General features: G+C 35.7%; 45 protein-coding genes (2 of these 45 only partly in view). 3 read left to right on the top strand and 42 right to left on the bottom strand.

Annotated features, from left to right (window positions below; translation table 11 throughout):
• The 25 genes from PBT89_RS05225 to PBT89_RS05105 all read right to left on the bottom strand — a co-directional run.
• Positions 1–1970 carry the 5' portion of a SusC/RagA family TonB-linked outer membrane protein gene (locus tag PBT89_RS05225; RefSeq protein ID WP_270063700.1) on the bottom strand. It extends 1111 nt beyond the left edge of the window, so only the first 1970 of its 3081 coding nucleotides appear in the window; its start codon is at positions 1968–1970; the stop codon falls past the left edge of the window.
• A 285-nt stretch (positions 1971–2255) separates the two neighbouring features.
• A complete protein-coding gene (locus PBT89_RS05220; protein ID WP_270063699.1) occupies positions 2256–3746 on the bottom strand; it encodes a glycoside hydrolase family 28 protein in 1491 nt (496 codons plus the stop codon).
• 123 nt (positions 3747–3869) lie between these two features.
• Complete coding sequence (locus PBT89_RS05215) at positions 3870–5579, bottom strand: hypothetical protein (protein WP_270063698.1); 1710 nt, start codon at positions 5577–5579, stop codon at positions 3870–3872.
• Between the two features lie 10 nt (positions 5580–5589).
• Positions 5590–7086, bottom strand: coding sequence for a sodium:solute symporter (locus PBT89_RS05210; protein WP_270063697.1), 1497 nt, complete (start codon positions 7084–7086; stop codon positions 5590–5592).
• The gene (locus tag PBT89_RS05205; RefSeq protein WP_270058778.1) at positions 7086–8009 is read right to left on the bottom strand and encodes a dihydrodipicolinate synthase family protein; all 924 of its coding nucleotides are present in this window, start codon (positions 8007–8009) and stop codon (positions 7086–7088) included. The genes PBT89_RS05210 and PBT89_RS05205 overlap by 1 nt, the downstream gene beginning before the upstream one ends.
• A gap of 89 nt (positions 8010–8098) precedes the next feature.
• A complete protein-coding gene (locus PBT89_RS05200; RefSeq protein WP_270063696.1) occupies positions 8099–8953 on the bottom strand; it encodes a fumarylacetoacetate hydrolase family protein in 855 nt (284 codons plus the stop codon).
• 12 nt (positions 8954–8965) lie between these two features.
• The gene (locus tag PBT89_RS05195) at positions 8966–9748 is read right to left on the bottom strand and encodes an SDR family NAD(P)-dependent oxidoreductase (protein ID WP_270063695.1); all 783 of its coding nucleotides are present in this window, start codon (positions 9746–9748) and stop codon (positions 8966–8968) included.
• A 6-nt stretch (positions 9749–9754) separates the two neighbouring features.
• Positions 9755–10396: a DUF3826 domain-containing protein gene (locus PBT89_RS05190; protein ID WP_270063694.1), complete on the bottom strand. Its 642-nt coding sequence runs from the start codon at positions 10394–10396 to the stop codon at positions 9755–9757.
• A gap of 90 nt (positions 10397–10486) precedes the next feature.
• Positions 10487–11392, bottom strand: coding sequence for an alpha/beta hydrolase (locus PBT89_RS05185; RefSeq protein WP_270063693.1), 906 nt, complete (start codon positions 11390–11392; stop codon positions 10487–10489).
• A 9-nt stretch (positions 11393–11401) separates the two neighbouring features.
• Positions 11402–12646 (bottom strand): tagaturonate epimerase family protein, encoded by a 1245-nt coding sequence (locus PBT89_RS05180; protein ID WP_270063692.1) that lies wholly within the window; start codon positions 12644–12646, stop codon positions 11402–11404.
• Positions 12647–12703: 57 nt separating this feature from the next.
• The gene (locus tag PBT89_RS05175) at positions 12704–13612 is read right to left on the bottom strand and encodes an alpha/beta hydrolase (protein WP_270063691.1); all 909 of its coding nucleotides are present in this window, start codon (positions 13610–13612) and stop codon (positions 12704–12706) included.
• Positions 13609–14979: a glycoside hydrolase family 28 protein gene (locus PBT89_RS05170; RefSeq protein WP_270063690.1), complete on the bottom strand. Its 1371-nt coding sequence runs from the start codon at positions 14977–14979 to the stop codon at positions 13609–13611. The genes PBT89_RS05175 and PBT89_RS05170 overlap by 4 nt, the downstream gene beginning before the upstream one ends.
• Positions 14969–15316: a cupin domain-containing protein gene (locus PBT89_RS05165; protein ID WP_270063689.1), complete on the bottom strand. Its 348-nt coding sequence runs from the start codon at positions 15314–15316 to the stop codon at positions 14969–14971. Before PBT89_RS05165 ends, PBT89_RS05170 begins: the two co-directional genes overlap by 11 nt.
• Positions 15316–16080: a rhamnogalacturonan acetylesterase gene (locus PBT89_RS05160; protein WP_270063688.1), complete on the bottom strand. Its 765-nt coding sequence runs from the start codon at positions 16078–16080 to the stop codon at positions 15316–15318. The genes PBT89_RS05165 and PBT89_RS05160 overlap by 1 nt, the downstream gene beginning before the upstream one ends.
• Before the next feature lie 10 nt (positions 16081–16090).
• Positions 16091–17326 carry a right-handed parallel beta-helix repeat-containing protein gene (locus PBT89_RS05155; RefSeq protein ID WP_270063687.1) on the bottom strand — a complete coding sequence of 412 codons (1236 nt, stop codon included), beginning with the start codon at positions 17324–17326 and terminating at the stop codon, positions 16091–16093.
• A 17-nt stretch (positions 17327–17343) separates the two neighbouring features.
• Complete coding sequence (locus tag PBT89_RS05150) at positions 17344–18330, bottom strand: pectinesterase family protein (RefSeq protein WP_270063686.1); 987 nt, start codon at positions 18328–18330, stop codon at positions 17344–17346.
• Positions 18330–19289 carry an alpha/beta hydrolase gene (locus tag PBT89_RS05145; protein ID WP_270063685.1) on the bottom strand — a complete coding sequence of 320 codons (960 nt, stop codon included), beginning with the start codon at positions 19287–19289 and terminating at the stop codon, positions 18330–18332. The genes PBT89_RS05150 and PBT89_RS05145 overlap by 1 nt, the downstream gene beginning before the upstream one ends.
• The gene (locus tag PBT89_RS05140; protein ID WP_270063684.1) at positions 19289–21742 is read right to left on the bottom strand and encodes a glycoside hydrolase family 95 protein; all 2454 of its coding nucleotides are present in this window, start codon (positions 21740–21742) and stop codon (positions 19289–19291) included. The genes PBT89_RS05145 and PBT89_RS05140 overlap by 1 nt, the downstream gene beginning before the upstream one ends.
• Complete coding sequence (locus PBT89_RS05135) at positions 21742–22590, bottom strand: rhamnogalacturonan acetylesterase (RefSeq protein WP_270063683.1); 849 nt, start codon at positions 22588–22590, stop codon at positions 21742–21744. Before PBT89_RS05135 ends, PBT89_RS05140 begins: the two co-directional genes overlap by 1 nt.
• Positions 22591–22593: 3 nt before the next feature.
• A complete protein-coding gene (locus PBT89_RS05130; RefSeq protein ID WP_270063682.1) occupies positions 22594–24222 on the bottom strand; it encodes a glycoside hydrolase family 43 protein in 1629 nt (542 codons plus the stop codon).
• A 6-nt stretch (positions 24223–24228) separates the two neighbouring features.
• Positions 24229–25488: a glycoside hydrolase family 88/105 protein gene (locus PBT89_RS05125; RefSeq protein ID WP_270063681.1), complete on the bottom strand. Its 1260-nt coding sequence runs from the start codon at positions 25486–25488 to the stop codon at positions 24229–24231.
• A gap of 1 nt (position 25489) precedes the next feature.
• Entirely contained in the window at positions 25490–26521 is a 1032-nt protein-coding gene (locus tag PBT89_RS05120) for a DUF4861 family protein (protein WP_270063680.1), read from the bottom strand.
• Between the two features lie 109 nt (positions 26522–26630).
• Entirely contained in the window at positions 26631–28244 is a 1614-nt protein-coding gene (locus PBT89_RS05115) for a RagB/SusD family nutrient uptake outer membrane protein (RefSeq protein ID WP_270063679.1), read from the bottom strand.
• A 3-nt stretch (positions 28245–28247) separates the two neighbouring features.
• Entirely contained in the window at positions 28248–31328 is a 3081-nt protein-coding gene (locus PBT89_RS05110) for a SusC/RagA family TonB-linked outer membrane protein (protein WP_270063678.1), read from the bottom strand.
• 58 nt (positions 31329–31386) lie between these two features.
• The gene (locus PBT89_RS05105) at positions 31387–32823 is read right to left on the bottom strand and encodes a glycoside hydrolase family 28 protein (protein WP_270063677.1); all 1437 of its coding nucleotides are present in this window, start codon (positions 32821–32823) and stop codon (positions 31387–31389) included.
• A 515-nt stretch (positions 32824–33338) separates the two neighbouring features.
• Here PBT89_RS05105 and PBT89_RS05100 point away from each other — a divergent pair.
• Positions 33339–34361, top strand: coding sequence for a LacI family DNA-binding transcriptional regulator (locus PBT89_RS05100; protein WP_270063676.1), 1023 nt, complete (start codon positions 33339–33341; stop codon positions 34359–34361).
• Here the strand turns inward: PBT89_RS05100 and PBT89_RS05095 are convergent.
• From PBT89_RS05095 to PBT89_RS05035, 13 genes are all read right to left on the bottom strand, one after another.
• Positions 34356–35972: a UxaA family hydrolase gene (locus tag PBT89_RS05095; protein ID WP_270063675.1), complete on the bottom strand. Its 1617-nt coding sequence runs from the start codon at positions 35970–35972 to the stop codon at positions 34356–34358. The genes PBT89_RS05100 and PBT89_RS05095 overlap by 6 nt on opposite strands.
• Before the next feature lie 28 nt (positions 35973–36000).
• Positions 36001–37452, bottom strand: coding sequence for a tagaturonate reductase (locus PBT89_RS05090; protein ID WP_270063674.1), 1452 nt, complete (start codon positions 37450–37452; stop codon positions 36001–36003).
• A 14-nt stretch (positions 37453–37466) separates the two neighbouring features.
• On the bottom strand, positions 37467–38756 hold the full coding sequence (locus PBT89_RS05085; RefSeq protein ID WP_270063673.1) for a TRAP transporter large permease: 1290 nt from the start codon (positions 38754–38756) through the stop codon (positions 37467–37469).
• Positions 38753–39220 carry a TRAP transporter small permease gene (locus PBT89_RS05080; protein WP_270058805.1) on the bottom strand — a complete coding sequence of 156 codons (468 nt, stop codon included), beginning with the start codon at positions 39218–39220 and terminating at the stop codon, positions 38753–38755. The genes PBT89_RS05085 and PBT89_RS05080 overlap by 4 nt, the downstream gene beginning before the upstream one ends.
• 4 nt (positions 39221–39224) lie before the next feature.
• Complete coding sequence (locus PBT89_RS05075; RefSeq protein ID WP_270063672.1) at positions 39225–40211, bottom strand: TRAP transporter substrate-binding protein; 987 nt, start codon at positions 40209–40211, stop codon at positions 39225–39227.
• Positions 40211–40879 (bottom strand): bifunctional 4-hydroxy-2-oxoglutarate aldolase/2-dehydro-3-deoxy-phosphogluconate aldolase, encoded by a 669-nt coding sequence (locus PBT89_RS05070; protein ID WP_270063671.1) that lies wholly within the window; start codon positions 40877–40879, stop codon positions 40211–40213. Before PBT89_RS05070 ends, PBT89_RS05075 begins: the two co-directional genes overlap by 1 nt.
• A 188-nt stretch (positions 40880–41067) precedes the next feature.
• Entirely contained in the window at positions 41068–42090 is a 1023-nt protein-coding gene (locus PBT89_RS05065; protein ID WP_270063670.1) for a sugar kinase, read from the bottom strand.
• The gene (gene uxaC / locus PBT89_RS05060) at positions 42091–43494 is read right to left on the bottom strand and encodes a glucuronate isomerase (RefSeq protein WP_270063669.1); all 1404 of its coding nucleotides are present in this window, start codon (positions 43492–43494) and stop codon (positions 42091–42093) included.
• Between the two features lie 29 nt (positions 43495–43523).
• On the bottom strand, positions 43524–44285 hold the full coding sequence (locus PBT89_RS05055) for an SDR family NAD(P)-dependent oxidoreductase (RefSeq protein WP_270063668.1): 762 nt from the start codon (positions 44283–44285) through the stop codon (positions 43524–43526).
• A 10-nt stretch (positions 44286–44295) separates the two neighbouring features.
• Positions 44296–45129: a 5-dehydro-4-deoxy-D-glucuronate isomerase gene (kduI, locus tag PBT89_RS05050; protein WP_270063667.1), complete on the bottom strand. Its 834-nt coding sequence runs from the start codon at positions 45127–45129 to the stop codon at positions 44296–44298.
• 183 nt (positions 45130–45312) lie between these two features.
• Positions 45313–46119 carry an SDR family oxidoreductase gene (locus tag PBT89_RS05045; RefSeq protein ID WP_270063666.1) on the bottom strand — a complete coding sequence of 269 codons (807 nt, stop codon included), beginning with the start codon at positions 46117–46119 and terminating at the stop codon, positions 45313–45315.
• A gap of 4 nt (positions 46120–46123) precedes the next feature.
• On the bottom strand, positions 46124–47308 hold the full coding sequence (gene uxuA, locus PBT89_RS05040; protein ID WP_270063665.1) for a mannonate dehydratase: 1185 nt from the start codon (positions 47306–47308) through the stop codon (positions 46124–46126).
• A 9-nt stretch (positions 47309–47317) separates the two neighbouring features.
• Complete coding sequence (locus PBT89_RS05035; protein WP_270063664.1) at positions 47318–50089, bottom strand: glycosyl hydrolase 115 family protein; 2772 nt, start codon at positions 50087–50089, stop codon at positions 47318–47320.
• A gap of 228 nt (positions 50090–50317) precedes the next feature.
• On the opposite strand from PBT89_RS05035, the gene PBT89_RS05030 reads away from it, so the two are divergent.
• Positions 50318–52120: an alpha-amylase family glycosyl hydrolase gene (locus PBT89_RS05030; protein WP_270063663.1), complete on the top strand. Its 1803-nt coding sequence runs from the start codon at positions 50318–50320 to the stop codon at positions 52118–52120.
• 324 nt (positions 52121–52444) lie between these two features.
• A complete protein-coding gene (moeB, locus tag PBT89_RS05025) occupies positions 52445–53536 on the top strand; it encodes a HesA/MoeB/ThiF family protein (protein WP_270063662.1) in 1092 nt (363 codons plus the stop codon).
• A 31-nt stretch (positions 53537–53567) separates the two neighbouring features.
• On the opposite strand, the gene PBT89_RS05020 is transcribed toward moeB, so the two are convergent.
• The 4 genes from PBT89_RS05020 to PBT89_RS05005 form a co-directional block, all read right to left on the bottom strand.
• Positions 53568–53876 carry a hypothetical protein gene (locus PBT89_RS05020; RefSeq protein WP_270063661.1) on the bottom strand — a complete coding sequence of 103 codons (309 nt, stop codon included), beginning with the start codon at positions 53874–53876 and terminating at the stop codon, positions 53568–53570.
• A 250-nt stretch (positions 53877–54126) separates the two neighbouring features.
• Entirely contained in the window at positions 54127–55437 is a 1311-nt protein-coding gene (xylA, locus tag PBT89_RS05015; protein ID WP_270063660.1) for a xylose isomerase, read from the bottom strand.
• A 4-nt stretch (positions 55438–55441) separates the two neighbouring features.
• Positions 55442–56929 carry a xylulokinase gene (locus PBT89_RS05010; protein ID WP_270063659.1) on the bottom strand — a complete coding sequence of 496 codons (1488 nt, stop codon included), beginning with the start codon at positions 56927–56929 and terminating at the stop codon, positions 55442–55444.
• Between the two features lie 414 nt (positions 56930–57343).
• Positions 57344–57671 carry the final stretch of an MBL fold metallo-hydrolase gene (locus PBT89_RS05005; RefSeq protein WP_270063658.1) on the bottom strand. It continues 1085 nt past the right edge of the window, so only the last 328 of its 1413 coding nucleotides appear in the window; its start codon lies beyond the right edge, outside the window — the gene reads right to left on this strand; the stop codon is at positions 57344–57346.

Below are 57671 nucleotides of genomic sequence, written 5' to 3'. Positions count from 1 at the left end.
CCTAATGTACCATAAGAACTTCGAATCTTTAAAGTCTTGATCCAATCTGTATCTTTTAGAAATTTCTCTTTCGAAATCAACCATCCTGCCGAAAATGATGGAAAAAATCCCCATCTATTATCAGGCGAAACTTTTGAAGTACCATCGTATCTAAAATTTGCTTCAAATAAATATTTACTATCAAAATCATAATTCAGCCTACCAAAAAACGATCGCATTGCCCATTCTGATGGATTTATCAATCCCGGTAAGCGCGGATGACTGAAAAACAGAGACTCTCTTTCTGAAGAATAACCAGACAATTCTTCCAAAGATGGAAGTACAGAATTGATTCTTCTTCCTCTTAAACTTCTTATTTGATAAGAAATCTGCTCAAATCCAGCTAACAACTTAAAATTATGCAATTCATTAATTGATTTATCGTAAGTAAGAGTGCTGAATACTGTAGGACTAATCTCCTTAGCATACTGATCTGTAACACCTAAGATATCTGGCCCATAAGTAGATTGTTTATAATCACCTGTTTCATCAAGTTCCTGAAAAAGATAGGCGTTGTAATTTTGCTGATGCATCTTAAAAAATTCATCTACGTAATTCACGGCAAATGTGGTTGACCATACCAAATCCTCAAATGGTTTTACATTTACAAACGCTTGAGCATTTAAATTATATTCTTTAGTATATTTATCCCCCATCAAATAATATTCATGAGGATTTCTATTTCTGCCTTCACTTTGATAAGCTCTGGAAACTACTCTACCGCTTCCATCTGGTAGAAATGGACTGTAATTAGGCCCAGCAGCATAAATTGATAGCGCCATATTTGCTCCAGTGAAAGGTGGTTCTTTACGATCTTTATAAGTCATTTTAATACTGGTTCCAATATCAATTTTATCTGAAATCTTATTATTATAATTAAGTAGAGCATTGTAACGATCGAAATCATAACCAGGAATCATTCCTTCCTGATCTAGGTAATTCAAGGAGATATTATAACTACTTTTTTCTGCACCCCCAGATATTGATAGGCTGTGATTGATTAAAGCTGCGGAATTGAAATAATAATCTAAATAATCAAAATTTGGATATTGAGGATCATTATCGGCATTTCGATAGGCTATAATATCACTTTCTGGATACCTAAAAGCAACTCCAGATCTCTCGGCAGCTTGATTATACATTTCCATATAATCCGCAGAGTTGGTAATTAAATCAGGAAGAGCTGTCGGAGTTTGAAATGCATAATTCATTCTGTATGAAAATTCAGTTTTACCCTTTTTCCCAGATTTTGTAGTAACAAGAATTACCCCATTCGCTGCTCGAGCACCATAAATTGAAGCAGAAGCCGCATCTTTCAATACAGTAATATTTTCAATATCATTTGGTGACAAATTGTTCAATGATCCTGTTACACCATCAATTAAAACTAATGGAGCTGTACTTCCTCCAAAAGAGCCTCTACCGCGAATTAGAAATTCTGGATTATCTCTGCCAGGTTCCGCACTAGATTGGGTAACTTGCAGTCCGGTCACCCTTCCCTGGATTAAATTTCCTGCATTTGGAGCAGGTCTTTCATTTAATGTCTCTCCAGAAACCGATCCAACAGCTCCAGTAAGATTCTCCTTTTTCTGAGAGCCATATCCAACAATTACAACTTCCTCCAGACTGGCCTGATCTGATGCCATAACAATATCATAGTTTTGATTTTCTTTTACCAGTCTCTCAATCGTTTTCGTTCCTACAAAAGAAAAGATCAAAACTTGTCCTTCGCTAGCATCGATACTAAAATTACCATCAAAATCAGATTGGGTTCCGTCGTTTGTTCCCTTTAGCATAATATTTACTCCAGGTAGGGGCACATTATTTTCATCTGTAATTGTACCAGTAATTTTTGAAGTTTGTCCATAAGTTACCAGAGAAATAATAAAAAAGATAAACAGAGAATATATTTTTATTCTAAAGTTTGGCATGATCTTTTTAGATTAGTTAAAAAAAATAAAAACTTCTAAAGGTTTCTTAAATTTATTAACTAATGAATAGGAAAGTATCCTGTCGCATCCTGTTTTTAAAAAGATATCTAAAATTTCACATCAGAAATTATCATATTCTAAGTTCTTTGAAGTTTTTTCAAAATTATGATGCCACTGATTTAAAAGGAAAAATTATTAAGGATAGAAATTTAATAAATATCTAAAAATAAGAACACTTGCTTTAAATAAAAACCTTCTTGATATAAAGAAGCGTCAACCATACATCTAATTATGAACAAATGGAATATTTGTATTTTTAAAATAAATGTTTTCGGTAAGATTACCCTCTCTTTTAATCTTTAAAGTATCCCCAGAAACGTTAAATATCGCATCTTTAAAACTGATGTTTCTAGCATCCAGAAACACCATTAAAGAATCCTTACTGGTAATATTTATATTATTGAAAACCAGTTGATCTGCATCATTTACGATAAAAAGCTCATCGCTTTTCTTTACTTCTATATTTTTCATTTGCAGATTAGTCATTGGTGATTCTGGTATGCCGTATAATTTTAAAAATGTTTTTGCTTTTTCAACTAAAATATCTTCTATAAAAATATCTCTGAATGTTGGAGTTAATATATTAACTTCTAGCACTGGTTTTCTCTTAGCCATATCTCCAACGTACATTGGCTGGCCGAGCATATCCCATTTAAACGCAGTACCGTGTAGGTTCATTCTTAACCTTTTATAATATAAATTTTCTCCTCCTCCACCTCGTGGCCTACGAGTTTTAAATCGAATTCCTACTCCTGTGTTATCAAAAACACAATCGTGAATATAAAGATTTCTAATCGTCCCTGCGGTTTCACTTCCTATTGTTATTGCACCATGTCCTTTTTTGGCCAAACAATATCTTACAACCACATTTTCCGTGGGTTTATCTACTCTTATACCATCTTCTCCTCTACCTGCTTTCATTGTAAAGCAATCATCGCCACTATTTAGTGTAGAATATTCAATAAGAACATTTCTTGAAGATTCAATATCAATTCCATCTCCTCTTGGAATCCCAACCGAATTAACGGTTACGCCCCTTATAATAACCCCGTCGCAATATACCGGCACGATATTCCAAAATGCTGTCCTTTCTAAGGTAATTCCTTCGATATAAACATTTTTGCAATTTGTTGGAGAAATTAACATTGGTAAAAAAATAGGTTCGTTATTATAACCTTCATAAATTCTATCTTCAACAGGTTTCTCTATGGGTACAAATTTTTCCGTAACATTCTCGGTCATCATTTGACTTCTTACAGGTCCTTCTTCGGGACCATAAATAGTCCCCCTACCGGTTACCGCTATATTCTCCTGATTGAATGCATAGATACAAGCCCCTAGAGACATTACTTCTACCCCTTCATGACGAGTGAAAACCGCGGGTCTGTAATCTTCCAATTGTCCCGAAAAATATAGTTCTGCTCCATCTTCTAAATGCAGATTTATATTACTTTTTAACGAGATTCTGCCAGTTTTCCATTTACCTTTCGGAATAATTACTTTACCACCTCCAATTGCGCTTAAGTCATCTATGGATTTCTGAATTATTTCTGTGATTTTTTCTTTTTGTTTTGCTCCCTTTTCCTGAATATTGATCGTATGATCAGCAAAAACCGGTTTCTGAAATTTTGGCATTTCAAAAGGAGCTTCAATTGCAGCTATAGTGTCTGGAAGGTTTGCTGCTCCAACTTCATCTATAGTCGGCAGGCTATCCAAATTATAAAATTTTTCTTTCTCTAATGCTAATTTCTTTGATTCATTTTTGCAAGAAACTATTATTAAAAAAGAGATTATGTAAAAAAGGTATTTCATTAAATATCTCATCAATAATACTTTATATTATTTCCCTGCAAGCTTTGTTTTGGCTAGATCTTCTCCTCCATTCAAAAGATAAACTAAAGGTAATGGCCTATCTTTTCCTTCTATAAATTGCGGTCGCGCCGCCCATGGCGTTAGTGAGATAACATTCACAAAATCCATCCAGTACTGCAATCTGGCAGGTTTCAAATCCCATGTCATATGAAAATGATTTGCAGGAGCATACTGTTTATATTCTATCATTGAAGCATATTTGGGAATTACAAAAGTGTGTGGCCAGGTTGGATTAGCTCCATCACAAACTTTTTGAGCGACTTCTGCTGGAAGCTCTACTGTTTCAGCTTCATCCCAAAGCATTGAGAACATTCCGCTCAAAGAGGAATAAGATAGTCTCGCAGCTACACCTTTAATCTCTCCTGGAGATTTAAAATGAACCGAATTGCCTAAATAGAAGAAGTAATCTACCGCTTTTGGGAACTGGATTTTATTCATAATTTCCTTTTCTGAAGCACCAGGCGAAGCAGCCCAATTAAACGATGCAGAACCAGAATTAACACCGTCTACGAATCCTTTTTCTATCCATTTTTTATTTTTAAGATCTTTGATTCCATGATCTTTAGCTAGCGCTGCTGCGTCTTCTTTTTCATATACTTTTCTAAAATCCATAAATAATGGAGGGTTACCACCGGAAAGCCAGGTCATAAAAAGCTGCGTTAAAAGCCCTTGAACATCGGCTTCAGTTGCAAAAGGGATTACTTCTTTCTCCCCATTATGATCGAAGGTAGAATTAAATAACGATTCCATAATATCGGCTACAGGCAATTGAATCCCACGATCATCAGACCCCCATTCTAACTGGCTCATAAAACCTCCACCAACGGCATCGAGATCCTTTATAATATCTCTAACGATTAAGTATAATGCAAGACTTTTTTCCAATAATTCTTCATCCTTTTCTGTAGGGAGTTCAATCCGTTCCTTTCCGTGTGAATAAAGCCAGTTTTTTAGTTTTTCAACTTCTTTTTTATCGTAGGATTGTTTTTGAAGCATATCCGACAAAAGCTTCATATCCAGTCTGGTGATCTCAATTCCAAATCGATTCCTGGTTTCCATTACATGAGGTAGCGCTGTTTCCATCCCCATAGAATCATGACCAAAAATTACGATTCTTCTTCCCTTTAAGCCTTGAAAAGTTGTTGCTGCGTAACACCAATCTATCAGCGCAACTAAAGTTTCAGTACTCATTTTAGGGTTTTGCCCTTTATCAGGCCATGCACCTATATTAATATGAGACAGTTTACCGTATTGTGCAATTGCTCCATTAGTGGCATGAGTATATACTACTCCCGGACGAGCAGCTGAATTTCCAGTAGTAAAATTAATTGGAATGTCCTTAGGAAAATGAGATAATAATGAAATTGTAGTTAGTTGAGGAAATGACCACGTATCTGGTATGCACACTAAAATATTAACACCGGCCTGTAAAAACTGCTTAGCTACCATATCGGCCTGGGGCTCAAGATCAACTAATATATCTGAGTAAACGACCTCTACTACATTACCGCATGGAAGTTTTATAGCACCCGAAAGTTGTTCTGCCGTGTTTCTCACCAAATTTTTACATCTGTCGCGACTATTTTCATCTATTCTTGGATCGCAAGGCGCAAAAATTCCTATTACAGCCTTAGACGTATTTTGATTTATTTCCTTAGATAGCAATCTGGCACTCATAGTTAAAATTTTAGATTAGACGCTTATTTTTTCGTAAAAGAATATTCAATAAAAAACCGCTTAAAAATATTACCATTGTTCCAATGACTATGGTTAGGTTGGTATGTAAAGGATTTTTAAAAGCCAGCCATTTTCCAGAAGTGATTAATAAGGGTGTAAGACTCATCCATCCTACAACCAAAATACCTAGAATAACGGCAATTGCAGCCTCTGTTTGTTTTATTTTATTAGATACAAAACCTAATAAAAAAAGGCCAAGCACTCCTCCACTAAATACTGAAGATAATGCCCACCAGGTGTCTAGGGCACTTTTCACTGAAGTCATAGCAAGTGAAACTATTATACTTACAGATCCCATGACAATCCCCGAAATAGCCAAAATTCTGAATTCAGCTTTACTAGAAAAAGACTTGTTTTTTCGTTTGAAAAAATCGGTTAAAATAACTGTTGAACTACTATTAATACTGGTGGAAATTGTGCTCATGCCAGCTGCAAAAATAGAAGCTATTAGTAATCCCGTTACCCCTTTTGGGAGTTCCGATACTATAAAATAAGGGAAAATTTTATCGGCTTCAGCAATATCCATAAGTGTTTCAGGAAGCAGCTCTGGATTAATTTTATAATAAGCATAAAGTGCTGTGCCGATCATGAAGAATAAAAGCGAGACTGGTATATAAAGTAAACTTCCAAACCAAGTAGATTTTTTGGCTTCTTTTTCTGTTTTCGCACTCATATAACGCTGAACGTAATTTTGATCTATCCCGAAATTTTGAAGATTTATAAAAATTCCATAAATAAGAATTACCCAAAACGTAGATTCTTTAAAATTTAGGTCTAAGCTTCCCAGGCTAAATTTGTTGTTTTCCTGACTTATTTGAATAATTTGCTCAGCTCCATTAGGCACAGAAATGATAATTAGTATTAAGCAGGCTAAAGCTCCTGAAATAAGAACAATTCCCTGAATTGCATCTGTCCAAATTACAGCTTCTATTCCTCCCATAGCTGCATAGATTATCACAAATACTCCTGTACCAATAATAATAGTGTTAATGTCCCAACCTAATAAGGCGTTGGCCGGTAAAGCTAATAAATATAAAATGGTGCCCATTCGGGCAAGTTGAGTTAATAAATAACATATAGAAGCGTAATTTCTTGCCCACGAGCCAAATCTTTCTTCCAGGTAATAATAAGCAGACTGACTATTGATTTTCCTATAAAGGGGAACAAAAAACTTAACCGCAAAAAAAGCAGCTATGGGAATAGAAAGACTGAATACAAAACTATTCCAATTACTTAAATAAGCTTTGCCCGGTAATGCTAAGAAACTAATACTACTTACAAAAGTAGCGAAAATAGACATTCCTATTGCCCAAGACGGTATTCGCTGACCTCCAGTCATATAATCTTTCGTCGTTCTATTCTTTTTAAAATAAAATGATATTCCAAAAAATAGAATTGCGAGCAGATAAAGTGTAAATACCAGGAGGTCAACGATAGGTAATCCCATTATCGAAGTTTCTTTTGAATTTTATGCAAAATACCTTGAAGTTGATCTTTTTCCTGTTGGTTAAACCTATGCAATGGTGAAGACATGAAGTCACTACATATTCCCATAAGATTTAAAGCGCATTTCAACCCTTTTAAATAGCTAGACCCATATTTTCCTAGAGAGTAGACTTCTGCAGAAATTTCCATTACTAGTTCGTGTAAATTCCTAACAGTTTCGATGTCTCCAGCTACCGCTGCACTATATAATTCAACATAAAGTCTAGGGAACATATTAGCACCACCATTTACACCACCAGCTCCTCCCAACATAACGGTTTCAGCTGTAACTTCTTCCGGCCCTACAAATAATGCAAAGTTTTTTTGATCTTTCATTTTATGTAAAAGCTTATTGAAATAGGCAGTATTGCCTGAACTGTCCTTTAAGCCTATAATTTTTTCATGTCTGGAAAGATAACTTACCGTATCTGGTTCTATATTTATCTTTGTATGTGAAGGCATGTTGTACAAAAATAGAGGTAATGGCAATCTATCAGCTAGATATTCGTAATACTCAATTAATTCCGGCTGGCCGAGGCTAAAATAGTAAGGAGGAGCGGCTACTAAGGCAGAAGCACAGCACTGTTTAGCGGTTTCGGCCAATTTAAGACTTTCAGAAACCGCTGTATCTGTAATACCAACTAAAACAGGAACACGACTTTTCACGATATCGCAGGTCTCTTCTATTAATCGATGTCTTAATGCATATGGCAAACTTGCGCTTTCCCCCGTAGTACCCAATATAAATAATCCATGGACCCCACCTTTAAGAATATGTTCTATTAAATTTTTAAGACCTTTTAGATCGAGCTCGCTCTCATTATTTAAAGGTGTGATCATGGGAGGTATAATACCTCTAAATTGATTTTCTGTATTGTTAGTCATGTGCTCAAAAAGATATGTAGGTTTCTCTCAAAAATATTATCTTGAAAGAAATAAACCATCCTGTACCGTCTTGGAGCTATAACTAGAGATTAACTCCAGGAAATAACTTTTTGTTTCGAACTTCCCAAACCTTCAATTCCTAATTCTACAACATCACCAGGCTTTAAATATCTTTGCGGTTTAAGTCCCATACCTACACCAAAAGGAGTACCAGTTGAAATGATATCACCAGGCAGCAAACTCATAAATTTACTTAAGTAACTAACAACTTCGGCAATTCCAAATACCATATCGTTAGTATTACTTTGCTGCTTAATTTCTCCATTTAGTTTTAACCATAACTCAAGATTTTCGGGATCAGAAATTTCATCTTTCGTGGCTAGAAATGGACCCAAAGGTGCAAATGTATCACAGCTTTTACCTTTAACCCATTGACCGGATCGCTCTAACTGAAATTCTCTTTCGCTATAGTCGTTGTGTAATACATATCCAGCAACATAATCCATTGCTTCTTCTTTGGAAATGTAACTAGCTTTCTTTCCTATAACGATGCCTAATTCCACTTCCCAATCTGTTTTCTGACTATCTTTTGGAATTACTAGATTATCATTAGGGCCTACAATAGCACTGGTAGCTTTAAAGAAAATCACCGGTTCTTTAGGAACCTCAGCTCCACTTTCTTCAGCATGTTTAGCATAATTAAGACCTATACAAATTAATTTAGACGGTCTTTTTACTGGTGGTCCTAACCTTATTTCTTTAGATAATATTTCACAGGATTCTTTATGATTTTCAAGCCATTTTTCAAGCTTTTTAATCCCATCATTAGCAAAAAAATCTTCGTCATAATCACTGCCGTATTCAGTTACGCTAATACGTGTGCCATCCTCTAGTTCTATCCCTGGTTTTTCTTCTCCTGGGGATCCAAATCTTATTAATTTCATTATATATATTTTTTATCCATTTAACTTTATAAACCCTCCATCAATAGGAAAATTAGTTCCTGTTATAAAGCTAGCTTCATTCGAACACAAATATAGTGCTAGCGCGGCGACTTCTTCAGGTGCCCCCATTCTGCCTATTGGCTGAGTTTTAGATAATTCCTCGAATTTTTCATCAATTTCATTGGGATAATTCTTTTTGATAAAGGCATCTACAAAAGGCGTATGTACTCTAGCTGGTGAGATGGCATTACAACGAATATTATATTTTAAATAGTCTTTAGCTAAAGAATAAGTCATCGTTAAAACAGCTCCCTTAGACATTGAATAAGCGAATCGATCTTCAATTCCTACAACGGAAGCAATACTAGCCATATTTAATATAAGTCCACTCATTTGCAATTTCATTCCTGCAATAACCGCTTTTGAACAATTAAAGACACCCTTTACATTTATATTATAAATTTTATCAAGATCATCTTCTGATGTATTTTCAATATTACCAACATGTGCTACACCAGCATTATTTATTAATATATCAATATTATGTTCTTTCTCAATAGCAGCAAATACTTCCTGTGTCTCTTTATAATTAGAAATATCACAGGCCACTAAATTTAAACTTCCTTCAAATTTTGAAGTGTCAGCCTTTAATTGGTTTGCTTTATCGATATTAATGTCTAAAATAACTACATCTGCTCCGTGAGCTACTAACTTTTTAGAGATTGCTTCACCAATTCCACTACTACCGCCTGTTATAACTACCTTCTTCCCTTTTAAATCAAAAGTTGACTTCATATTCTTCTAATTATTCTTATTTACATAATCTTTATAAAGCTGTCTCCAATCTCTTCCATTACTATTTAGATAAGCCTCTGCTTTTGTCTTATAAATTTCAAAAATTGCAGATATTTCTTCCATATTTTTAAAATCGATTGCACGCTCCCGGGCTTCTTCTAAAAGCCCCCTTACATGCTTAATTTCACCAGTTGATAGATCTGGCACTATTTCCTTATAAGCCTTCATTGTGAAATCGACTTTTCCTACCGTATGATAATCTAGAATTTTCACAACTTGCTCTTCTGTCAATTCCTTTCTTAGAGATGAAATGAAATTTTCATGAATATCTGCAGGTTGTGCAGAATGCGCAATTATACGTCTGTCTAAATCACTTAATTTATCTCCCGTTTTTGGATTAATCCCCTCAGGAACTATAGTATATGAATGTGAATTATGATAATCTCGAATAGTTTTAAGCTGTTCAAATATAAGAGTACGAACTTTTTCAGTTTTACTGCTATCCATTATATTGAGATCTGAAACCCATTTTGAAGTCCTGGAATACTGATCTCTGTCACTTTCAGACATGTCTTTCAGGTTTTGAGAATTTATCGTTCCAGTAATACCCAAAATTATTGCGATAAGGATATATTTATATTTTACCATTAAAAACTAAACTTTGATTAATTTCTAAACTTATAACCTATCTATTTTTATTCTATCCTGTACCTCCCAGTAAAATTTGAGTTATCTAATTTAGTTTTGAGTTTTTAACCATTCCAATAATAATTTGGGCCAAAGATTGTTAGGTAGATGTTCTGCAAGACCAAATCCATGCCCTCCATCATTATAAATATGCAATTCTGTTGGTATATTATTTTCTTTTAATGCATTAAAATAGTTTAAAGTATTTTCTACAGGAACAGCATGGTCATCTAAAGCATGTACTAAAAATGTTGGTGGTGCATTTTCTGAAACCTGAAATTCATTAGAAAATTGTGTAACTAAATTATCGGATGGATTTTCTCCTAAAAGGCGTCTGCGAGAACCTTCGTGAGTAATTGCGGAAGTTAAACTAATAACAGGATAAGCTAAAATTGAAAAATCGGGTCTGGCGCTTTCTTCTATTTTATTTAAGTATACTTTTTTATCGTAATGAGTGGAAAGCGTTGCGGCTAAATGACCTCCAGCTGAAAATCCCATAATCCCTATTTTATCAGAGTCTAAATTCCATTTTTCGGCATTATGTCTAATTAATCTAACTGCTCGCTGAGCGTCCTGAAGGGGGCCTACAGACTTATCTTTCATGATTCGATCATCTGGCAATCGATATTTAACTACAAATGCTGAAATCCCCTCTGATGCCAACCACTCTGCTACTTTAAATCCTTCTTTACTCATTGATAAATGGCTATAACCACCTCCGGGAAAAATAATTACTGCAGTTTTAGAAGTATTCTCTTTAGCGAAAAAAGCATAAATTTTAGGCTCGGATACTTTACTTGCTCGCGATAATTTACCATCATCAAATTTTTGTTCTTCCTGATAATCTGAATGTTTTTTGCTATCCGGAATTTCCAAATCCCAAAGTGCTATTTCCATATCCTGGGCACTATTAGCTAATGTGAAAAACATGCTCAGTACTATTAAAATTCTTTGCATAAAATATAATTAATTTAAATCCCCAAACAAAGGCTTCAAATGACGTTCGTATAAATTATAAGTCACATTTTCTTCAATCTTATTTTGGCAAGAATCTAGCAAAGTGTAAAATTCATCTTTTTCGCCAGCAATTTTATAAGCACAATGCATCAATTGCCGAAAATGTGGATTGTAAGCTTGATTTTTTTGATCGTGCCGTAACGCATTTGCAAAAGCTTCGCCGTTTTTGAATACATTTTTATCGGGAAGCTTTGCCTTATCGATATCTAAAACTTCGGTATAATTTTCAGTAAGTTCATCATAACGATCTAAGGCTTCAGCATACAAACGATTTATAAAATCAAATGCTTTCCCTTCGCTTTCTGCGAGACCTATAGCTTCTTCAAGCCAGGTGGTGCCAGCTGTTTTCAAATGCAAACCGCTCTCATGTTTTTTGATAAGTTTGTTGATAACCGGATAAATCGAAAATTTATCGCTTCCACTATGCACACTTAGTTTTAAGTTTTTTGGCAAACCGAATTCTGTTTTTACAAATTTTAGAACACATAAATCAGCTTCAAACTCTTTACTAAACTGATCTAAATTTCCTTCATAATCAACACCTTTATAAAAGTTACCTGTAAATTTTGGCGCGATGGTGTTTACCGGAACCTGATAAAAAGCCAATGCGGCAAGCACAAAAAATAATTCAGTGGGTGTTTGCGGATTTTCAACTTCATCTATAGAAACTTCCGTATAAAATTTATCGTTTTTATTGGATTTTATATAGAAATAAACTTCTGAAGCTTTCTTCATGGCAAATAAAAAGGTATCGATCATTTTCTGAAATTGTGCTTCAGAAATAGCTATTTCCGCTTCGATTCCTTCTATTTTAAAAGCACTCAAATACTGCTGAAAAAAACTAGTAAACTCAGTAATCTCTTCTGAAGAAGCCTTTTTGTTGATAAACTTAGCCACATCTATGGTAAAAAAATTACTGTATTCTAAATAAGGCGCTACGGTTTCCAGATTAATATGATCGGCATCAATACAATAATCTCTTGAAAAATTTAAGGATTTTGTAGCCTTTTTCGCTTCTTCCAGAACTTCTTGCGGTTTTGATTTTACGGTTTCATGTTCTCGATTTGATTTATTCCACACGGGCGTAACTAAAACCTCATCTTTTTCTAATTGAATTATGGCTGCTAACTGCGCCTCTCCTTCTTTTCCAAATCGGTCTCCTGTACCGAATGAATATTTATTTAGAATGGCCATAGGTTGCTTGTTTTAGTTAATTCTTAAGTTAAAGAATTCAGTTGACTTTCAATACATTTAAGGTATTAATTCCATCTCGCTTAACCAGATTGTACAAAGCTCTTTCCATTGATCGGTTAGTTTTGAAGCGTTATACATCCCAATGGCATGTCCTCCTTTAGGAAAAATATGCATACTGCCTGGTATTTTATTCTTCAACATTTCCTGATAAAACATCATACTGTTTATAGGGCTTACGGCTGAGTCATTTGCGGCGTGAACCAGAAAAGTGGGTGGCGTTTGTTTACTGACGTGAAATTGATTGGAATAGGCTCTAATTAGTGAGTCGTTGGGTTTTGTGCCCAGAAAATTTTCCCGACTCCCCTGGTGGGTATAATCACCTAAACTGATAACCGGAGAAACGAGGATCATAAAATCTGCTTTAAAATCAATCGTATCTAAAGTGTCGTCTATTTGTGAATAATCGGTAAAATGGGTACCTAGAGTAGCGGCAAGATGTCCACCGGCCGAACTTCCCATCAAACCCACTTTATCCACATCTAGAGACCATTCTATTGCCCTATGCCGAATAATTTTCAAAGCACGTTGCGCATCCTGAATGGGTCCTTGTTGTCTACTTTTAAGATCTGGAGACGTTGGGAGTCGATAAATTAATACAAAAGCGGTTATACCCTGGGTATTAAACCATTTAGCCAACTGAAAGCCGCCAAGATCATAGGTTAAATGATGATAACCGCCGCCGGGAAATATGACTACCGAAGTGCCATTGCGCTCTTCCGGCGGTGGAAAAAACGCATACATCCCAGGTGTTTTTACCTGAGTAATCCGTTGGCGTTCTTCCTGATGATCAAGGCTCATCCCTTTAGAATTAGGCATCGATCCTTCTGGCCAGAGATTTATATATTCCTGCGCATCAATTTTAAGGGATATCCATAATAAAACGCAAAACAGTATTGATTTTTTCATTTTTTAATTTCTTTTCCGGCAGCGGTGGGAATCCCTGCCTCATCATCTATGATCAGATTATCGACAAGCACTCCTTTAGTATTAGTGATTGTCATCCCGTTTGCTGCTTTTTTAACACGGATATTACTCAGTTGCACATTTTCAACCTTACTTTCTTTAAATCCCTGAATAACGACTGCCGTTCCCGTGGCTTCTTTGCATGTAATGTTATTGATATAAATATCGGAAATTTTTGAATTATATCCCTCACCTTCACCGTGATAGTATGAAGTGATATAAAAAAGATCTTCTGTTTTATCGAATTTCAGGTCATCGATATAAATATCTTTTATGTAACCGCCACGATCGGGATTGGTCTTAAAATAGATTCCGCGTTTTAGGTATCCGTGCGCTTTGCAATTTTGCACAAAAACATTCCGTACGCCAGCACTCATTTCGCTCCCAATTACAAAGGCATGAAGACCTTTCAGCAAACAGTTTCTCATCACAATATTTTCTGAAGGAGTTGCTGAATTGGCTCTGCCCTCATCATCTCTTCCGGCTTTTATCGCTACATTATCATCGCCGTTATCGAAAGTAACGTTTTCGATTAATACATCGCTGGTATATTCTAAATCGATTCCGTCATTATTACTATTGTGCGAATCGTACGACAATCCGCGTAAGGTTGCACTTTTACATTTTAATAAATGAACACACCAAAATGGAGCATTTTCAATTCGGATATCTTCAATTAAAATGCTTTCTGAATTTACCAACTGTAACAATTGTGGTCGTAAATAACTGCCTTCACCAAATTGCCGATCTTTCAGCGGAGTAGCATTATGATTCATTTCCCGACTTTTTTGCTTAGCAGGATCTTCTTTACTTTTCCAAGTTTGCCAAAATTCTTTTCCGTTTCCGTTTATGGTTCCCTTGCCGGTGATGGCGACATTTTTTAAATCTTTTCCGTAAATCAGCGGACTATAATTGTACAGCATCGTTCCTTCCCAACTAGTTAGCACCATCGGATAATCTTTTGGGTTTGTGCCGAAATTTAGCAATACGCCTTCAGCTAAATGAAGTTCCATATTACTAATTAAATGAATTGGCCCTTCCAATTGATATTCCCCTTTTGGAACCATTAATTTTCCGCCACCTTTTTTCTTGAGCGCTTTTATCGCTTTATCAAATGCTTTTTTACTGTCTTTTGTTGAATTGGGTTTCGCGCCATAATCTAATATGGAAACTTCAACTTCAGGAATTTCCGGCAACTGAATTCGGTTGACGATTTCGTCGATTTTATCCTGTTTTTCTTCAGAAGAAAGCTGTGCAAAATTCAGCAACGGAAATAAAACCAGTAAATAACAAGCAATTTTAGTTTTCATCCTCTAAAAAATCTTCACGTATAGGATTAAAAACATCGATTAGAACGCCAGGTTCTAAACATTCAGCCCCGTGTTCGGTATTTGGTAACACAAAAAAACCATCTCCGGCTTCTAATATTTTAGATTGGCCATTAATTGTAATTTTAAATTTCCCGGAAGCTACATACGATCCTTGTGTGTGAAAATGATCATGCAAATCTCCAATAGCACCTTTTTCAAATTTCACTTTCACTAACATTAATTGCGGATTGTAACCAATAAATTTTCGGGTAATTCCTTCTGCAGCGCGTTCCCAGTCTGTCTCGTTATCTTTGAAAAATAATGGTGGCGTGTACATTATAAAATTTCTTTTTTAAGGGTAGTTGGTTTGATATACTTCTTTAAAGGTAAATCTTTCTTGGCGATTTCTTTTAAAGCTAAAGTAGCTACTAAAGTTGCGCCTTTTTCAGAAAGGTGCGTATCATCATCTTTACGTTTTTTGTAATAGGCAACTTCACCCGGGGCAAAATGCAGATGTAAGCTTCTAGATTCCTCTTCTCCATATTTTTCTTCTAGCTGTTCAGTAAGCCATTGCATATCGATAAACGGCACATCTAAGTCTTTAGCAACCATTCTTACCACCAATGGATAGCTACCATGGGTATCTGCTAAAGTGCCGAATTCATTAAAATTTCTACGTACGATAGAACTCATTAATATTGGAGTTGCTCCTTTTTCTCGCGTTTCTTTTACATATTTTTCGAGATTGTAACGGTAGCCTGTAAAAGGATTGGTATAGCGATCTGGAGAATTTACTTTTTGGTCGTTATGACCAAACTGAATAATAACAAAATCACCTGGTTTTAATTTATCGTAAACCGTTTTCCATCGACCTTCACTTATAAAACTCTTACTACTTCTGCCATTCACCGCATGGTTTTCTATAGTAATATTATCGGTCATTAATTCCGGAAGCATTTGTCCCCAGCCGTGCTCCGGATTTTCTTCAGGATCTCTTTTGTCGGCCATAGTAGAATCTCCTATAAGATATAATGTTGGGGATTTTTGTGCAAATAATTGCACCGATAACAGCATTAAAAAACTAGCTAATAAAACTCTCATAATTTTTATTTTAAAATTCAAATGCCCCTAAATCGGGAGCGGTTCCATTAAATTCAATATTATCTATTGCAACTCCTGCATCAATCAAACTGCTTCCTGAAACTAGATGCATAAAATTGATTGCAGGCAAACTACCATCTGCTTGGCGAGTCGCTGTTAATTCTTCTACTACTAAACTTTCAAAATCATCTTCAGAAACAGAAAATCCGTTCATCCAACTATTGTTAGAAATATCTGTGGAAGTTGCTTTAAAACTATTGGTGCCATCTAAAGAAATAGAATTCTTTATAATTAATTTTTCAGCCGGATTCGTACTCCCAAAAGCATAATCTCTACCATTTAAATAAGCCGAACAATTGTAAATTTCAATTGTTCCTCGGTTACTATTATGATCGAATCCATCATAAATATTCCCCACCGATAAACATCGTATATATGTGGCATGATGTTTTAAATCTTTAGTATCACTACCACCGATTTTAAAACCGTTGCCATCTCCCAAACCTTTTGTGCCATCTTCTAAATAGCCATTTTTAATAGCCCAGCAATTTATGTAGGTAGTTGAAATATTATCGTTATTTCGTAAATAACCATCCCAACCATCATCTAAATTATTCCAGGCGCGACATCCCTGAAATATATTGCCGCTACCCGCAGTTAACTTACAAGCAAATCCGTCTGCATTTTCGATAGAAGAATCTGCATTAAAATACGAATCACAATTTACTATCAAATTATTTGCACCGCCATTGTCAATTTGCAGTCCGCTATCTTTATTTCTTAAAAAATCGCAAAATTCGATAATGTTATTACTGCCACTAATAAACATGCCATTATCGCCGGCTCCTTGAATTTTAAACCCTTTTATTTTCCAATAATCCTGATCGATGGTCCAACCTCGATTAGCACTATTTTCTTGCATTGCTGAAAAATCGATAACAGGTCGCTCAGTTTTTGCCAACACCACAATTGGTTCATTTTCTGTCCCGGAAGAAGAAATTTTTAGAGGTGTAGAAAATTCGTAAACTCCCGGAGCAACAATAATTGAATCTCCAGCTACAGCATCTTGTAATGCCTCTCTAAATTCTTGAGAAGTATTCACTAAAATTGCTGAAGAAGTCTCTGGATTTTCCGGAATTTCAGGAGTAGGCTCTTCCGTAGTTGAATCGTCGTCTGAAGAATTACAAGCTGTAATTAGGACTATGGCTATAAGCAATATTCTATAATTTATAAATAGTTTTCGCATATTACTTGCAGTTAATATTAGTTATTAGGAATCCAAGATTCGCAGTTTCCCGAGAATATATTTTCTAATGTATATTTTTTGATATCTTTTTTTGATAATTGGTGTGACCAGTTGACACGCTTTTGGGGAGCTGAGCCTTCACCTTTATTATTATATTCTGCGTAATAGGTAGTTTTTTCTTTTTTTGGAAACATCTTATCTCCCGTCCACGGATCCCAACCTTTTTCTACAATATGATCTCCTAAGGTTGCATTAATAAATACCGTTTTCGCATACGAACGCCAAGGTCTTCCTAAATACACTTTATCAATCCCTTCTTTCGCGATTAAATTACAGTTGAAAAACACATACCCAAATTCTTGATTTTGGGGTGTTGCTGCCGCAGTTATATAAGAATTATACAGACTTTTAATGGTACAATCTTCAAAAACACAAGTAGCTTCTCCGAAAATAAAATCGGTTGTTCCTTCTATATAACAATTTTTATAATATTGGCGACTGCCTTCTGTTGCTGTGTATAACGTATCTTGACAACCTAATAATTGACAATTTTCAGCAATAAAACGATCTCCTTCTACGTGAAGCGCTACTGCCTGACCGCGATCACACCACGTATTTTGAACGGTTAGATTTCTGAAATGAATATCGTCTCCCTGCACTAAAACGGTAGATGAAGTAAAGGTTGATAGTTCTTTACCGGTAACTGCATCGATTTTACCCGAATAATCGTTTCCTGTAATAATCGTTTTTTCTTTGCTCTCCCCTAACAATGTGAGTTGATGCTTCCAGCTGGGAATGACTAGTTTTTCTTTATAAGTTCCGTTTTTGATAAATATTTCAACTTCACCGGGACCTAAATCTCGGGTAGAATTTACCGCTTCTTGAATGGTTTTAAAATCGCCACTTCCGTCTTGAGCCACCGTTAATTTCAGATAGGGCTCTTTAGCGATAGCACATTGAACGATTAAAAATAAAGCGAATATGGGTAGTAATTTCTTCATCATTAATTTTTAAATATTTTGTTTAAAAAGGCAACGGTGTAATCTACCGTAGGCTCAAACCAAGGTTCTAATAACCAAAAAGAATGTGGAGAACCCTCCAACGTATGAACTTCAGAATAGATATGATTTTCATCTAAAATTTTAATCATATCGTCACGCCCCGCGTGAAATCTTGGCATCGAACTGTTGATAAATAAGGTTGGAGGCGTATTGGCGCCAACATATTCTAACGGTGATGCTTCTTTCCAGTTCTTATAATTTTCGTTTCGCATACCGCCTAACCAAAGTCCGGCAATTTCACCTTCAGCATCAGCTTCAGGATGTACAAATGAAACTATACCATCTACATTTACAATCGCTTGAACTGCTGAAGAAATTGCGTTATCTTTTTCGTTATACAATTCTGAATTAGGCGTTACCCCAACTAAAGTCGCTAATTGCGCTCCTGCGGAAGTTCCTAAAACTGAAATCTTATTAGGATTTAATTTATAAGTTTTAGCATTTTTTCTCATCCAACGTAATGCATCTTTTAAATCAATCACTCCGGCAGGATAAACAGCTTCCTGACTTAACCGATAAGAAGCGGTTACTGCAACAAATCCGTTATCAGCAAGATGTTGCGCCATAATTCGCTGATTTTCCTTACTACCGGAAATCCATCCGCCGCCGTGAATTAACAGCACACCAGGACAGTTTTTATCAGTTTTTTCTGAAGGATAATACACATCTAGTTTTAAAACTGATGTTGCTGTTTTTTTATATACAATGTCTTCTTCAGCTAAAAAATGCTTAGATTCCAAAGGCTCAATACCTTTGATAAATGGATAGTCTTTTTTAAATTTCTCTACAGTAGTAGCAATGGTATAGGGGCGCACTTCTACTTTTTTTTGAGCAAAAGCGCTACTCCCCATAACCAAAGTTACAAACACAACAATGAAATTTTTAATGCTATTCCTATACATTAGTTAGATTTTAGTAGGTATGTTTTATTTTTTTCGGTTTCCAAATCGTACACGTAATACGTTGGCAGTTGTAGACTTGAAAATTCAACTTTATCGGAAACTAGTGGTTTCTTAATTTCCGGTTTCCGGTAATAGCTGTTTTTACTTTCGCCTTTAGCCAATTTTAATTCTTTTCCATTTTCAGAAAACAATTTCACTTCAGAACGAATGCGACAAACTCCGCCATTTTTTGATTCAATTTTTACAACTTGAGGCTGACTATTTTTCCAATTAATAGCTACCTCAAAGCCACCTCGGGCTTTTAATCCTTTCATAGTTCCTTCTTTCCAAGAATCCGGTAAAGCCGGTAAAAGATGCAAAGCTTCATCTTGCGACTGCAACAGCATTTCTGCAATACCGGCGGTACAACCAAAATTTCCATCAATTTGAAATGGCGGATGAGCATCTAATAAATTAGGATATGTTCCGCCTTCTTCGGTTCCATCCTTTACTAGCGTAAGTTGCGTTTTAATTAGGTCGTAAGACCGATTTCCGTTTAGCAATCTAGCCCAAAAATTAACTTTCCAGCCCATAGACCACCCGGTAGATTTATCGCCACGATAAGTTAAGGTATTTTGTGCAGCCTGAAATAAATCCGGATTTTTAAACGGAGAAATTTGAGCTGATGGATGTAAACCATATAAATGCGAAATATGCCGATGATGATCTCCCTCTCGATCCCAATCTTTTATCCACTCTTGCAATTGTGAGATTTTCCCTATTTGCATTGGTGGTAAGCGCTTTCGCTTTGCTTCTAATTCTTTTCTAAATTCTTTATCCGTTTCTAAAATTTCTGAAGCTTTAATAGCGTTTGAAAACACATCGAAAACCAATTGATTATCCATCGTAGTACCGTAGCTTACTCCTACGCCATCCTGATATTTATTTTCCGGCGACATTGAAGGAGCAACCACTAACCATTGATTTTCCGGCTCTTCCTGTAACACATCTGCATAAAATCTGGCTATTCCTTTTAAGACAGGATAATATTCTGCTAAAAATTCTTTATCTCCGGTAAACAAATAATGTTGCCAAACGTGCTGGGTTAACCAGGCACCACCCATTGGCCACATTCCGTAAAAACCACCATCAATAATTCCCGTAACTCTCCATAAATCGGTATTGTGATGCATATTCCAGCCTCGTGCCTTATACATTTCTGTTGCACTTTCTTGACCGGTTTCTGAAAGTTCTTTAATCATTTTGAATAACGGCTGATGCAGTTCTGAAAGATTAGTTACTTCTGCCGGCCAATAATTCATTTCGGTATTAATATTTACGGTGTATTTGCTATCCCAAGGTGGCGTTAAATCGTGATTCCAAATCCCTTGAAGATTGGCAGGTTGCCCACCGGCTCTCGAACTAGAAATCAATAAATAACGACCAAACTGAAAATATAATGCCACTAAAGAAAGATCTTCTTCTGTAGCGAATTTCTGTAAACGTTCATCAGTTGGTAATTTCTGACTGTCGGTATTTTGATTCCCCAGATCTAAAGAAACACGATTAAACAAGGCTTGGTAATCGTTTATATGATCTTTTCTTAGCGTTGAAAAAGACTTCGATTTTGCTTTGTCTAGGAATTGTTGAGCTATTTTTTCAGGATCTCCTGATAGGTCTTGGTAACTTTTGAAGTTGGTTCCTATACTTACCAAAATAGTAACCTCATCGGCACCTTCAATACGTAAATGATCTTCATTTTCTATTAGTTTACCTGAGGTTAACTGCGGAAATGCAATCGACTGGAATTTTACTTTACCTGTTTTATTATCATAATCTCCTGAAATTCCTTTAAGAACTAAAGCATTGTCTTGAACGACTACTGAATTCTTTACCTGAGGTGTGGTATATTTTAAATTTAAAGAAATTTTCCCTTGTTCACTTGCACTTAGATGAATAAGCATCACTTGATCGGGATACGATACAAAGTATTCCCGTTTGTATTCGACTCCATTCAAAGTATAACTTGTGCTTGCCGTAGCGTTTTCAATATCTAGACTTCGTTTATAATTTTGAACATCATTATGATCAAAATCTAACCAAAGGCTACCTATGGTTTGATAAGGCATACCGTAATTATTATCTTCCGGAGGTCGACGTGGAAATGTTGCATTACTTAAATCCTGAGCTTCTTTGTATTTTCCGGCAAACAGTAATTTTCTAATTTCTTCAATATTAGCATAAGTTCCCTCCGGAACATTATTCCCCGGCTCACCTGCCCAAATGGTTTCTTCATTCAATTGAATTTGATCTTTGGCTGCATTTCCAAATATCATCCCTCCAATACGACCATTACCTATAGGCAAAGCCTCGTTCCAATTGTCTGCAGGCTCATCATACCACAACTGATTTTGATGCTGTGCCACCACAAGCTGAACACTCATTAATAGGATAAAAACGAACTTTAATTTCATTATTTAGTCTTTACTTTCTTTAATTCATTAAATACCAATTGCGCAACGGCCTCTGCTCCTTTGGGCTGAAAATGAGTATTATCATTCTGCCCGTCAGGATAAGCTTCGTACTTTCCTGCCGGCAAATTCATAAAGTAATTTTCAGATACAAAATCTTTGCCTTTCTTAGAAAAGTAATCCATCGACAACTGATTTAAATCAATTAGTTCTACATTCATCTCTTTGGCTACGTCTTTTGGCGCTTGATCGTATTCGCCGTGTACATTTTGTAGATGACCGTCTTCCCAAGGATAATTTCTAGCCACCGGAGTTAAGATGATAGGCGTTGCACCTTTCTCTCTAGTTTGATTTACATAAAGCCTTAAAAACTCTTTATAACCTTCAATATCTACATAACGTTCCGGTTTGTTTTCTGCGGCATCATTATGTCCAAATTGCATGATCACTAAATCGTTTTCTTTCAATTCTTCAAAAACGTTTCGCCATCTACCTTCCTGAAAAAAAGTTCGGGTACTACGGCCGCCACGCGCGCGATCATCTACAATAACTGAATCGGTATGGATAATATTCTTTACTTCGGCTAAACTATCTTTAACAAAAAACTGCTGAAAAACCTGTCCCCAACCGGTTACCGGATAGCGCGTTTGCATATAATCTTTACCGGGTTCGTAATCATCGGCATAATTTGCCATTGTAGAATCTCCTATTAGAAATATAGTTTGAGGATTTTCTTTTGTATTTTCCTCTTCTTGACTAACTTTTGGAGTGGAATCTTCTTTTTTTTCAGCACAGCCAAATGATAACATAGCTGTGCAAGCAATAATTGCAATTTTATTATAGTAATTCATCTTTTATTTTTTTATTCTGAAATATTCCACATCGGCATAACCGCCTCTTTTAGCATCTGCCGGACTTATACTGAAAAGGCCTACTTTGGCACCGATCCATTTTCCTACTCGGGCTTGAAAAGGCTTTCCTAATTTTTTATAATTTTTTCCATTCTCACTATATAAAAACTGACATTCTGCATTTGGAGCGCTAACTTCAACTTTTACATAGACCGTATTCGATTTCAGCTTTTTCTCTTCTAAAACGATCTCTTTGGCACCTTTATCTGCACTTATCGCTTCAGTTTGCTGCAAATAAAAATCTCCGTCTTTTTGAGTTATGGTTAAGGTAAAATAATCTCTCCCCATTACGATAAAGCCTGCTTTACGTTGCATTTCAGCATCTTCAGGAATTAAAGTAATTTTTGAACTCGCCGTAAACTCAGGTGCCGGAAATTTTTGTAACAATAAATTGGGAACATCCCAAAGATTTTTAGCGTCTTCAGGCTGAGCTATACTGAATAATCGCAAATAATCATTCCCTGGCAACTTGGCGTGCCATAGTATATTTGGATTCGCATTCCATTGCCATTGAATGCCTAAACTATCAGCCGTAAATTCATCGGTTTCCTTTGGTGTTACTATGGCATAAGATTTACCAACCTTTGGTTTTTGATGCTGAAGTACCGGCTCTCCGATCCCGTTACCATCCTGATCTTCGCCCATTACCGGCCAATCGTTTTTCCAGCTCATAGGTTGCAAATGCACAATTCTTCCATAAGCATCTTTATCTTGAAAATGGTAAAACCAATCTTCACCTTTCGGAGTTTCTACCCAAGCGCCCTGATGCGGACCATTAATTTCGGTTTTTCCTTGTTCCAATACCACTTTTTCTTCATAAGGTCCGTAAATATTTTTTGACCGAAGAATTAACTGCCAACCGGTAGCTACGCCACCTGCGGGAGCGAAAATGTAATAATAGCCATTTCGTTTATAAAATTTAGAACCTTCTACGGTAGGATGATCTTCGTGACCATCGAAAACATGACGTCCTTCATCTAACACTTGAGTGCCGTCTGGAGACATTTTATGTACGGTTAATAAACTTTTTACACCGGCACGACTTCCTGCCCAAGCGTGAACTAAATAAGCTTTACCGTCTTCATTCCAAAGCGGACAAGGATCGATAGCGCCTTTGGCTTCCATTACCAAAACAGGCGCTTCCCATTCGCCAGCCGGATCATCGGTTTTCACCATATAAATCCCAAAATCGGGATCACCCCAATAAATATAAAATTCGTTATTATGATAGCGAATTGCCGGTGCCCAAACGCCATTCCCGTGTTGTGGTGTTTCAAAATGTGCTACCGGAACCTGTTTAGGAAGTGCATAATTAATTAACTCCCAATTCACCATATCTTTAGAATGTAAAATTGGTAATCCTGGAGCTGCATTAAAACTAGAAGCCGTCATATAATAATCGTCGCCTGCTCTAGTTACATCTGGATCTGAATAATCTGAATGCAGAATCGGATTCTTATAGGTACCATCGCCTTGATCGGATACCCAGACTTCAGAAACGTAATTATCATTTTGTTGTGCCAAAACGCAACCGGCAGTGAATAACAATAAATATAGTGGTAAAAACTTCATTTTTAATTACTTATTTAATTCTAAACTAGCCATAATAAATGGTCCGGTTCCTTTTGGATCATTAGAACGGATTTCTTCATTTACATAATATTCAAACGAAGCATCTCGATACGGGTCTCCGCCAAGACCTGCTACCGCACAACATTGATTTAAGTTCACAGTCCCATCGTCTTCAACAGTTATCAAATTATTTATAATTCCTTGATACGTTTTTTCAGCTTCGTCTAAATACTTTTCAGGTAAATATCCTTTATTGGCTCCTTTAGCAAAAGTATAAGCAAACATTGATGAGCCTGTAGCTTCAATATAATTGCCCTCTTTATCAGCTTTATCTAACACCTGATAGTAAAGTCCGGTTTCTTGATCCTGAACTTTTAGTAAAGCTTCAGCATATTGGTTTAAATAACCGATTATTCTTTCTCTCCCAGGGTGATCTTCTGGTAAATAATCTAAAACATCTACCATCGCCATACCGTACCAGCCCATTGCTCTGGACCAGAAGTTAGGTGAAGTACCGGTTTCATTATTTGCCCATTTCTGCTCTTTACTTTCATCCCAACCGTGATATAATAATCCAGTTTCTTGATCTAAAGTATGTTTTTGAATTAAATCAAATTGACGTACAATTTCATCATAAGCCTTTTCAGCTTTTTCTCCTTCAGAAAACATTTTAGTATAATGCGTATAAAAAGGTTCTGCCATATATAAACCGTCTAGCCACATTTGATGTGTGTAACGTTTTTTATGCCAAAATCCACCATCGGAAGTTTTAGGCTGCCCAGCAAGTTGTTTTCTTAAAGTATCTGCGGCTTTTTTGAAGCGTTCTTCTTTAGTTTTTGGATATAAGTACAATAAAACATCTCCAGATTTTATCATATCGAGATTATACTTTTCTATATCGTAGGTTTTTATGTTACCGTTTTCTTCGATAAGTTCATCGGCATAATCATACATATAATCGTAATATTTTTCTTTTTGTGTTTGTTCATATACTCTCTGTGCTGCGGTTAACACCAATCCGTTCGTATAACTCCACCTTGGTTTATCTACGAAATCAAGTTTCGATGCTTCGGGAAATCTTTTTATTTCAGAAAGCATCATACGTTCTGACCATTTAAGATCTTCAGAAATTTCTTTTGCTGGAACCTCTTTCTTTGATTCAGCATCCTCTTTAGAACTATTTTCATTTTTACAAGAAAACATTCCAAATAAAATCAAAGCTATAACTGCCGAACTTATAATTATGCTATATTCTTTCTTTTTCATCTTAATATAATTTACCGTTTTCCTGAAGCTTGTTTAAATGCTCATCAAGACTTTTCATGAAGTCTTCTTTATTTTGTATTCCGTTTTTTTCCTGCTCCCAAGCAGCTAGGATGTAATAATTGATATCTTTCGTAGTAGGTTTAAAAATAACCAGGTGATCATGAGGTCCATCCTGAACCTTTTCAATTTCTGAAGTTTTATAGAAAATTGCCATTCCTAAATGGTCTTCATCACTCACCAAAGTTTGAGTGCCATAGGTTGCGATATAACCCCATTCTCCATCTTGACTTTTCTTTTCGACTAGATCAATATCCTCAAATTTCACGATTCCAGTAGTTAATCCATCAATTTCAGTAGAAGGAGTCAAGCTAATTTTGCTAAACCTTCCTTCTGGATAAATCGTAAATTTAGTATCAAGATCAATTGTATCCTCTCCTGTTTTCCATCCATCATAATCGATCATCACCGACGAACTTGCAGACGAATTTTCTACGGAAGCAATGGTTTTTTCAACATTTCTAAAATGAGCTACTGAATCGTTCATAAACCTTCCGTAACCGCCAAGACCTACAGATTTTCCAGCTTTAAGAATATCCTGTCCCCACCCTGAATCATGGTGATAATCCTCATAGTTTTCCTGGCCTACATAAGGTAAAACAATGGTATCTGTTTTCTTTCCCCAAATATCAATCGCATTTCGCCAATCTAAATAAAATCGAAATCCAACCTGACTGTTTTCCCATCCCGGACCTTCATACCGAATATAATACGCATGATCGGAATGCCCCTCAGGAAGTTGAAGTGAATCTACATTTTCGAATTCACCTCCGCCAAATTTTTTCGGTTCCCAGTTATCTCCTTTTCTAATGGAAAGCTCTGCGTAGGTTTTTGCATTTTTATCAGGTTTTTGCCAACTGGTTTCTTTGGCTTCTACTGTGGTTTCATTTTGATTGTCAGCTTCTTTTTTTTCTTCTTTACATGCGGTAAAAAATAAGGCTGAAGCCATAAATGTTGGTAGGATAATTCTCTTCATAATTTTTTCGGTTTTTAGTTTTATAAATAGCCAAAGAGAAGCTTTAAAATTCAAAGCTTCTCTTCTGACTAACCAATCAACTTAAAAATAAAATCTAAACATGTACTAACTATTGATATGCCGGATTTTGTGGAAATTCATTATTTTGATTAAGATCTAATGCTGATTGAGGTATTGGTCTTAGAATTTTCAACTCTCCATTAGCTCCGCTGAAATTCGACGTCTCTATAAGGTAATGATACCTAGAAGCTCTATCTACCAAAGTTCCTGTTCTTTTAAGATCAAACCACCTATGATATTCCCCTAAAAGCTCTCGACCTCTTTCATCTAAAATATAATCAATATCAAAATCAGATAATAAAGCATCTTCTACTCCTGCTCTTTCTCTTACTGCGTTCAATCTTTCTAGGCCAGTCGTTGCATCGCCAGATTGCAAATAGGCTTCTGCAGCTACAAGATATGTTTCTGCCAGTCTAGAAATTACAATATCATTTCTATTTGTACTAATTCCGAAAGGTGCTTCTGGATCGTCAAATTTCTTAACTGGTATCGTTTGATAATCATTAGAAGGATTTACTGAAGGCACATAACTTCCGTAATCATGATATACGGCATCTGGATGCTCTTCTAAATAAGCCTGCTTAAAATCATCTGTATCATTCCAACTTGCCTCATAATAATGTTGTACTGGTAAACCTTCATAATCATCGGTTTCATAAAAAGCAAAATATGGATCGTATACTTCGGTCATAAAGGTTGTATACCATCTATCATCATCTTCAGTAAATAAATCTATAGCGTATTGTGTAGGACATAGCGTATAAGTTCTATAAGGTGCTTCACCAGCTATTTCCGATCCTCCTTGATATGGGCCAAAATACGAAGATTGTCTATGTCCTAATTCAAAAGGATCTGTACTAACAGAACTTTCGTCATACTGTACAGAAAATATAGTTCCTTGTTTAATGGAATAATCAGGAGTCCAAAGTTCAGCAAAAGAAAGACTTAATTCTTCCCCATTTATGGCCGCATCTGCATACTCTGCTGCCTGCGTAAAATCAGTTGAACTTCCAAAATCTTCGTACGCTCTGGTAAGATATACCTTCGCTAATAAATCCCTTACTGCTCTTTTGTTTACCCTCCCATTATAAGGGTTGTCGTCTACCATTTCAAGACTTTCTTCCAGTTCAGCGATGATAAAACTATAAACCTCTTCAGCCGAATTACGATCAAATTCTAACTTACGCTCTTGTATATAATCTGTAATTAAAGCAACACCTCCGTAAGTTTGAACCAGTAAAAAATATGAATTTGCTCTTAAAAACTTTATAGCTCCAATTTGTTGAGATAGCTCTGAAGATTGCTCTGTTAAATCTCCATAGTAGACTCCCATATTAGCAGTTTGTATGGCTTTGTAACAAACATTATATAAATGACCTACACCATCAGAATTAGAATTAAGTTGTGTATATCTACTTAAACCTGGTGGCTCATTCTCACGTCCTTCAGCATACATATCTGTTCCTGCAGCAAAAAGCCAAGGCTCACCTCCATAAATTTCTCTTAAGAATCCATAATTAGCATTTACCAGCAAATTATATCCTTCAGTTGTTAAATAAAAATCTGTTGTTTCGTTGGATCTATTATCTTCTTCTAAATAATCCTGACATGATATCAAAATCATGGAAAATAATAGAAAGCTGATTTTATATATTTTATTCATCTCCTAAAAATTTAAATTAAATCCTAACTGATATGTAACCGAACTAGGCCTACCTGTATTTAAAGATGCTCCGGCCCACTCTGGATCATATCCCTCATAATCTGTAAACACAAATGGATTTAAAACATTCGCATAAACCCTTAATTTTTTAAGGTTCAAATTATCTAGCATTTTATCAGATATATTATATCCTAAACCTATGTTTTTGACTTTTACGAAAGATGCGTCGTGATAATATCCAACTCCATCATTTCTCCAGAAGGAACCTTCATTTCTCGCCTGTGGATATGTATTAGATACTTGCGCAGGAATACCTGCATCGTTCTCTGGAATATACCAATTCACATCTAATTTTTGGCGACCACGATCTCTTACATCTGCAAAATTAGAGTGGAAATTACTGTACACTAACACACCCTGATTAGTGATTAAAGATGCGGATAGATCCCAGTTTTTATATCTAAAATTGGTAAATAAACTCCCTGACCAATCTGGATTTGAAGATCCAAGAATAATTCTATCTTCTGGAGTATAGCGGCCATCATTATTAACATCTACCAATTTCTCTTGTCCTTCTTCCATACCATAACCAGCAGCTTCGTCGACTTCATCTGCCTGCCAGATACCATTAAACTTATAATTATAATGCGCATCTATAGACTCTCCTATAAACAAGTTATTTCCAATATCATCTACCTGATCCTGACCATAAATTGATTCAATAGCATTTACATTTCTAGTAAAAGTGAAATTTGTGGTCCAGCTAAAATCTGATGTTTGAATGTTTCTGGTCGTTAATGCAATTTCTACCCCTTTATTACTTACCGAGCCTATGTTTGCCGTAATATTATCCCATCCACTTTCTAATGGCAATTGTTGCTCTAATAATAGATCGTCTGATAGTTTATCGTAATAATCTATACTACCCTCGATTCTATTATTCAGGAATCCAAAATCTATCCCAAAATTAACTTCTCGGGTTTTTTCCCATTTTAAAAATGGATTCGCTAAAGATCCCGGAACCCAACCTGTAGTTACCTGACCGCCGAAATCATAGAAATATCGAGAATCTAAGGTATTAATTGTTGAATATGGAGCAATAATATTATTTCCTGTAAATCCATAACTTACTCTCAACTTAAGAGTTGAAATAGCGTCTACATCTTTAAGAAAGTTTTCCTGCTTTAATTTCCATGCTAATGCTCCAGAAAAAAAGCTATCCCAATTATCTGCTAGCAAAGACGAACCATCCCATCTAGCTGAAGCGGTTAGCAAATACTTATCCATAAGCGAATAATTGGCTCTTAGAGCATAAGATGCCAACGTTTGTTTCTGGTAATTAGAATTCATATCATAAGTACCAGGATCACCACTACCAATGTTATAAAATTTAGTTTCGAATGGAATTCTTCTAGCAGACTGAGAGGATGTTTCTCCTTCCGCAGAATAAAGACTAAATAATCCAAGTAAATTAATATTATGATCCTCATTAAAGGTCTTTGAAATATTAAATTGGTTGTCCCAAGTATAGTTGAAGTTTTCTCCATTCTGTATCTGAGCAGAAGGTAGATTATCATTATCAATACCTACAGCTGTTTGTGCACCCCAAGATCTTCCAATTCTGTAATTTTCAATTCCTGTTGAAAAAGTTGTTTTTAATTCTAACCATTCTAACGGATCATATTGAAAATAAGTGCTAGAAAGTATATTCCAGCTTTTATTAACATCGGTGGTATTATTTATATTCAGAATAGGATTGTACGTACTTGTTTTATTGATTAAAAAGTTTCCGTCGTTATCCTGAAGTTTTCCTGGTAATGGATAAAGTTCGCCATCCAATCCATACGGACTCAAATAAGGATTCAATCTAAAGGCATCACGCATGGCAACATCACTTCCGAAGTTTTGTTCCAATAAAGTAATGGTAAGATTAGTACCGTAAGATACTTTATCAGTTACCTGATGATTAATACCTAATTTAAGAGTATATTTTTCTAAACTCTCATTTTCGATATTTCCGGTCTCTTTTTGATAACCCAAACCTAAATTATATCCTAAACCGTTTTCTGATCTTCCCGATACATTCAAATAATGATTTTGTTGAATTCCGGTTTGAAGCACCTCATCATACCAATCGAACGATTCCCCATCTGCCACTCTTCGAAATAACTCATCATTTTGTCCACCGGCTGATACAGCATCCCTTAGCGTCTCTGGTGTAACTGTTCCCGTTAACGGATCTTTAGCTGCGGTTGGTAAGTAAGCCGATTGATGATATCTCCACCATTTTTCAGGAGACATTAGTTCAGGCAAACGAGTAACTTCACGTACACCAACAAAATTATCGAAAGAAACATTGAAGCCAGCTTTTGCTCCCGCTCCATCCTTAGTGGATATAATCACTACTCCGTTTGAACCTCTGGAGCCATAAATCGCTGTTGATGACGCATCCTTTAGGATATCCATTCGCTCAATATCCTGAGGATTTAAAAAATCAATACTATTTGTAGGAACTCCATCTACAACGTATAGAGGAGAAACATTTCCGCTAATAGAGTTTTTTCCACGAATAGTAATATCAAAACCATCTCCTATTCTACCGGTAGAAGTGCTAATCTGTACTCCTGGGACATTTCCCTGTAAAGCCTCTAGAGGATTTGTCATATTCCTTTCTGCTAAGTCTTCACCTCCTACCGTTCCTACTGAACCGGTTAAATCGGTTTTCTTTACCTTACCGTAACCTACAACTACAACATCACTTAATGCCTGAACATCGTCCTGCATTTGAATATCAATAGTTGATCTTCCATCCACTTCAATCGTTTTCGTTGTAAAGCCTATATAACTTACAGTTAGTGTTGCGTCTGATGGAGCTTCTATTGTAAAATTCCCATCAAAATCTGATACCGTAGCGTAATTTGTTCCTTCTACAAAAATATTCACCCCCGAAAGAGGAATACCATCTGCTTCGGAGCTTACGGTACCGGATATTGTTTTTAAATCCTGCGCATAAATTTCATTGGAAATTCCAATGGACAGGATTAAAAAAAACATCGTTAGATAATTTCTAAAGTTCGTTTTCATTATTCATCCAAGTATTTAGAATTAGTATTCGATTCGTTACTTATTTCAAGTCTGATTCCTATTCCATTTTTGAACCGTTTATAGTTACATTTTCGTAATTAACAGGATCAGCATCGGTAATTTTTGTAGTAGTTTCTGCTCCTTTAATGGTTATATTCTTCAGATTAATATTCGAAATTTTTGAACCTTCACGTCCAATAATTAAGATTCCATATTTTCCTGCATTCTCAACATTAATATCTTCTAAGTATATATTAGAAATATTTGGAAAGAATTCACCCTCCTGATTATCGTAGATTCCATAATGAAGATTCACTTTTAGCATTGCTTCTTTTACTTGTCCTACTTCAATATTTTTAACATAAACTCCATCTACAAAACCACCTCTTAAAGTGTTTGTCTTTATACGAATCGCACGATCCAAATTAGGGCTATCCATAGTACAATTCCGAACGAAAACATTGCGAACACCAGCAGAGATTTCACTTCCCATAACAACACCTCCATGGCCATCCTTCATATTACAGTCTTCAACAACAATATTTTCACTAGGAATAGCGACACGCCTACCATCATTATTTCGGCCAGATTTTATAGCTATACAATCATCACCTGTGTTAAATAAACAATTTTTAATATGTACATTTTTGGCATACTCTGGATCACATCCATCGTTATTAGGGCCATGACTATTCACCGTTACGCCATCTACAGTAACGTTGTTCGATTTTATTGGATGCATTACCCAAAAAGGGGCGTTAGTAAAAGTTACATCCTTAACTAGAACGTTTTCGCAACCAAAAGGCTGAAAAAAAGTTGGACGCAGTTGGTGACCTTTTCCAAACTTTCGTTCTGAAACAGGCGTATTTTCCTCATTCATTCTTCTTAGTGCGGGTAGATTGTGATCTTGCTTTTGATGTGCTTCACCTTCCTTATGTCCATAACGCTCTGCACCAGACCATGGCCACCAATTATCGTTATCGGCTTGACCGTTAAATGTTCCCTTTCCAGTAACAGCAATATTTTCCTGTTCGAAAGCATAGATTAAAGGAGAATAATTCATTAATTCTACACCTTCATACGAGGTATGTACTGCCGGCAGATAATCGTTTGCATCTTTACTAAACAAAACCTCTGCTCCTTCATTTAAATGTAAATTTACATTACTTTTTAGATGAATGGGACCTGTGAGATATTTTCCCTCGGGAACGATAACTTTACCTCCTCCTGCTTCATTACAAGCTGCAATCGCTTTTTTAAATGCTTCTGAATTATTAGTTGTACCATCTGCAACCGCTCCATATTCCGTAATATCAAACAATTGATCTTGAAACTGAGGAACAGTAATATCTGCGATAATTTTATCTGCTTTTTTCCAAACATCAGATTCTGATATTTCGTCTTTAATATCCTCTTTTTTCTTTTTTTTCTCGGTATTGGTTTTACAGGCCATAAAAGCCGTAATAATCGTGAAAACTAAAAGCAGTTTTTTCATATAATTATCTTTATTATGTTTTGTAATCGATTGCACTAAAATATAAAACCTTTATCAATTAACATAATTTATAGTCTTAAAACTAAGAAAAACTAAAAATCATAGCTAACGAAATGTGGTATTAATATTATTAAGTTTAATTTATTGCAAAATTCAATTAGAAATCAATAATATTAGAAACCGAAAACTTAGAAACTTCCTCTTTGGATAATTTTCTCGCCCATTTCACTCGGTCACCATCGGCTCCAGGATAACAGATTTGAGATAGCAATAATTAGCTCCAAATGCAATATATTGAATTTTGTAATCGATTGCACTAAATTATAGATTAATTATCAATAACCAAATAAAAACTTAAAAAATATAACAAAATATAAAAAATATTTTTTCATATTATGATTTACCTAAGCTTAATACCTTTATATTACCAATATCGGAATCCTTATATTTTAATTCTTATTCCTATATTGTGCCTCGTAAAGCAAGAACTGTAATCTTTTAAAGTGAATCCCTGAATGGCAGAGAAAGTTACCATTTATGATATTTCCAAAAAACTAAAAATTAGTGCAGCAACTGTTTCTAGAGCGTTGAATGACAATCCCAAAATTAGTCAGAAAACTCGAGAACTAGTTATGGAAACCGCAGCAGCGATGAATTATAAACAAAATCGACTTGCTCAGGCATTAAAAAGTGGACGTACAAATAATGTTGGAGTTATTGTTCCTTATATAAACCGTAGTTTTTTCTCTAGTGTGATACGTGGTATTGAAGAAGAATTATCGCCTCACGGTTATCATGTCATCATCTGCCAAACACATGAAGATATTCGTAATGAGGTTAAACAAATAGATACTTTATTGAACACACAGGTTGATGGAATTTTTATGTCTGTCGCAAAAACTACTCAGGATACTTCTCATATAAAGAAAGCAATTGCCGAAAATACACCTTTGATCTTTTTTGACCGTAAAAAAGATGTAGAAGGTTTAAGCTCTGTAGTTATAGATGATTTTAAAGGAGGCTATTTAGCTACCGAACATCTTATAAAACAAGGTTGTAAAAAAATAGCCCATTTTTCTGGAGACTTGAATTTAGAAATTTACAAGAATAGACACGAAGGTTATCTAAAAGCACTTAAGGATCATAAGATTACACCTTTAAAAAGGTTTAGTGTTCAGGTAAATAGTAAATTAGAATCTGGGGCTTCAGCAATTAAAGATTTATGGGAATTTGATGAAAAGCCCGATGCTATTTTTTCTTCTAGTGATTATGCGGCTTTAGGTGCCATTCAGGAATTAAAAGCAAATAGAATTAAAATACCTGAAGAAGTATGTGTGGTTGGTTTCAGTAACGAGCCTTTTACAAAATACATGGAACTACCAATTACCTCTGTAGATCAAACCCCACTTGAAATGGGTAAAATTGCAGCTCAGGTTTTCTTAGAACAAACAAAAGAGAGCCAGACACTTACTACAGAAAAGAAAGTTGTGCTGGCTCCCGAACTTTATATTAGAGATTCTTCTAATAGAAAATTATAAAGAAACTCCACGTTTCCATGGAATAAAGTCATTTTGATTATTTTGATCTGCTTTTGAGGTGATCTCGCCACTAGCAACATCAATTATATATTCCAAAATTTCTTCTCCCATCTCTTCGATCGTTTTTTCTCCCTTAATCACCGCTCCGCTATCAATATCAATAATATCAGGCATTCGGGCTGCTAAAATTGAGTTTGATGAAAGTTTAATTACAGGTGCTATTGGATTTCCTGTTGGCGTTCCTAAACCAGTGGTAAAAACAACCACATTAGCACCAGAACCTACCATGGCCGTAGTACTTTCAACGTCGTTCCCCGGTGTACACAATAAGTTTAATCCCGGTTTAGTCACATATTCTCCGTAATCTAAAATATCCTGAATAGGTGAAGTTCCTCCTTTTTTGGCAGCTCCGGCAGATTTCATCGCATCAGTAATCAAACCATCCTTGATATTTCCCGGAGATGGATTCATATCGAAACCAGATCCAGAAGCTTCGGCAGCATCTTCGTAAGCTCGCATTAATTCAAGAAAACGCTTGGCTTTTTCATCATCAACAATTCTATTTACCAATTCTTGTTCTACTCCGCACAATTCCGGAAATTCAGATAAAATAGGTGAACCGCCTAAGGCTGCCAATAAATCTGACGCGTAACCTAAAGATGGATTTGCTGAAATTCCTGAAAAACCATCAGATCCACCACATTCTAAACCTAATTTAAGCTTTGATAATGGTGCTGGTTTTCGTTGAATTTCGTTTGCTTTTTTAATACCTTCAAAAGATTCTCGGATAATTTTATTCAGCATATCATCAATAGTGCCCTCTTGCTGCTGCTCGTAAATTAATACCGGTTTTTTCAAATCTGGATTTATAGCATCCAAAGCTTTCTGAAAAATATCAATTTGTAAATTTTGGCAGCCTAAACTTAGCACAGTTGCTCCCGTAACATTTGGGTTATTTACGTATCCTGCCAAAAGTTTCGATAAAGCAACAGCATCTTGGCGTATACCCCCGCAACCTCCTTGATGTGTTATAAAACGAACATTTACATTACTAAAAACCTTTTCTTCCTTTTCGCTTTCCTCTTCATTAAAATCTATATCGTTACCACTAATAAGATTTCTCAACAATTTTCGCTGCTTGGTAGCCTTATGAAGGGATAATTCTTTTTCAAAAACATCTTTCAATAATTCCACATTACGATTTTCGCAAAAAACCAAAGGAAAAAATAACCACGTATTCGCTGTTCCCACCTGTCCATCTTCACGATGATACCCCATAAAGGTTTTATCTTTCCATTTAGAAATGTCAGGTTTTTTATAACTTGTACTTTCGGTTTTACCGGTGGTTATACTCGCTTGATGTTTTACATTATCTACTGTAAGTACATCCCCTCTCTTAATGCTGCTAGTGGCTTTTCCTACCAAGACTCCATACATAAAGATTTTACTTTCTGGTTCCAAATCAACCATCGTGATTTTATGCTTCGCTTTTACATCAGAAAGTATAATTACATCTTCGCCCTCAAAATTTATCTTATCACCCTGCCATAGATCTATTAAAGCAATAGCTACATTATCGTCTGGATGTACTTTAATTAATTTATTCTTCATTTCTCCTAAGATTTAAGCTGAATAAGCACTATACTGTAGCTTTTTCAATAAAATTTTTATATCCTTCTTCTATACCTTTAGTTTCAATCAATTCTAAAGCTAAGGCGATGTTGTCTTGTAAATCTGGAACTGTCGTTAAATCTATGTCCCAAAATTTTTCATTTTTCAATATTTCCCTGCTAATTTCCTGATAACTGTGCATTTCCCAAACTCGTTTGAGTTCAGCAACCACCGCATCATCATCATTAATTGGCAAAGTATGATTATTCCATTCACCTCTATAAAATCTTATTAAACAAGCAAATGCAAAAGTAAGATGCAAAGGTAATCGATTACAATCTTTCTGGAAAGCTAATAAACTAGGTAATACTCTAACTCTAAATTTTGAAATGGAGTTTAAAGCGATACTCGCCAATTGGTGCTTGATAAAAGGATTTCTAAAACGATCTAAAACTTCTTCAGCAAAAGCTTTTAACTCCTCCTCAGACAATGATAGTGTTGGGATTATTTCTTTAAAAATTGCTTCTTTTACAAAGGCTCCTGTAAAATCATGATCTACAGTTTCTTTAACGGTTTCATTTCCGAAGAGAATAGAAAAAGGAACCATCGTGGTATGCGCACCATTTAAAATTCGAACTTTTCTTGTTCGATAGGGCTGCATATCTTCTACAACGATTATATTTTCGTCTATTTTATCAAATGGAATTTTGGCTTTTAAAGCTTCTCCTCCTTCGATTACCCAAAGTAAAAATACTTCTGCGGAAACAATTAATTTATCCTCAAACTGAAGTTCACTTTGATACGCATCAATATCAGCTTTAGGATACCCGGGAACAATTCGATCTACTAAGGTGTTGTGAAAACTATTACTGTTGTTGATCCAAGCTACAAAATCGGCTTCTAATTTCCATAATTCTGCATAATGAAGTATAATTTTCTTTAAAGTATCGGCATTATAATTTATTAATTCACAAGGAATAATCGTTAATCCTTTAGCTGAATCCCCGCCAAAATGCTTAAACCTTCTATACAATAAAGCGGTTAATTTTGCTGGAAAACTTTTATGTGGTGTTCCTTCCAGAGTATCGCTTTCATCATAAGCAATACCGGCTTCTGTAGTATTAGAAATTACGAATTCTAAAGTTTCTTCTTCCGCTAGCTTTAAATAATCTTCGTAATTTTTATAAGGATTTATTCCTTTCTGAATACAAGAAATAGTTCGTTGCTCCTGAATTTCCTTGCCTTGCTTCACTCCCTTCATAAACAGGTTATATAACCCGTCCTGCTCGTTCAGCATTTCTACCAACCCGCCAGCTAAAGGTTGAATTACAGCTACACCCGCGTTGAAATCGGCTTCTTTATTTAATTTATCTATTACAAAATCTACAAAGGCTCTCAAAAAGTTTCCTTCGCCAAACTGAACTACCTTTATTGGTAAAGTCGTTGTTAGATTTGCATTTTTTCGGTTTAATTTTTCCATGTTAAAATCTTATTTTATTCAAATAATTTTGGCAGCCAAAGGCTAATTTCTGGGATATAAGTCACTAATAATAAAACAATAAACATAACCACATACAATGGTAATAAAGGTTTCATTACTTTTTGTATGGTCGTCTTCGCTACTCCTACCCCAATAAAGAGTACGGCCCCTACTGGCGGTGTACATAATCCAACGCATAAATTCATTACCATAATCATCCCGAAATGCACAGGATCTACGCCTAAATTCTGCATAACAGGAAGTAAAATTGGCGTAAAAATTAATACGGCCGGCGTCATATCCATAAACGTTCCTACAAAAAGTAAAAGCAAATTGATTATAATAAGAATCACATATTTATTCTCGCTTAAGCCTAGTAATAGATCACTAACTGTCTGTGGAATATTTTCAAAAGACATTACCCAGCTCATACTCATAGATGTTGCAATAAGTAATAATACAATTGATGTAGTTCCTACTGAACTTAGAAAGATATCATAAAGCTTTTTGAGATTTATTTCACGATAAATAGTTGCAAGAATCAAGGTATAAAGCACGGCAATTCCTGAAGCTTCTGTAGCTGTAAAAATTCCGGAGACAATTCCTCCAATTACAACCACCAATAATAACAAACTAGGTAAAGCATCCAGAAAAGTTACCGTAATCAACTTAAAACTAGACTTTGTACCGGGTGGATATTTTTTCTTTTTAATCCATACGGAAGCAACAAGCATTAACGCTAATCCCATCAAAATTCCTGGAATGTATCCCGCCAAAAACAAACTTGCAATAGAAACTCCACCACTTGCTAGCGAATAAACAATTAAGACATTTGAAGGTGGAATAATCAATCCCGTTGTCGATGCAGTTACATTTATCGCTGCTCCAAACTCTTTAGAATAGTTCTCTTTTTCCATTGGCGGCCCTAAAATTCCTCCAATAGCAGAAGCTGCTGCAACTGCAGATCCAGAAATGGCTCCAAATAACATCGCAGCAATCACATTTACGTAAATTAAACCACCAGGCAGGGAGCCTATTAAAGCTTTCGCAAATTTAATTAAGCGATTCGCGATTCCCCCCTGATTCATTATTTGTCCCGCCAGAATAAAAAACGGGATAGCTAATAGCGAAAAGCTATCTAGGCCTGTTGCCATCCGTTGGGACACTGTAGTAAAAGAAGCTATTGGATCGATAGAAAATAAAATCGTCACCAAACACGAAATCCCAATAGACCAGGCTACAGGCACTCCTATACTTAACAAGATCACAAACGAAATGACCAATATGAGTATTTCTGTAATCATAATAAGTATTTTTTAGGATTAAAAATTTCGTTCAGCTTATAAATAATAATCAGCGCGCCACTTAATGGTATTACCGTATACACTACCGATAATGGTAAATGTAAAGCTGCGGAATCCTGACCGAGTTCTATATTCATTAATACTAAATTTCCTCCTCCGATAATCAATACCGTCACACAGAACAGAATTATTAGAATGTTTATAAAAATCATTAATTTAACTCTGTTGTCCGGATTTAATTTTGGTGGTAAAATATTGATTGCTAAATGTTCTTGCTGTCCAGAGGCATAAGCCGCGCCAAGTAAACCAATCCAAATTAAGAGATATCGAGCGATTTCTTCGGTTACTGAACTGGGATTTTGTAAAACGTACCTTGAGAAAACCTGCCACAAAACGGCAATTACTATCAAGGTCATTAAAAACACCAAAACGCCTCCCAGTAGTTTGTCTAATACTTTTTTCATAATTCTATTGTACAGCTTGTATTGCTTCTATTGTATTTTTCATTACAGGATCTTCTTTAAATTTTTCGTACATAGGCTCTACTTTTTCACGAAATACTTTTTTATCTGGATAGGTAACTTTTACTCCCGCTTTTTTAATTTCTTCTAAAGCATGCTGTTCAGCTTCGTGCCAGATTTTTTTCTCATATTCGGCAGATTCCATAGCGGCTTCTTTTAACCATTTTTGTTCCTGTTCGTTCAATTTATCCCAGATAATTGTACTCACTATTAATTCGTCTGGTAGTGCTGTATGCTCATCTACCATAAAATATTTACAAACCTCGTAATGATAAGAAAGGTAAAAACTTGGTAGATTATTTTCCGCTCCATCTACAATGCCTTGCTGCAATGCAGTATAAAGTTCTCCCCAACTAATTGGTGTTGGAGAACCTCCAAGATTTTTCACCATATTAATTGCAGTTTGGGATTCCATAACTCGTATTTTCTGCCCCACTAAATCATCAGGATTATTTAATGGTTCAGTGCTGTAGAAACTTCTACTACCGGCATCATAAAACGTAAGTCCTCTCAAACGATTTCGTTCACTAGCTAGCAAAAGGTCTTGTCCTATCTCGCCTTCCAGGACATTAAAACGGTGATCGCTATCTCTAAACAAAAAGGGTAAACCGAAGACTTTTAGTTCTGGAGCAAAATTTTCTAATACTCCTGTAGAAACCTTTGTCATTCCTAAACTCCCAATTTGTAACAATTCGAGACACTCTCTTTCCGACCCTAATTGCTGATTGGGGTAGATATCGATTGTCATGGTTCCACCAGATTTTTCTTCTAGACGGTCGGCCATGAATTTCATTGCTTTATGTACTGGATGAGAAGTATCTAAACCATGCCCCAATCTTATTATTTTTGTTTGATCTTTCGATTGGCAACCTGCTAAAATAAGCAGGCTACACAACGAAAAGTAAAACAAGTATGTTTTTCTTGGTATCTTCATTATCTTAAAGATTCAACTATTTTTATGGCTTCTGCTACTTTTGCCTGAACTTTTTGTAAATCAAACTTTCCATCTTCATTTTTAATAAAAAGTTTAGATCCTATCCCTACACAATGTACGCCAGCAGCAAACCATTCACTTAAGTTTTCTTTTGTTGGGGAAACCCCGCCTGTAGGCATTATACTTGCCCACGGTAAAGGACCTTTTACTGCTTTTACAAATGAAGGGCCACCTACCTGAGAGCCTGGAAAGATCTTTACTACCTCAGCACCTAACTCTTCCGCATAGTTAATTTCTGTTACCGAACCACATCCCGGCATCCAGGCAACTTTGCGTCGATTACAGGTTTTAGCCATTTCAGCATTTACTAAAGGTGAAACGATAAAGTTTGTTCCTAGCTGAAGATAAAGTGCGCTTGTACCTGCATCTATCACCGAGCCTACACCAAGCATCATACCTGGTAATTCTTTCGTGGCATATTTAACCAAATCTGCAAAAACTTCATGTGCGAAATCACCTCTATTAGTGAATTCAAAAACACGAGCTCCGCCATCGTAACATGCTTTTAAAACTTCTTTACAGGTTTGTATATCAGAATGGTAAAAAACAGGAACAATTCCTGTCTCTTTCATCTGTTGCGCTACCGCTATTCTTGAATATGTTGCCATTTAATAATGGTTATAAGTTAAATTTTCCATGTTTTGTATTGACAAGAATGGTTATTCCAAACTTGTTTCCACATCGAATTACATTCTTAGTGAGATGAGATCCCGGATCCAGTCCGGGATGACGCACTCGTCATATTTCATAATTCTAATTTCTAAGATCTAAACTCTAATTTCTAGAAAAATAAATCTTATCTTTTTATTCTTCCGCCGGTGCTTCCTTCTGCTACTTCTAAAACTTCTTCGGGACTTACCAAATTAGCATCACCTAAAATCGTATGTTTTAAAGCACAAGCCGCATTTGCGAATTCTATTGCTTTTTGATCATCAAAATGAAGCAATCCATAGATAAGTCCGGCCGCATAAGCATCTCCCGTTCCTATTCGGTCTACAACATTTGTTATTTCTAATTGTTGAGTTTCAATATATTCTGAACCTGTCCAAGCATGAGCGTAAACCTTCTGCCAGCTTGCACTAACGCCTTCTCTTATTTTATCAAAAACTTTTTCAATAGAAGGACATTCTTTAATCAATTCTTTACTAGCAGCAATAAATCCTTCTTTAGAAAAATCGAAATCAGTTTTTAAAATCTCATTAATTTCGTTGACGCCACCAATGAATATAGTAGACATCCCCACTAATTCTTTTAAAACTTGATGACCATCTTTACCATATTTCCAAAGATTACTGCGGTAAGCGGGATCTGCAGTAACTGCAACTCCTTTTTCTTTAGCGATCTGCAAGCCTTGTTTCAAAGTTTGGTAAGCACTTTCTGAAACTGCTGGAGAAATCCCCGTCCAATGTAAAAAACCGGCATCCTTTAAAATTCCCTCCCAATTTACACTTTCTGGTGTAATATTAGCAAAACTTCCTTGTAAACGATTATAAGCAATTTTACTCGCTCGAAGGCCTGATCCTACTTCTAAAAAGTAAAGCCCAAGAGGATGATCTACCTTGTTAACAGCAGATACATCAATCCCGAATTTTCTCATAGCAGTGATAGCTGCGTCACCTACTAAATCGTTTGAAACATTAGTTATTTGTTGCGTTTTTTCACCGAAATAAGAAAGTGAAGCCGCAACGTTCATTTCTGTCCCTCCGAAATAAAAATCCATGGAAGTAGCCTGCGGAAGTTTTCTGTTTTCCGCTGGTGATAATCGCATTAGAACTTCTCCAAAAGAGACGATCTTTTTATGTTGATTTAATTTCTTCATCTAAAAATTGAAATAATCTTTGGCATTTCCATAGCAAATTTTTGAAATAGTATTTCCTACCAACTCCATATCTTCTGGTAATTCTCCTAAAGCTATTTCTTTTCCGAAGAGATTACATAATACTCTTCTAAAATATTCGTGTCTTGGGAAAGAAAGAAAACTTCTAGAATCGGTTAACATTCCTATGAAACAACTAATTAAGCCCATATTAGAAAGTGCGTTCATCTGCTTTTCCATACCATCCTTCTGGTCTAAAAACCACCAACCTGAACCTAACTGTACTTTTCCTTTTACACTACCGTCATTAAAATTACCAATCATTGTGGCAAAAATCTCGTTATCGGCAGGATTGAGATTATACAAGATAGTTTTAGTTAATTTATCTTTTCCATCGAGCGTATCTAAAAACTTAGAAAGCTTTTCAGCCTGACTATAATCACCAATCGAATCCCATCCAGTATCAGGCCCCAACTGCGCTAACATACGCTTGTTATTGTTACGTAGCGCTCCTAAATGGAATTGCTGCACCCATCCAAATTGATGATAAGTTTTCCCTAAAAATAATAGTAATGCAGTTTTAAATTTCTCTACATCACCAAATGAGATCTCTTTTCCTGCAAGCTTACTTTTGAAAACAGCGTTTACTTCAGCTTCTGTAAAGTTCTCAAAGCTCATAGAATTTAGCCCGTGATCACAGAGTTTGCATCCATTTTCGTCGAAATATTGAATACGCTTCAAAAGTGCATCTTTTAGATCCTGAAAACTCTGAATATCTATCTCGGCAACTTTACCTAATTCTTTTAAATAATCGGTATAACCTTCCGCATCAATTAAAATTGATTTATCTGGACGAAAAGCTGTACTTACTTTAATGCCAATATTTTGTTCTTTGATGGTTTGATGATGCTTTAGGTTGTCTGTAGGATCTTCTGTAGTACATAAAGTTTCTACATTCATCTTATTCAACAAACCTCTACAAGAATTTTCTTTTTGTTGAAGTTGCGCATTTACATTTTCGTAAATTGAAGAAGCATTTTTTTCATTTAGCAACTCCTCAATCCCAAAATAACGTTTTAATTCTAAATGCGTCCAGTGATATAATGGATTTCTAAGCGTATGCGGAACTGTTTTCCCCCAAGCCTCAAACTTTTCTTTATCGCTTGCATCGCCAGTAATAAACTTTTCGTTTATACCTAAAGTTCGCATCGCACGCCACTTGTAGTGATCCCCGGCCAACCAAACTTTAGAAATATTCTCGAATTGCGTATCGGCAGCGATCTGCGCCGGTGGTAAATGATTATGGTAATCGATAATTGGTTGATCTTTTGCATAAGAATGATACAGCTCTTCTGCATATTTATTCTCTAAAAGGAAATTATCGGTTATAAATGTTTTTGTACTCATTTTTCTATTTTTCAATATTTTGAGAAAAATTATCTTCCCATCCAGCCACCATCTACGGTAACAATACTCCCACTCATATAATCACTTGCTTCTGAAGCTAAAAATATAGTAGGACCTTTAAAGTCTTTTGGTTCGCCCCAACGTCCTGCTGGGATTCTAGCTAAAATTGCTTCGCTTCTTTCCTCATTATCACGCAAAGCTTGAGTGTTATCTGTAGCAATATAACCAGGAGCAATCGCATTAACCTGAACTCCTTTGCCAGCCCATTCGTTAGAAAAAGCCATCGTTAATTGACCAATTGCACCTTTGGAAGCCGCATAACCAGGAACGGTAATTCCGCCTTGGAAGGTTAACAATGAAGCGGTAAAAATCACTTTACCGTGACCACGCTTAATCATTTCTTTACCGATTTCTCGGGTTAAAATGAATTGCGCGTTTTGGTTAACCTCAATCACCTTATCCCAATATTCATCAGGATGCTCTGCTGCCGGTTTACGCATAATGGTACCAGCATTATTGATTAAAATATCTATTTGTGGATTTTCAGCTTTTGCTTTCTCAATAAATGCATATAGTGATTTTCGATCTGAAAAATCACACTGGTAAGCTGTAAAATCTTTTCCTATTTCTTTGATTCGCTTTTCGATTGCCGAACCTTCTAATTCTAAAGAAGCAGAAACTCCAAGAATATTTGCTCCGGCTTCTGCTAAGGCTTCTGCCATTGCAAAACCAATACCGCGTTTACATCCGGTTACTAAAGCTGTTTTTCCTTCTAAACTAAATAAACTCATAGATTGCTTCTTATTTAAGTTCGTCTGGAGTTACTTTATCCATATCTCCATAATCTAAATTTTCACCGGCCATTCCCCAAATAAATGTATAGTTTGAGGTTCCTGCACCTGCGTGAATAGACCATTCTGGAGAAATAATTGCTTGATGATTTTTCATAAACACGTGACGTGTTTCATTTGGTTGTCCCATAAAATGGCTAATGGTTTGCCCTTCTTCTAAATCGAAGTAAAAGTAAACTTCCATTCTGCGTTCGTGCGTATGTGGTGGCATCGTATTCCAAACGGAACCTTCTTGAAGTTCTGTCATTCCCATTTGAAGCTGACAAGTTTCTACCACGCTATTTACGATCAATTTATTAATCACACGTTTGTTTGAAGTTTTACTATCTCCCAACTCAACAATTTCTGCCTCAGCTCTAGTGACTTTTTTGGTAGGATTTACTCTGTGTGCAGGCGCAGAATTAATGTAGAAATAAGGTTGTTCATCGGTAGCTTCGAAAATTACTTCTTTAGAACCTCTACCTACATAAATAGCTTCACGGTGACCAATTTCATAAACCTTACCATCAACGGTAACTTTACCTTTACCACCAACATTAATCACTCCTAATTCACGACGATCTAGAAAGTTTTCTGCTTTTAACTCGTCGATAGGCTCTAATTTTAACGCCTTATTTACCGGAAATGCACCACCGGCGATATAGCGGTCATACATGGTATAGGTTAATTTTATTTGATCCTTTACAAAAAGCTCCGGAATAAGAAAATGTTCACGAAGTTCTTCTGTTGTATATCTTTTCACATCTTCGGGATGATGTGCATATCTAAATTCTGATGTTGTCATAATTTTTAGTTATTTTCTGATTTTATAGAATAAAAGAGCAATTTATTCATAATTAGCGAAAATTGCATCCCGGACTAGCCTGAGAATTATTTGATACTAATTTAGAATTATGCAATCGATTACACAAATTATTTTTCTCTTTTTTTAGTAAATATTTAATATAATCTCAGTTTACAAATAATATTAAACCCCACTAAACGCATTAAAGCCCCCATCGACCGGAATTACCGTTCCAGTTACGAAAGCTGAGGCATTGCTCGCTAACCATACCGCAGCACCCTGTAATTCTTCTGGTTCACCGAAACGTCCCATAGGTGTTTGATCTACAATTTTTTGTCCGCGATTAGTTAAAGAACCATCTTCGTTTAATAATAGATCTCTGTTTTGTTCCCCTACAAAAAATCCGGGCGCTATGGCGTTCACGCGAATTCCTTCGCCGTATTTATGGTTCATTTCTACGGAAAGCCATTTGGTGAAATTATCGATCGCTGCTTTTGAAGCGGAATACCCCATAACCCGAGTAATAGTTCTTTGTGCGGCCATCGATGAAATATTGATAATACTTCCCTTTTTTTGTTTTACCATTTCTTCGGCAAAAACAAGCGTTGGCAATACAGTTCCGTTGAAGTTGAGTTGATTTACACCATCTAATGCGTCCAAAGAAAGATCAAAAAATTCTTGATCTGGAGTAATCACGGCGCCTTTTTTATTTCCGCCGGCGCCATTTACCAAGATATCGATACTTCCCCATTCAGAAAGTACTTTTTCCTTTGCGCTTTTTAAACTTGATCTTTCCAGAACATCAGCAACCAAGGCTAGAGCTTCTCCTCCACTATTTTTAATTTCTTCAACTCTACTATTAACTGTTTCTTCCGTTCTACCCAAAATCGCCACTTTAGCACCGTTTTTTGATAAACCATGAGCGATTGCTCCGCCTAAAACTCCATTTCCTCCAGTAACAATAGCTACTTTTCCGTGTAATTCAAACATATTATTATTTCAATGCGTTTATAATTCCAAATTCTAATCCGCGTAATTCTGCTAAACCACGTAACCTTCCTATTGCAGAATATCCAGGATAATAAGGTTTCCCCTGGTCGTCCATCATTTCGTGACCGTGATCTGGCCGCATCGGTAAAAGCCGATTTTTGCCCTTGGAGCATTCATAAAAAGTCTTTACCAAATCGAACATTTTAGCACTTCCTTCTAAATGATTGGCTTCATAAAAATGATAGGGTTCTACGCGATTTACCGAACGTAAATGCACAAAATGAATTCTATCATGCCAGGTTTTTATAATTTCGGGAAGATTATTGTCTTCCGAAGCACCTAAACTTCCACTACAAAATGTTAATCCGTTATGCTTTGATGGGACTTTTTCAAAAATAAATTTCAAATCTTCAGCATTGCTCACAATTCTGGGCAATCCAAAAACAGGCCATGGCGGATCGTCTGGATGCACTGCTAAAACTACATCATACTTTTCAGCAACCGGAATTACCGCTTCTAGAAAATAAATCAGATTATCCTGAAGTTGTTCTCTGGAAATACCATCATATTGTGCCAGACCTTTTTTCAATTTTTCAATAGTAAAACCATCTTTATCACCTGGCAATGCCATTAAAAGACTTTGCTTTAAGACTTTAATTTCTTCATCTGAAAGACTATCATATTTTTCACGCGCTTTTTGCAAAATATCATCTGAATATGATTTTTCAGCATTTTTACGTTGCAGCATATACACATCGAAAATCACCACATCGATCATTTCATGTAATAATGCCGTGCTTCCGTCTTCTAATTCAAACCTAACGTTTGTTCTTAACCAATCCAAAATCGGCATAAAATTATAACAAATGGTTTTTACGCCACATGCTGCTAAATTTTTAATGCTTTCTTTATAATTTTCGATTAACTGATCTCTTTCTGGTCGCCCTTGCTTTATAAACTCATGTACAGGCAAACTTTCTACAACATTCCAATGTAGTTTAAAAGAATGTAATCGATTGCTCTCTTCGAGCAAATTAATACGTTCCTGAATATTTTCCTGTGTCCAAATATCGCCTACAGGAATTTGATGTAACGCCGTAACCACACCATGAGCACCGGCCTGTTTTATACTATTTAGCGAGACAGGATCATTGGGACCATACCATCGCCAGCTTTGTTCGAAAATCATTTTATTTATTTAGTTTTCTAATTTTGTTTCTTTTAATAAACCGTAAGGTAAGGGTTTATCGATTGTTTTTAAATATATAAAATCTAAAGCAACTGCCGGATCGATCATATAAATATTTAAAGTATGTTTTCCCGACTTTAAAAGTTTTACGGGTAATCTTGCTTCAGCTTTATTACTAAGAACATTTTCTTTCCAAGTTGCACTTCTTCCATGGGTTTCGAAATTTAGAATCTCAACTGGTTCATTATCCCATTGAACACCTACTCTCAGGCCATGTTTATTAGTTATTGGATGCGTAGGAAGCGCATTAATAATTAATTCTGCATTATCGGTAATCGTTTCCGTAGTGATCTCATAACTCAATTTTGCATGATTTTTTTCAAAATTTAAAGTATCTAAGGAATTTTTATCAAATGGCATTGCCTGCATTATCGCACCAGAATAGCCTAAACCATCAATCTTTTGCCAATTATTATTTTTGAAAGTTGATTTCTTTTGAAAGTTCTCAGCATACACAACGGTTATCCCGTTTTTCTCGAAAACACCTGATTCTCTATACTGATATTCTTTAATTTGAAGATCTATTTGATGAAAATCTCTACCTAGTTGAAGTATAAAATGATCATCATTATTTCTAGATTTTCTATATTGATTCCAGTTTATTTGAAAATAAATTCGGCTTTGAAGTTCATTGAAATCTGAATTTAATTCACCATTTCTGTTAGAAACCATTATCCATTCCGGAAGATCATTTAAACTCCATTTTACGATTCCTTCTTTGGTAAGAAAAATATCCATAAAATAGGTATCGCTAGCGCCTTTATAAAAAGTTGGTAGTTTATTCACTTTGTCAAAATCTCCTTCAATATAAAAATCAACCGATTTTTCGATATTCTTGATTTTAGAACTGAATTCTGGTTTCTCGAAAACCGGTAAATTTCTAGGTTTCATCGACATGATTCCGTTCCATTTTCCATCAACTATTCTATTATACCTTTCTGTAATTTTCTGAATACTATCATACGCAGCTAATGATTGTTGCTGAAATATTTTTGTGCTCAATCTTCCCTGTTTTGCATATTTTTCGGCTAAATCGCGATTCAACTGCTTTTCATTCATAAACATTGCGCCCTTAATTGGATATTGCACTAATTGAAAATAGGTGTTTTTTAACGAATCTGGACTATTTTCAAAAACACGATCTGATTGTCTTCCTAAATTTTGATATGTTTCTAATCGATGCTGAATCTCATCGCCGTAATCAAATGCTGAATATGAAGTAGACTTAACTTCCGTAGTAGGTTCGGTTTGGCTCCAACCCATAAATTCCGGTTTGCGTTCCCAGGCTAAATCGTAATATTCTTTTCTTAATGCTGAAATTTGAGTTCCAAGTTCTTTTCCGAAGATAGTTTCATAGAATTCATTTTTATGATTTTCAACTTTTAAAGCAGATTTAAATCGACTCATATCATAAGCCATATCTAAAAATAGCTGCATATTATATTCCGCAGGTTTCAAATCTCCAACATTCAGAATCCAGATTTTACGAGCATTCATTTGATAGGCTTTATGCATTTCTTCCCAAATTAAAGCGGGATTGGTCGTACTAAGCCACAAATAATCGTGCGGACGCCCCCAATACGACGCGTGATAATAGACTCCCGCACCACCACTTCTGGCACGCTCTTTCTCATTTCCTAATCTTCTAATGTATCCGTAATTATCGTCGGTCCAAACCAGCGTTATATCATCTGGTAACTTCATGCCGTAATCATATAAATCTAGCACCTCTTTATACACGGTAAAGGCTTGTGGAATTTCAATTGCACTTTTCCCTCGATATTTTTCTAACATTGCGCGCTGATCGGCAATCACTCTTTCTAACAAATTCGCGGCTTCTTCGATACTTTTAACGCCTTCCATTCCGCTATCGTGAATGCCTCGCATTCCAATAGTAAATATAGCATCGATATCTTTAGATTCGGCTACTCGATCTTCCCAGTACTTTTTAACGGTGTCCTGATTGCTTTTGTAATCGAAATGGCCAAACTCCTTTTTCCATTCATCGACATTATTTCGCAACATCGGTTCGGCATGCGAGCTTCCTAAAACAATATGATACTTTTGGGCTATTTCAGGATTTCCGGGATAATGAAAGAATGCTTTAGTCGACGGGTGCATTGCCGGCCAAATAGTATTCGCTTTCAATCGTAATATTAATTCAAAGATTTTTGAATACGTTTTCGGCCCAATATCGTCTGTTTCTTGTTCAAAATTTTTGGAAGCCCAGGGTTGCAATCCCCAATCTTCATCATTTAAAAATATACCCCGAAATGCTACCGAAGGTTCTTTAGAAAAATAAGCTTCCGAAGGAAAATCTAATTCATCTTTATGAGTTACGGGAACATCTGCCCACCAATACCAAGGTGAAACACCATTTTTTTCAGCAAAATCGAAGATTCCATAAGCAGTTCCGCGAGGATCAGTTCCTGCAATAATAAAATGCTTTTTGGCTTTAGACCAACCTTGATAATAACTTTCTTTTTGTTGCTGAAATGACTTTGGAATGTCTTCTGAAAGATTTTTTTGAATAAATTCAGAATCAATACTACCTACTAAGATTGCTGATTTTTGAAAGGCTTTATCTGACGTAAGAACATTTGGTTTTTTACCGGTCATTTGAAAAATATCTTCCGCAAGTAAATGAGCAGAAATAGAATCTAAACTACTGCCATTTTTATCGTAGCAAATAGTGCTAATCGAGAAGGCTTCACTTTCCATTTTTTGCTTTTGACATGCAAAACAGCTAATCGTAAGGAAGCAAAAACAACATAAAATATATCTCAATTGAAGCATTAAAACGTTTTAAGTATAAATATAGTAAACTACTTAAATCACTCGTCCTGTTCTGTCATGAATTTTAATAATTATGCGTGGTTAAATATCTCACAAATAAATATTTCCAAGTCTTTTGAATTGTAAATTTAGATCACTAATAGAACCATAAAAATGAAAAATGATTCCACTACTTATCCTATAGCGCCATCACTTGGCATGGGCGCAATTATAGAAGAAAACTTTACCACCTTTAGAGTTTGGGCACCCCATGCAAATCGTGTTGCGGTTACCGGAGATTTTAATGATTGGAATCCAGATGATCTAGAACTGGAAGCTGAAGATAATGGCTATTGGGCCGGTACTACAGATAAAGCTAAAAAAGGCGACCAATACAAATTTCTTATCCACAATGGCGACCAATCTCTTTATAGAAATGATCCTTATGCTTTTGAAGTAACCAATAGTGACGGAAATTCTATAGTTAGAGACCTTAATTTTGACTGGGAAAATGATGAATATCAATTACCTTCCTGGAACTCTCTTGTGATCTACGAATTACACGTGGGAACTTTTAATCGCAAACATCCCGATCAAGTAGGAACATTTGACGATGTTATTGAAAAACTAGACTATTTAAAAGATCTTGGCATAAATTGTATCGAATTATTGCCGGTGGCAGAGTTTGCCGGTGGAATTTCTTGGGGATATAATCCAGCTTATCCTTTCGCTATCGAGCAGGATTATGGAGGTCCTGAAGGATTGTTTCGTTTGGTAAAGGCTGCGCATCAACGCGGAATTGGAGTAATTATGGATGTTGTTTACAATCATCTTGGCCCATCTGATGTTGATCTTTGGCAGTTTGATGGATGGCACGAAAATGATAAAGGAGGTATTTATTTTTACAACGATCACCGTAGTGCTACGCCTTGGGGAGACACGCGCCCAGATTATGGCCGTGCTGAAGTAAGACAATATTTTAGAGATAACGCTCTCATGTGGATAGAAAAATATCATTGCGATGGGCTGCGTATGGATGCAACCTCTTACATTCGTTACGAAGGCGGTGGTTTGGGGTTTGATACTGAAATTTTAGAAGGTATTATGATGATGCGAGATATCAATGCTGAAATCAGATCGAAATATCCTAATATTATTACTGTTGCTGAAGATCTGAAAGCTGATAATATTGTTACTGCAGATGTTGAAAATGGCGGCTTAGGATATGGTACCCAATGGGATATGAAATTTGTGCATCCGGTTCGAGAGGTTTTAACCACGATGCAAGATGATGACCGTGATATAAAAAAAATTGTCGATGCGATCACATATAGATATAATAGCGATGCATTTAATCGTGTAATTTATACTGAATCTCATGACGAAGTTGCTAACGGCAAAGCTCGCGTACCAGAAGAAATACAGCCAGGAGATGCAGAAAGTGTTTTCGCTAAGAAACGTGCGATCTTAGGTTTAGCATTGGTGATGACCTCTCCGGGAATACCTATGATTTTCCAAGGACAGGAATTTATGGAAGATGGTTATTTTCAGGATAACGTTCAGTTAAATTGGGATAAATTAAACAGAATGGAAGGTATTGACCATTTAAGCTCCGATCTTATAAAACTTAGAACAGGAGAAATATCGGGTGCAGATGGTTTAAGAGGGCAACATACAGAAATTGTCCATTGTAATAACGAAACTAAAATATTAGCCTTTAAGCGAACTACCGATGAAAATCCTGTGCTTGTGGTACTCAATTTTTGCAATAAGGATTATCAGGATTACGGAATTGGCATACTGGAACAAATGGAGTGGAAAATAAAATTCAACAGTACTTGGAAAGGTTATGACGAAGATTTTTCAGAACTTCAAGTTCAAGACGTTCAAAAATTACATGAAGCTACCGATCAAAAAGAATGGACCGGTAAAATTAATATTCCGGCTTATTCGGCATTAATTTATACACTTAACTAATATTTTTTGAATTTCGACCATATATCATAAAGAATTGTGGTCACCTTCAATTTGGTTCAGGGTCTCTTCACTAATTTGTTTTAAAATATAGAATGAGATTCCCGATCAAGTTCTAGAATGACGAAAGTAGGAAGTATTACAAATTACAGATAATCGATAATTGTAAAGTCTGAAGATTAATTTCTTCAGGTTTTTCTTATTGCCCTTTACTTATCATTCAAACTAATCGGGATCTTTTTAATATTTGTTGTTAAACTTATAAGCTAGTTTTTATATTTATGGTTTGAATCCAGCAGCTATTTTAGCAGTTAAAAAGCTATGCCAGTGAAAAACGAAAGATATACAAGACAAACGCGACTTCAGGGATTTGGCATAGCAGGCCAGCAAAAACTAGCAGAAGCAAGTGTTTTGGTAGTTGGAGCAGGTGGCCTTGGTGTTCCTGTTCTTCAATATTTATGCGGAATGGGTGTCGGCAAAATTGGTATCGTAGATAATGATATTATTGATATAAGCAATTTACAACGCCAAATTTTATATACAGAAAGTGATATAGGCAAATCTAAAGTTGAAGTAGCGAAACAAAAATTGCAAGCTTTAAATAGCGAAATTGAGATTACGACGTTTTCAACTTTTATTTCTACGGAAAATGCTTTAGAAATTATTGAAAATTTTGATGTCGTTGTCGATGCTTCAGACAATTTTGCAACGCGATATTTGGTAAATGACGCATGTGTAATACTAAAAAAACCATTGATTTACGGAGCGATACAAGCTTTTGAAGGTCAGGTTAGTGTTTTTAATTATCAAGGCGGTCCCACTTATAGATGTCTATTTCCTGAAATGCCAAATCCTCAAGAAATCCCAGATTGCAACGAAAATGGAGTCTTGGGAATTATCCCCGGAATCATAGGAAGTTTACAAGCTTTAGAAACGGTAAAAGTGATTACCGGAATAGGTGAAATACTTTCTGGTAAATTAGTATTGTTTGACGGATTAAGTCAACTTCAGCAGCAAATAAAATTCAGCTTAAATCCTAAGAATTTAGAAATTGAAAAGCTTCAAAAATCCTATGAATTTAGTTGTACTTCAGAAATTAATGATATTAGTGCTGAGACCTTTTTAGCAAAATGGAATTCTGAAAATATTCAATTAATCGATGTTCGAAATCCTGATGAGATCAAAAAGCAAAATCTCGAAAATACCTCTCATCAGCAGTGGCAAAATATTCCGTTAACCAAACTTAATTCGAAATATAAAACTATCGAAACTCAAAAACCAGCATTCTTTTTATGCCAGTCGGGCGTGCGCAGTTTAAAGGCTATTCGCTTACTAAAAGAATTAGGATTAACTGGTAATTTTATAAATATTAATGGCGGAATTAATGCCATTACTAAGGTTAAAAATGATACTTTGTAAGTTAGAATTCCTTTAAAATTTCTAAAATAAACTAGGCAGTTTCAACCTGAAAAGAATTCATTAAATTTTTAAGGTAAGGCACAAAATTATCTTTTGATCGTAATTTATCCCACGCTTCACGTCTTTTAAATTCATCATTAATTTTACCAAGAAAGAAATTATAAATTTCCGGATATTTTGAAGTATAAATTTCAAAATTGAAAATTACAAGATCCATTTTATACTCTGCCTTAGATTGCTCTCTTTTATTTGAAGCCACTGATAGCAAAGATTTACTTTCATTAAATTCTGAAATAAATTTCTCTAAAACCGAAAAGTGACGAAAAACTAAATAATTCATAATTGATATAAGTATAATTGGTTAAACTATTATACGTACAAATGTATTATTCGGTTTCAGCCATCTCAATACCCTCAAGAAGGGATATTCTTACTTTTTTAGAATTCACCCTACATAAAAGTTCTGTCTATTTCTTTTGAAAACCGCCGTAAACACTATGATTTTCATACAAATACTTTTAGGTTTATTTTTCATTAAACAAAAAAAGACCGCATTATAGCGATCTTTTTTCAAAATAAATTATAAAAATTTAATATGCGTTAGCGATTATTTGCTCGTAAAGCTCCTGTTTTCCACTTATTTGTTTTGGTTCTCCATTTGCTTTTCCTAATTCGCTTAATTGCTCTAAAGTAAGTTTTCCAGTCTCAAAATCCTTACCGCTACCACTATCGAAACTTGCATAACGATCTTTTCTCAAGCTGTTATATTTTGTGTTTTTAAGAATATGATCTGCAGTAATAAGACCTCTTGCAAATACATCCATCCCGGCAATATGAGCTATAAATTTATCTTCAAGATCTGTAGAATTTCTTCTAACTTTTGCGTCAAAGTTAATTCCGCCACCTTGTAAACCACCACCTTCAAGAATAATCATCATGGCTTGGGTTACTTCAAAAAGATCGATTGGGAATTGATCGGTATCCCAGCCGTTTTGGTAATCTCCGCGGTTAGCATCTATACTTCCTAACATCCCAGCATCAATCGCTGTTTGTAATTCATGCTCAAACGTATGCCCGGCTAGTGTTGCGTGATTTACTTCAATATTTAGTTTGAAATCGTCTTTAAGTCCGTACTTATTAATAAAACCTAAACAAGTTGCAGCATCGTAATCGTATTGATGTTTTGTAGGTTCCATAGGTTTTGGCTCTAAAAAGAAATTACCTTTAAAACCTTCTTTTCTAGCGTAGTCCCTACACATTCCTAAAAACTTAGCCAAATGATCCTGCTCTCTTTTCATGTCAGTATTTAGCAGGCTCATATAACCTTCACGACCACCCCAGAAAACATAATTTTCGCCTCCCAAAGCAATTGTTGCATCCAGAGCTATTTTAGCCTGTGCACCAGCGTAAGCAACCACATCAAAATTGGGATTTGTAGATGCTCCATTCATGTATCTTGGATTACTAAACAAATTCGACGTTCCCCAAAGTAATTTGAGTCCGCTTTCCTCCTGCTTTTGTTTAGCATATTCTGTAACGGTCTGGATTCTCTTTTCAAACTCTCCCAAAGTTGGTGCTTCATCCACAAGATCTACATCATGAAAACAGTAATAAGGTACACCAAGCTTTGTCATAAATTCGAAAGCAGCATCCATTTTATCTTTTGCGCGCGCCACGGGATCTTCTTTTTTATCCCATTCAAACACTTCGGTATCAGCACCAAATGGATCGCCCCCTTTGTTGTTGAACGTATGCCAATAAGCCACCGCAAACCTTAAATGCTCTTTTAAAGTTTTCCCCGCTACTACTTTATTTTCATCATAATATTTAAAAGCCAAAGGATTATCACTCTCTTTACCTTCAAATTTTATGGTATCGATATTTTTAAAATAATTACTCATAATATTAAAATTTAATCGCTTTTTTCCAGTTATTATATATTGTCTTGTATTCTTCTACTAACTCTGGTTTTGGTTCTATAGTTTGTAAGCATTCTAGGCTGCCGAAAGCTTCTTCTAATGTTTCGTAATGTCCGTAACCAAAAGCCGCTCCTCTTGCCGCACCATCAGCACCATTAGTTTTGTAAAGTTGAAGTGTGGTATTTGTAGTATTCACGAAAATTTCTCTAAAAACTTCGCTCAAAAACAAGTTATCCTTACCTGCACGCACGGTTTTTCCAGAAGCACCAACTTCCTGCATAATTTCAAAACCGTAATTCATCGCAAATACGATTCCTTCGCAAGCGGCACGCACTAAATGCGGTGTTTTATGGATATTAAAGTTAAGATTTGAGATTCCGGAGGATACTTCTTTATTCTGAAAAATTCTTTCTACACCATTCCCAAAAGGATGAAAAATTAAACCTTCACTCCCCGGTTTAGACTTTGCAGCCATTTCATTTAAATAATCATAATCCAATAATTGCTCATTTCCGGTAGATAAAATATTGCGTAACCACTGATATAAAATCCCCGAGCCATTAATACAAACCATTACTCCGTTTCTATTTTCCTGCTCTTGATTATTTACGTGTAAAAAAGTATTAATACGGTTATCTTTATCGAAAGCATGATTTTCGCTAACCGAATAAATTACTGCGGAAGTTCCTGCAGTGGTGGCAATTTCTCCCGGGCTAAGTACATTTAGAGACATCGCATTATTGGGCTGATCCCCGGCACGATATGTAATTTTCACATCTTCTGAAAGCCCTAATTCTTTAGCGATTTTTGAAGATATCGTGGCATGATCACCAAAATTAGAAACAATCTCTGGAACTAGATCTTCTGAAATTTCATAATAATCTAAAATCTCAGTAGCCAGCCGATTTTCTTTGAAGTGCCAGAGCATCCCTTCAGACAAACCTCCTTTACTTATCTGTGCTTTCTCGCTAAAACAAGCTGCGATATAATCTCCCGGAAGCATCATATAAGCCGCTTTTTGATAAATTTCAGGTTCATTCTCTTTTACCCACTTCAATTTTGAAGCAGTAAAATTAGCGGGACTTCCCAAAATCATTTCGTGGCATTTTTCTTCACCTATTTCATGAAAAGCATTTTCTCCTATCTCTGCCGCACGACTATCACACCAAATTATTGAGGGTCTAACCGGTTTTAAGGTATTGTCTGTTAAAACTAATCCATGCATTTGATAGGCGATACCAATACTCTTTATTTTGGATAAATCAATATCAAATTCAGTATGTAAACGTTGTAGTGCAATCTTTACATTTTCCCACCATTGATTTGGATCTTGCTCTGCCCATCCAGGCTTTGCGGCTTCCATGGCCATTTCAGACTTTGGCTCTCCCACTGCGGCTATACTTTTGCCCGCGTGAGCATCGAAAATGGATAATTTTACAGAGCTACTTCCCAGATCTATTCCTAAAAAATACATTCAATGATGGTTTTATAATTTTAGATTCGAACTACTAATAGTTTATTTGACTACAAGTATAATTTAAATTTTGACTATTATCAAAAATTAAAGACTAAAAATGACTAATAATGAAATTAAATTTGAAATATTAAGATATAAACGATTAGCGGATCATCGAGAAAGAAAAAATCTAAAATTTCGCTATAACCATAATTTTAGATTTTTCACTTTATTGAAATTCTCACCTAGATTTTGACCGTAGTTAAATAGAAACCAATTTCTCCAGAGCAAGCCCAAGCAGCATTTTATCGGAACGCATTTTAAACTTTAAAGATTACTGGCTAGGCGAGCCTCGGATTATTTACCATCCTGAGAACAAAAAAGGCTAGCTTTAAAAGCTAGCCTTTGTATTATCTAAATTATTGTGAACAACTATAATAACGTACTTGGGCAAACATATTCCGTTCTTGGAATTGAAGTTTCTTTTATCGATTTAAAACCTCCGGTAACATCTGTAAGATCAGTCCATCCCCGTTGTTGTAAGATTGAAGCTGCAATCATGCTGCGGTAACCGCCCGCACAATGAATAATAAACTTCTGTTCCTGTGGAAAGCTTTCTAAATGCTCATTAATCTGGCTAAGCGGTACATTTATGGCTCCTTCGATATGTTCTGAATCGAATTCACTTTTTTTACGAACATCTATTATTGCAGTTCCATTTTCAAATTCATGCTTTAGTTTTTGCGCAGAAATCCGGTTT

Origin of the sequence: Zunongwangia sp. HRR-M8 (genome assembly GCF_027594405.1) — a bacterium.
GTDB lineage: Bacteria > Bacteroidota > Bacteroidia > Flavobacteriales > Flavobacteriaceae > Zunongwangia.
The sequence above is the reverse complement of the archived record's forward strand: the minus strand, read 5'-3'. Positions and strand labels throughout refer to the sequence as shown.

Coding starts and splice junctions, on each gene's coding strand:
- PBT89_RS05215 (WP_270063698.1), bottom strand. CDS start 5,579: ATGAGTGCCAGATTGCTATCTAAGGAAATAAATCAAAATACGTCTAAG.
- PBT89_RS05090 (WP_270063674.1), bottom strand. CDS start 37,452: ATGGAAAAATTAAACCGAAAAAATGCAAATCTAACAACGACTTTACCA.
- PBT89_RS05065 (WP_270063670.1), bottom strand. CDS start 42,090: ATGAAGAAATTAAATCAACATAAAAAGATCGTCTCTTTTGGAGAAGTT.
- PBT89_RS05045 (WP_270063666.1), bottom strand. CDS start 46,119: ATGTTTGAATTACACGGAAAAGTAGCTATTGTTACTGGAGGAAATGGA.
- kduI (WP_270063667.1), bottom strand. CDS start 45,129: ATGACAACATCAGAATTTAGATATGCACATCATCCCGAAGATGTGAAA.
- PBT89_RS05035 (WP_270063664.1), bottom strand. CDS start 50,089: ATGGAAAGTGAAGCCTTCTCGATTAGCACTATTTGCTACGATAAAAAT.
- PBT89_RS05105 (WP_270063677.1), bottom strand. CDS start 32,823: ATGAAAAAACTGCTTTTAGTTTTCACGATTATTACGGCTTTTATGGCC.
- PBT89_RS05135 (WP_270063683.1), bottom strand. CDS start 22,590: ATGAATTACTATAATAAAATTGCAATTATTGCTTGCACAGCTATGTTA.
- PBT89_RS05100 (WP_270063676.1), top strand. CDS start 33,339: ATGGCAGAGAAAGTTACCATTTATGATATTTCCAAAAAACTAAAAATT.
- PBT89_RS05125 (WP_270063681.1), bottom strand. CDS start 25,488: ATGAAAAAGAAAGAATATAGCATAATTATAAGTTCGGCAGTTATAGCT.
- PBT89_RS05200 (WP_270063696.1), bottom strand. CDS start 8,953: ATGAAATTAATAAGATTTGGATCCCCAGGAGAAGAAAAACCAGGGATA.
- PBT89_RS05130 (WP_270063682.1), bottom strand. CDS start 24,222: ATGAAGTTTTTACCACTATATTTATTGTTATTCACTGCCGGTTGCGTT.
- PBT89_RS05070 (WP_270063671.1), bottom strand. CDS start 40,879: ATGGCAACATATTCAAGAATAGCGGTAGCGCAACAGATGAAAGAGACA.
- xylA (WP_270063660.1), bottom strand. CDS start 55,437: ATGAGTAATTATTTTAAAAATATCGATACCATAAAATTTGAAGGTAAA.
- PBT89_RS05210 (WP_270063697.1), bottom strand. CDS start 7,086: ATGGGATTACCTATCGTTGACCTCCTGGTATTTACACTTTATCTGCTC.
- PBT89_RS05175 (WP_270063691.1), bottom strand. CDS start 13,612: ATGAAAAAATCAATACTGTTTTGCGTTTTATTATGGATATCCCTTAAA.
- PBT89_RS05020 (WP_270063661.1), bottom strand. CDS start 53,876: ATGAATTATTTAGTTTTTCGTCACTTTTCGGTTTTAGAGAAATTTATT.
- PBT89_RS05170 (WP_270063690.1), bottom strand. CDS start 14,979: ATGAAAACTAAAATTGCTTGTTATTTACTGGTTTTATTTCCGTTGCTG.
- PBT89_RS05205 (WP_270058778.1), bottom strand. CDS start 8,009: ATGACTAACAATACAGAAAATCAATTTAGAGGTATTATACCTCCCATG.
- PBT89_RS05150 (WP_270063686.1), bottom strand. CDS start 18,330: ATGATGAAGAAATTACTACCCATATTCGCTTTATTTTTAATCGTTCAA.
- PBT89_RS05145 (WP_270063685.1), bottom strand. CDS start 19,289: ATGTATAGGAATAGCATTAAAAATTTCATTGTTGTGTTTGTAACTTTG.
- uxuA (WP_270063665.1), bottom strand. CDS start 47,308: ATGATTTTCGAACAAAGCTGGCGATGGTATGGTCCCAATGATCCTGTC.
- PBT89_RS05185 (WP_270063693.1), bottom strand. CDS start 11,392: ATGCAAAGAATTTTAATAGTACTGAGCATGTTTTTCACATTAGCTAAT.
- PBT89_RS05180 (WP_270063692.1), bottom strand. CDS start 12,646: ATGGCCATTCTAAATAAATATTCATTCGGTACAGGAGACCGATTTGGA.
- PBT89_RS05110 (WP_270063678.1), bottom strand. CDS start 31,328: ATGAAAACGAACTTTAGAAATTATCTAACGATGTTTTTTTTAATCCTG.
- PBT89_RS05030 (WP_270063663.1), top strand. CDS start 50,318: ATGAAAAATGATTCCACTACTTATCCTATAGCGCCATCACTTGGCATG.
- PBT89_RS05010 (WP_270063659.1), bottom strand. CDS start 56,929: ATGTATTTTTTAGGAATAGATCTGGGAAGTAGCTCTGTAAAATTATCC.
- PBT89_RS05195 (WP_270063695.1), bottom strand. CDS start 9,748: ATGAAGTCAACTTTTGATTTAAAAGGGAAGAAGGTAGTTATAACAGGC.
- PBT89_RS05155 (WP_270063687.1), bottom strand. CDS start 17,326: ATGCGAAAACTATTTATAAATTATAGAATATTGCTTATAGCCATAGTC.
- PBT89_RS05115 (WP_270063679.1), bottom strand. CDS start 28,244: ATGAATAAAATATATAAAATCAGCTTTCTATTATTTTCCATGATTTTG.
- PBT89_RS05080 (WP_270058805.1), bottom strand. CDS start 39,220: ATGAAAAAAGTATTAGACAAACTACTGGGAGGCGTTTTGGTGTTTTTA.
- PBT89_RS05075 (WP_270063672.1), bottom strand. CDS start 40,211: ATGAAGATACCAAGAAAAACATACTTGTTTTACTTTTCGTTGTGTAGC.
- PBT89_RS05055 (WP_270063668.1), bottom strand. CDS start 44,285: ATGAGTTTATTTAGTTTAGAAGGAAAAACAGCTTTAGTAACCGGATGT.
- PBT89_RS05095 (WP_270063675.1), bottom strand. CDS start 35,972: ATGAAGAATAAATTAATTAAAGTACATCCAGACGATAATGTAGCTATT.
- PBT89_RS05120 (WP_270063680.1), bottom strand. CDS start 26,521: ATGAAGAGAATTATCCTACCAACATTTATGGCTTCAGCCTTATTTTTT.
- PBT89_RS05165 (WP_270063689.1), bottom strand. CDS start 15,316: ATGTACACGCCACCATTATTTTTCAAAGATAACGAGACAGACTGGGAA.
- PBT89_RS05085 (WP_270063673.1), bottom strand. CDS start 38,756: ATGATTACAGAAATACTCATATTGGTCATTTCGTTTGTGATCTTGTTA.
- PBT89_RS05160 (WP_270063688.1), bottom strand. CDS start 16,080: ATGAGAGTTTTATTAGCTAGTTTTTTAATGCTGTTATCGGTGCAATTA.
- PBT89_RS05190 (WP_270063694.1), bottom strand. CDS start 10,396: ATGGTAAAATATAAATATATCCTTATCGCAATAATTTTGGGTATTACT.
- PBT89_RS05140 (WP_270063684.1), bottom strand. CDS start 21,742: ATGAAATTAAAGTTCGTTTTTATCCTATTAATGAGTGTTCAGCTTGTG.
- uxaC (WP_270063669.1), bottom strand. CDS start 43,494: ATGAGTACAAAAACATTTATAACCGATAATTTCCTTTTAGAGAATAAA.